Source organism: Vibrio stylophorae (genome assembly GCF_921293875.1).
In the GTDB taxonomy this organism is placed as follows: domain Bacteria; phylum Pseudomonadota; class Gammaproteobacteria; order Enterobacterales; family Vibrionaceae; genus Vibrio_A; species Vibrio_A stylophorae.
Map to the genome: position 1 here is coordinate 1037347 of NZ_CAKLDI010000001.1, position 57671 is coordinate 1095017.

Genomic DNA, 57671 nt, shown 5'->3' on the forward strand with positions numbered 1-57671 from the left:
TTTTGAATTGGATTTGGCGCCGGGCGTGAAAGCCAGTCGAATCTCCAACTTGTCGCGAGATTTGGCGCGCTCTTTGTCTGCCATGGCCGTGCGCGTGGTGGAAGTGATTCCGGGTAAGCCCTATGTGGGCATTGAGCTGCCGAATGTGCATCGTGAAACGGTTTATCTATCAGAAGTAGTTGGCTCTGAGCGCTTTGAAAAAGCAGAGTCACCGCTAGCTGTAGTGCTTGGTAAAGATATCGCGGGTGAGTCTGTGGTGGCTGATTTGGCCAAAATGCCACACTTGCTAGTGGCGGGTACCACGGGTTCGGGTAAATCTGTGGGCGTCAACGTGATGATCCTCAGTATGCTCTATAAAGCGACACCCGAAGATGTGCGCTTTATTATGATCGACCCGAAAATGCTGGAGCTTTCGGTTTACGAAGGCATTCCACACCTACTCACTGAAGTGGTTACTGACATGAAAGATGCCGGTAATGCACTGCGTTGGTGTGTGGGTGAGATGGAGCGCCGCTATAAGCTGATGTCGGCCTTGGGCGTGCGTAATATCAAAGGTTTTAATACCAAGCTCAAAGAGGCGGCGGCGGCGGGTCATCCAATTCCAGACCCACTATGGCAACCGGGCGATAGCATGGATAAAACCGCGCCAATGCTGGAAAAACTGCCGTTTATCGTGGTCATCGTTGATGAATTTGCCGATCTGATGATGGTGGTGGGCAAGAAGGTAGAAGAGCTGATTGCCCGTTTGGCGCAAAAAGCACGTGCTGCCGGTATTCACTTGGTGCTCGCGACCCAGCGTCCATCGGTGGATGTGATCACCGGTTTGATTAAAGCCAATATTCCATCGCGTATCGCCTTTACCGTTTCCACTAAAATTGACTCGCGTACAGTCCTTGATCAAGGCGGCGCAGAATCGCTACTGGGCATGGGTGATATGTTGTATCTTCCACCTGGCTCGGGACACACGGTGCGCGTGCATGGCGCCTTTGTTGACGACCATGAAGTGCATAATGTGGTTAACGATTGGAAAGCTCGTGGTAAACCGCAATATATCGACGCTATTTTGTCAGGTGATCAGGGTGCTGAAAGCTTATTGCCGGGTGAATCAGGTGGCGAAGATGAGTTGGATCCACTGTTCGATCAAGTGGCTGCTTTTGTCGCAGAAACACGTCGTGGTTCTGTTTCTGGCGTTCAGCGTAAATTCCGCATTGGCTATAACCGTGCATCGCGTATTGTGGAGCAGCTGGAGGCTCATGGTATCGTCAGCCCGCCAGGGGTGAATGGTAACCGTGAAGTATTAGCGCCCACGCCGCCACGCGATTAATGAGATAAGCGATACAAACCATCAAATAGGAAATCGACGGAACGCAATGGCGTCGTCATGGTCTGATAAAGACCCAGCAGGAACGAGTATGATGATGAAAAAATTGATGATTGGGGCTTTGGCCCTGTTGCCTTTGAGTCAAGCCTTTGCCGGTGATACTGAGCGCGATGCTTTAATTGCGCGCTTAAATCAAACGGATGCATTTACCGCAAATTTTGACCAGGTGGTTACCAGTCCTGAAGGGGAAGTGGTGATGAAAGGGCAGGGCAAAGCATGGTTAAAGCGTCCAAGTTTTTTCCGTTGGCATACCCTCACGCCGGATGAAAATCTTCTGGTTTCTGATGGCCAAACCCTGTGGTATTTCAATCCATTTGTTGAGCAAGTAACTGCGATGTGGCTTAAAGATGCCACTGAACAAACGCCACTAGTGCTGATTACGCAAAATAACCCAGCTGATTGGCAAAATTACAGTGTGACGCAAAAGGGTGATACCTTTACCTTGACGCCAAAAGTGGCGCAAAGTAACCAAGGAACCTTTACTGTCACTGTGAATGATAAAGGTCAGGTCAAAGGGCTTGCGATGACTGAGCAAGATGGTCAGCTGAGCAAATTTACCTTTAACCATTTTCAAGCCACCATGCCGGCGGCGAGCCAGTTCCAATTTACCGTACCTGAAGGCGTTGAGCTTGACGACCAACGTCAGTGAGACTGAATGGACAGTTTAAGTTTTGATTTTGGCGAAGCAGATTTTCGCCCATTGGCCGCACGAATGCGGCCAACTTGTTTAGAGCAGTATATCGGCCAAGACCATCTGTTAGCGGCGGATAAACCACTGCATCGAGCCATCGCTGCAGGTCACCTGCATTCGATGATTTTATGGGGCCCACCAGGCACAGGCAAAACCACCTTAGCTGAGATTGCCGCGAGCTACGCCAATGCGCGTGTCGAACGTGTCTCTGCGGTGACCTCTGGCGTCAAAGAGATTCGCGCCGCTGTTGAAAAGGCGCGCGACAATAAGCTTGCGGGCCATCGCACCATCTTGTTTGTGGATGAGGTGCATCGCTTTAACAAAAGCCAGCAAGATGCCTTTTTGCCCCATATCGAAGATGGCACTGTCACCTTTATTGGCGCGACCACAGAAAATCCATCTTTTGAGCTCAATAACGCGCTGCTCTCACGGGCGCGGGTATATAAGCTCACCTCCTTAGAGCAAAAAGATATTCTGGCAGTGCTTGAACAAGCCTTGTCAGACACGTCGCGCGGCTTGGGTGAACGTGACCTTCATTTTGCCGATGGTGTGCTCACGCAGCTGGCGGCCTTTGTCTCTGGCGATGCGCGCATGGCGCTCAATTATCTTGAGATGCTGAGCGATATGGTGGCGGATGATAGCCAAGTGATTGATAGCGCTATGTTGGCGCAAGTCACGGGTGAAAAGCTGGCGCGCTTTGATAACAAAGGCGATCTTTGGTACGACTTAATTTCTGCGCTGCACAAATCAGTGCGGGGCTCTAATCCAGATGCTGCGCTCTATTGGTATGCGCGTATTATTACCGCTGGTGGTGATCCGCTTTATGTGGCGCGTCGACTTTTGGCGATTGCTTCTGAAGATGTGGGTAATGCCGATCCACGCGGCATGCAAGTGGCCATCGCAGCTTGGGATTGTTTTACTCGTGTCGGTCCTGCGGAAGGCGAGCGCGCTATTGCACAAGCGATTGTTTATTTGGCCTGCGCACCGAAAAGTAATGCGGTGTATACGGCTTGGAAGCAAGCGATGCAAGATGCGCTGCAACATCCAGATTATGAAGTGCCGCACCACCTGCGCAATGCTCCGACCCAGTTGATGAAAGAGCTGGGCTATGGCGCCGAATATCGCTATGCCCATGATGAACCCAATGCATATGCAGCAGGGGAGTGTTACTTCCCAGCTGAATTGGCTCATCAACGCTACTATCATCCGGTTGCGCGAGGTCTTGAAACACAAATCGCTGAAAAATTAGCCTACCTTGATGGGCTCAATGCAAAAAGCCCAAACAAGCGCTACCAAAAGTAGCCTAACTTGGGTATCTTTGGCAGGTCGCATTTTTTAATGTGAATTTTACCTATTTCGACTGGCCAGGGCTTTGCCTTGGCAGTTTTTATTTCAACTTAACGGGCTTAGGAAAGCATGCTGGATCCCAAACTATTGCGAGGCGAGCTAGACGCCACCGCTGAAAAATTGGCGCGTCGTGGATTTCAATTAGACGTTGAGGCGCTTCGTTCCCTTGAAGAGAAACGTAAAGCACTTCAAATTCGTACAGAAGAGTTACAAGCAGAACGTAACGCTCGATCGAAATCCATTGGTCAAGCCAAAGCGAAGGGTGAGGATGTTCAGCCGCTTTTGGATCAAGTTGCCAACCTAGGTGATGAGCTGAACCAAGCGAAAAACGCATTGAATGAATTGCAACAAGAGTTGCAAACCATCATTGCAGCGATCCCGAACTTGCCTGCCGATGAAGTACCAAGCGGTAAAGACGAAAACGACAACCAAGAAGTGTTGCGTTGGGGCGAGCCAAAGCAGTTTGACTTTGATGTGAAAGATCACGTTGATTTGGGCGAGCTAACTGGCGGTCTTGATTTTGCAAGTGCAGTGAAGCTTTCTGGTTCACGCTTTATCGTGATGAAAGGCCAAATGGCTCGTATGCACCGTGCATTGGCGCAATTTATGCTGGATCTTCATAGTGAACAGCATGGCTACACCGAGATGTATGTGCCTTATTTGGTGAATGCAGACAGCTTGTTTGGTACAGGTCAGCTGCCAAAATTTGGTGAAGATCTATTCCACACCAAACCAGCGACGGAAGAAGGCATTGGTATGTCTTTGATTCCGACTGCTGAAGTACCATTGACCAACATGATGCGTGATGTGATTGTCGATGAGGCTGAATTGCCACTGAAAATGACTGCACATACCCCATGTTTCCGCTCAGAAGCGGGCTCTTATGGTCGCGATACCCGTGGTTTGATTCGTATGCACCAGTTTGACAAAGTTGAGTTAGTGCAAATCGTCAAACCTGAAGATTCTATGGCTGCGCTTGAAGAGCTAACTGGTCAAGCTGAAAAAGTGCTTCAGCTACTTGAGTTGCCATACCGAAAAGTGCTGCTATGCACCGGCGATATGGGCTTTGGCTCCAGCAAAACCTACGATCTTGAAGTATGGTTGCCTGCGCAAAATACTTATCGTGAAATTTCATCTTGTTCAAACATGTGGGATTTCCAAGCACGTCGCATGCAAGCGCGCTTCCGTCGTAAAGGCGACAAGCCAGAATTGGTACACACTCTCAATGGTTCAGGTCTTGCTGTGGGCCGTACTTTGGTGGCGATCCTTGAAAACTATCAACAAGCAGATGGTAGCATTGTGATCCCTGAAGTGCTTCGTCCATACATGGGCGGCCAGACTGAGATCAAAATGGCTTAACCATTTGTATCGATTCGCGCATCTATCTTGCTGAATCGACCTTGGTATAGATAGCACGCATTAAAAAGCACCCTAAGGGGTGCTTTTTTTGTGCCTGTGATGACCTCTGGCTATCGCTTATCAGGGGAATACAAGGTTGTTGCTTGCAAAACTCAATGTAGCCAGTTGGTTTTTTGAATTTGATAGAGCGCAAAGTGGTGAGGTGCGGGTAGATCAAGTGGCTGCTCTCCAAGGTAGATCACCGCACTGCGATGGCCACAGCTTGCCAATTGTTCAATCATCGTGCAGGCATGCTCAGCATTTTGGCAGGTGACTAACTGGGTTTTGCTAAGGTCGAGATTGCTGTGCCTGATAAATTGGGCTGCTCTTTTTCTTTCGTCACAGATTACTGTGATCCACCGAGGCTGTTGATTCAATTTTATTTGAAGTGAGTGCGGAAGTTGCTCGACCAGTTTAGCTTGGGGTTCATGATAAGATGAAAACCATGAATTTTGACTAACGTGTTGTTTTTGATAAAAAGAAATAGTCATGTCAAATCTCGCTTAAAACTGATAATAAAAACAGCCTGTATACGCATACAGTATTCCTTTTTTATTTTTATTGCAACTGAGTCGGAATGAAAATTGTGAGAAACATCGGCCCGTGCTGTTGAATATGTGTCCGTCCCCGCTATTTTTTTACGCACCATCATTCTAAAATACTGGGCATACAACGAGTATGAGTGCAATTGATTGCACCAATAATAAAAAATGAATCAGCCGGGGAAGCTGAGTTCTTTGCGACCAACCAAAGGAAATTGGTATGAAGAAAGGGTATTTAGAACAGATTCTGTCAGTTCTAGAAGAACTGGGAGAGATTAAATCACGATCCATGTTTGGTGGTTACGGCCTCTATCATGAAGGCTTTATGTTTGCATTGATTGCCACAGACAAAGTGTATCTTCGCGCATCCATGGAGTTGGAAAAGAACTTTTTAGCCATGGGGCTTGAGCAATATGTGTATATGAAAAACGGCAAGCCCGTGGCATTGCGCTATTACTTGGTGCCAGAGCAATATCTACAGCCTGCCAGTGCTTTTCTAGCACTCGTCAAAGAAGCCATAGAATTGGCGATGCAAGAGCATGAAGATAAGCAAAAAGAGAGCCAGCAACGACTCAAAGATTTGCCCAATTTGGATGTGTCATCTGAGCGAATGTTGAAAAAAGCGGGTATTCACTCTTACGAAGATCTGAAAGCTTGTGGTGCCATTGAGGCTTATCGACGGGTTTGTGAGGTGAACAGTAACATCCATAGTTTGAAGTTGCTGTGGGCCATCGCTGGCGCGTTAGAAGGCTGTCATGCGGCGATATTGCCCAAGCCTGTGAAAGATGCTTTACTTCAAGAATTAGAGGCAACCCCAAGCTAACTCACCTATGAATTATGACTTCTGGCATACCGTTTGGTTGACCAATCAAACGCAATTTCATCGACCAGAGACCCATCCGCTCTTGGCCCAATATTGGGCCAAGTTGGCGATCCATCCCAACGCGCGCGTGCTTGTACCATTGTGTGGAAAATCGCAGGACATGCTTTGGCTTGCGCAGCATCACCAGCGCATTATCGGTATTGAAATTAGCGAAATAGCGGTCAATGCTTTCTTTGCTGAGAACTTATTAATTCCCACGGTTCATCGTCATCAAAATGGTACCAAGCAGTATACATTTGATGAGATCACCATCTTGTGCGGTGATCTTTTTGAGCAGCAGATTGATCGTATTGATGCGATTTATGATCGCGCCGCGCTGATTGCACTACCGCCCGCACTGCGCGTTCAATATGCAAAGCGCTTGATCAGTATGTTGTCTGAGCATGGCAAAATGATGTTGATGACGGTGTCCTTTCCAGCTGATGAGTTGCAATCGCCGCCATATCGAGTGACTGAAGCTGAGCTCGCCGAGCTTTTTGCAGGTTTTCAGATTCGCCATCTCGGTCGTGAGGAGGCAACGCTTGAGCATCCTCGCCGACAGCAAGGTGTGAGTTATTTTCATGAAGATGTGTGGCTGATCGAACGTGCTGCAAATTAACCTTGTGTTTCGAGTGGGTTAACGAAATGTAAAATGATGCTGTGCTACATTTGAGACAATGCCCAGAAATAGGGCAATGCACAAGGAAGCCAGCCTATGAATCGAAATGATACTGTGCCCCTCCCGCACAATACGCGGGAGTGGTTTTTCCATCGCAATAGCATCATTATTTTACTCGACGTGGTGCTCTTTGCCGTCCTGTATTACACCTTACCCTATGAACAGCCCGTGACCTTGGGCCTCTGTGTTTTGAGTTTTATCGCCATTTTATGGCTGACTGAAGCCCTACATGTCACTGTAACTGCCTTATTAGTGCCGCTGATCGCGGTGATCTTTGATGTCTTTCCGACCCAAACCGCGCTGAGTAATTTCGCCAATCCCATTATTTTTCTCTTTTTGGGCGGTTTTGCTATGGCAGCAGCCATGCGACAGCAAAAATTGGATCAAGTGATTGCCGATAAGATCATTGTGATGGCGCGAGGGAAAATGGCCACTGCCGTATTGATGCTTTTCGGTGCGACGGCGTTACTGTCGATGTGGATCAGCAATACGGCAACGGTGGCCATGATGTTGCCTTTGGTGCTGGGTATTTTGGCGAAAGTGAACGAAGAAAGTGGCCATCGCACCTATGTCTTTGTGCTACTGGGGATTGCCTATAGCGCCAGTATTGGCGGCATTGCTACTATTGTCGGCAGTCCACCCAATGCCATTGCAGCCGCAGAAGTCGGGCTGACCTTTACGCAGTGGATGCACTATGGTTTGCCTGTCGCTGTGTTATTGCTACCCGTGGCAATTGCGCTGCTCTACGTTTTGCTTAAACCTGATCTTAAAGGTGAATTTGAAATTCAATATGAACCCGTGGATTGGGACAAGGGGAAGGTGGTGACACTGGCGATTTTCTCCTTAGTGGTGACTTTGTGGATCTTTAGTAAACCGATCAATGCCATGCTGGGGGGGTATTCGAAATTTGATAGCTTGGTGGCCTTACTGGCCATTGTGCTGGTGAATTTTGCGCGCGTAGTGCATTGGAAGGATGTGGAAAAAACCGCTGACTGGGGGGTATTACTGCTCTTTGGTGGTGGGATTTGTTTAAGTAATGTGCTGAAAGCGACGGGAACTAGTGTTTTTCTAGCTAATAGTTTAAGTGGGCTGATTGCAGAGTTTGGCGTGTTGTGGATTATTTTGATGGTGGCAGCCTTTGTGGTGTTTTTAACTGAGTTTGCCTCCAATACCGCCAGCGCTGCATTGCTGATCCCTGTTTTTGCGAGTGTGGCGCAGGCCTTTGGTTTATCGCCGGTTCTTCTCTCTGTGATGATAGCCGTTGCCGCATCTTGCGCTTTTATGTTGCCTGTAGCGACGCCGCCCAATGCCATTGTTTTTGCATCCGGCCATATTGCGCAGCACGAAATGATGCGTGTGGGGTTGGTACTTAACCTTGTGTGTATCGCGCTACTGGCCATGGTGGCTTATCTTTTCTGGCTTTAGTATCAAGGCGTGAGAACACTGTAGTAAATACGTTGATAGATAAACGGTGAAAGAAAATACCATGAAAAAGCCGCAGCGATTGCTGCGGCTTTTTGCTATTTGTTTGCGCTTTATTTTGAGTTTGATGGTTCAATACCTTGCTTGATACAAGGTTTGATTCATCGCGCAAACAATCACATCCTTTATCGCTGCGACATTACTGGGTGCGCTCAGCAAGATAGCGATCGTAGTCAGGAATCTCAATCACGGTATCTTGGTCAACAAAAGGTGAGCTCATCATAAAATTCGCACTGGCGCGGTTGGTGGCCACGGGAATATTCCAAACAGCAGAGATGCGTAGCAAGGCTTTCACGTCTGGGTCATGTGGTACGGCGTTGAGGGGATCCCAGAAGAAAATCATCATATCGATTTTCCCTTCACAGATCAGCGCACCAAGCTGCTGATCGCCGCCCATTGGGCCGCTAACGAGGCTTGTGATATCTAGGCCAGTGGCTTGACTGAGCTGAAAACCAGTGGTGCCTGTGGCGTATAAATTATGCGCTTCAAGTTGCGCTTGATGCTCTTTGACCCAACGCAATAGATCTTGTTTACAGTGATCGTGGGCCACCAAGGCGATATTTTTACGTGCCGCCATAATACGGGTGGTTCTTTCCATTGTGACTCCTTAGTTGTGCGCTGCCGATGATGGCGGTGATTGCACATAAATAGGGCGAAATTGTGCTGGTGACAATGAGCGCTCAACAGTTTCTTGACTCAACGCAGCTTTATCAAGACCAATAATGTCGGGTATCAAACGATAAACGGGATCTCGCTGCTCTAAATAGCGAACCGTTTGATCTAAAGAGAGGCGGCCTTGCAGCACCATTTGGTCTGTGGGTGAGAACAATACGCGGCCACGAAGTAAACCGCGATAGATCCCATGGGTAAAGTAAGTTGAGATCAGGCCAATTTTGAGATGTTTAAATCTGGGTTGTTGTAGGACATTGATCGCCACGTCAATGGCCACTGCGCCGCCGACAATATAATCTGGCGGGCTTTGACTGAGCAGTCGGTAGACCAAGTCGCGCTGCTCCTCTTTGCCGTTATCAGCCCAGAGTCTTTGCGTAATTTGAATATCTGAATCGGCAATAGCCGCCAAAAAACCTTGGGTGGTGGGATCGGTCCCACCACGCTGAAGGGGGCCTGGTAGCCATGCAATTTGCGTAAGCCCACTGCCTTTGGGATGCTTTTTCGCCAGATAATGACCCGCTTGAAATCCCATTTGATACCAGTCTACACCGACCATGCCCTTTAGATTATTTTGCTGCTGAGTTTGCTGGGATAGTGCGTTAACCGTGGCAAATACTGGGGTTTGATGGGTCAAAATATCCAGATCATGGGCATAGCCAGTTGGGCTGACACTGCCTAAAATAATGGCATCCGCGCCGCTGAGATAGCAGTGCTGCATCTGACTTTTTTGCTCAGCAAGGGCCAAATAACCGCCAGCATCATAGATGGTTAGATGAACGCCTAGGCGCTTGGCTTGATTCACCAAGCCATAGTTCACTGAGATCCAGTAAGCATCCTTGAGGTGGGGCAGTAAGGCGCAGATTTTCCATGGGCGTTTCGCGTGAGCAAGCCAAGTGTATTGCTGGTGAATCAGTGCAGGATTGGCCTTGGTGCGTTGTAGCTGTAAATCAACAGGTGCGAGTTGTTGGTGCAGTGGTTGCGCTAGGCTGTTTGCAGAATAACCAAGTGCACTGAACAAAATCAGCAGCGAGATAAAAAGTTGGTAAGATAAGGCGATAAAGCCGCCTGAATATAGCTGACGATGTTGCACTGTGAGCATTTCTAAAGGGCTGTTAAAAAACCATGATAGCAGGAAATTGATGAGATTTAAGTTTAAGACCATAGGCCAGAAACTACTGGCAGCGTTTTCAGGGATTGCGCTGTTGGTGGGAATCGCTGCGGGGATTGGTATTGCCGGTTTGTCCTTGGTCGCGAAAACGCAACATGCCGTGGTGGACTCAGCGCTGCCGGCACTCAATCACAGCCGCGCGCTCGCCGAGCAAACGGCGCGCATTATTATGACAGCGCAGGCGCTGAGCCAAACCAATGACACCAAAGCACTCAATCAACATCAACAAACCCTCACGCGTTTGTTTGGCCAAAATGAGCTGACCCTTGCCAGTCTTCAGGCTTATCCATTTTCCCGTGGTCTTTTAACGCAAATTGAGCAAACGCACGAGCAGGTGCGAAAGCAAATGAACACGCTCAATGATGAAGTCGCGCTGCGTCTTCAGCGCCAGCGTATGGTCAACAATGCCATTGCCGCCCAGCAGCGTATATTACGGCAAATGGAAGGCTTGGTTCAGGCGCAGGTGAGTAACGCAGATGCTGTGGCCATGGCCAATTTTACTCAGCTCTATGACTTGGTGCATCGTGGAAATACACAGCAAACCTTGAGCGCACTTGACCGATTGATTGAAGTGGATTTAGACGTCAATGCCAGGCTGCTTAACATGCGCTATTTGATTGCGGTCTCCATCAGCTTGCTCGATGAGGTGCGCCAGCCCAACTTGAGTGAAAACCGTATCGATGCGCTGGCCAAGCAGTATCAAAATAATGTCGATAAATTAAAACTGCGCTTGGTGTCCATTGAAGACCCGAACTATGCCAAGCAGCTCTCTTCTCGTATTGAGCAGTTGGCGCAATTTAACTCACTGTTTGATCAGCGACGTGCAATGTATCGTCATGAGCAAGAGATTGAAAAGCTGAGTCAGCAAGCGGTTGTGCACTTTCATACTTTGTCAGATCAGGTTGCTGAGCTCAGCACCGCAGCCAATGCAGGCACGACTTTTGCGTTGGAGCAAGTGGCGAAAACCATCACGCGCACGCAAGCCACCTTGATTGCTTTGAGTGTGCTGGGTGTGTTGGTGGTGATTTGGGTGATGTGGCAATACGTGTATGCGCGCATTATTCGCCGAATTTCACGAGCGCAGCGCGCCCTAACATCGATTGCCGATGGTGAGCTGTCTATCCATCTCAAAGCCGAAGGTGATGATGAGCTGGCGGCGATGGAGCGCGCGATTATTGTGGCGCGAGATACGGCCAAAGCCAAAGCGCAGTATGCCGCAGGTGAAAAACGCGCACGTGAAGCGCTACAAAATCATCAAGCGAGCCTCGAAGCAACCATTGCTGAGCGCACAGAAGCCCTGCGTCTTGCCAATGCCCAGCTGGCTCAAGAAGTGGATGAAAAAACCATCGCCACCAAAGCGGCAGAGCAGGCCAATCAGGCAAAATCTGCCTTTTTGGCCACCATGAGCCATGAAATCCGCACGCCACTGAATGGAGTATTGGGGATCGCTGCATTGCTTGATAATGATGAGCTCAGTGAAAAGCAGAAAAACTACGTCAGCGTGATTCGAAAAAGTGGCGAGACCTTACTTGAGTTGGTGACCGATATTCTTGATTTTTCCAAGATTGAATCTGGTCATTTGGATATTCATCCAAGCCCATTTTCATTAGCACATCTGCTTGATGATGTGATCACGCTGTTTATGCCACGGGCACAGGAGAAGGGATTACAGCTCGCTTATCACTGTGATGCAGCGCTTTGCGATTATTGGCTCGGCGATATGATGCGTATTCGTCAAGTGCTCAATAACTTAGTAAGCAATGCCATCAAATATACAGAGCAAGGCCAAGTCCAGGTGCTGGTTCACGAGCACGAAGGTATGTTGTGCTTTGCGGTTAAGGATACTGGGGTTGGTATCGACGATGTCCAGCAAGCTCAGCTTTTTCAGCCATTTTATCAAACCGATAGCGGCCGACAAACCACCGGTGGCACTGGTCTAGGTCTTGCCATCGCTGCGCGAATTGTCGGTGCCATGGGCGGGCATATCGCTGTGCAGAGTCAGCGTTTTCAAGGCTCAAGCTTTTCTCTGTACTTGCCACTTGAGCCAGCACAAGCACCTGAGCAAATTACACCGATGGTGAGTCAAACAGCACCAGAGCTTTCTGGCCGTTTAACTTCACTGCAAGTGCTGGTCGTGGAGGATAACGCGGTCAATCGCTTAGTGATTGAGGGCTATTTAGAGCGTTTAGGCTGCCACTATGTGATGGCCGAAGATGGCGCAACGGCTTTGCATCTTGCTGCGCAGCAATCATTTGACTTAGCGTTGCTGGATATCAATCTACCTGACACCGATGGGGTGACACTGCGCGGCGAGTTGATGCACACTCAGCCGTCGCTCTATAGCATTGCGGTTTCAGCACATGTGTATGATGAAGAGGTGGCGCGTTTCTATACTGCCGGATTTGACGCCGTGGTGCCCAAACCCGTGCGTTTTGAGCGTTTACATCAGGCGTTATTGCAAATGGTCAGTGGTTATCACGGTGCGCCTCTGGTCGCACAGGCACAACAGCATGGCTTTGATGCTAATGCACATTTGATTTTTGAGCGAGAGATTTTAGAGCAAGATTTGCCGATCCTCGGGCTGGCAGTGATTGAAAATCTGGTCACTGTATTTGAGCAAAGCAGTGAACAGACCCTAGCTAATTTGGCACAAGCATTGGACCAACAGGATCAGGCGACGATCAGTCAGTATTGCCATCAGCTTAAAGGTGCGGCATTTAGCTTAGGGTTAGCATCTCTGGCGCAGTGCTGTGCTTACTATGAGCATGAAGCCGCGATGTTTGATACCGATGTGATGGCGCAATTACTGCAGCTGCGTACTCAATCTTTGGATCAGATGCAGGCATTTATTGCAGAAAAAAATGGGGGATGAGTGGGTTTATCGCCGATGATCTGCGCGCTCGCGCGGTGGAAAGATTGATTTACCACTCAAACTCAAGGATTAACCTTATCTTTTATAGTGAAATTGACCTGCCTTAGCATTCTTGTGCAACAAATTGATTTACACTGATTTCAGGAAAATTAAAGGAGAAGGTCATGGAGCCGCTGTTAGATTGGGCCCCTGAAGGTTGGCGTGCTGTGCCACCTGACTCTTTGTCCTATGCAAAAGCCAGTTTGCAACATCTGGCATCGGCGGTGATAGTAGTACAACGTCATTTTTACGGTCAGGCGATGGTGTATCGTGCGATTCACCCAATGGACGATCATTTTCTATTGGTGAGTTGCACGGAGATGCGTTATCGACCGGTCGAAGAAGCACAAGAGCTCAATTGCAGTTGCTTGGCCATGGCCAAGCAAGCTTTGTTGCGCTTATGCCAAGAGGATGACGCCTTTTACTTGCATCAGGTTAGCCGCCAGCATATGGCGAAGTAAAAAAAAAGCCCACGGATGTGGGCCTTTTTTTTGCGTGCAAAATACAGCTGTGCCAAGGTCTGACTTTAGAGTTTAAAGAAAGACAATTGCTCTTTTTGCATTTCAGCAAGACGCGATAACTCGTTACTGGCGGCAGCGTTTTGCGCAATACCCGCAACGTTTTGGTTCACAAGTTCCGACATATTGCTGACGTTGCGGTTAATGTCTGAGGTCACTTGTGATTGCTGCTCAGCAGCAGTCGCTACTTGGGTGTTCATATCATTGATTTGTGAGACAGCATCGGTGATACCCACGAGCGCATCATTGGCTTGACGCGCAAGATCTTGGTTACGGCCCAAAATCTCCAAGCTATTTTGCATGCTGTCGTTGGCATTACCAGACTGCGCTTGAAGCTCTTCAATGATGGTTTGAATCTCTTGCGTTGAGTCTTGTGTACGGGCGGCAAGCAGACGTACTTCATCGGCTACCACGGCAAAACCACGGCCTGATTCACCCGCACGAGCGGCTTCAATGGCTGCGTTCAGTGCAAGCAAGTTGGTTTGCTCAGACACGCCACGAATCACTTCAACAACATTGCTGATTTGCTCTGACTGTTCTTTAAGACGAGTCACAACCGCGGCTGCATCATTGAGTGACGCGGCCATCAATTCACTTGCTTCATGGCTTTGTTGGAAAATATCCAAGCCAGAGCGCGCAAGCTCATCAGTTTGTTTTGAGGTGCCATCAGCAAGCATTGCTGTATCGCTAACGTTAGCGGCAGTGCTTGAAAGCTCATTCACAGCCGAGGCGACTTGGTCAATCTCGTTAAGTTCACGTTGCGCGTTGTCTTCCGCTTGAGTCATCACAACAGCCAATTCAGTTGATGCTGAAGCAACATCTTCACTGATCTTGGTGAGTGCATTCACGGTTTCGTGTAGCTGACGAACGGTTAAGTTGATATCAGCACTGAGCTCGGCAACTTCGTTATTGCCGTCATGTTCGCTTTGTACGGATAGGTTACCCGTTGCGATTTCACGCATTACGGCTTGAAGTTTGATGATTGGCGCAACAATCATACCTGACAACCACCATGCCACGGCAAAGCAAATCGCAAACAACACGAGGATAAACCAGCTGACATTGGTCATCAGGGTTTCGTTGGCTTGCATGCTGGCATTGAGATCAGCAGATGCTTTGCTATTCACATTTTGTGATAGGTCATTAATTTGGCCGACCATGGTTTGACCCACAAGGCGGTATTTCGCGATAAAGGCATCAAATTCTGCATTGCTCAGTAGGCCTTGATCGTGACGATTCAGTAGGGGAATCGCTTGACGAGAAAAATCAAAGTACTGATCGATCGCCGCCTTTACTTGATTGGTTTGTGCCACAAAACCAGGCTCTTGTGATAGAACAGCCAAGTTGCTGTTAATTTCAGACGTGGCGGCATCCATGCTGTCAATTAATTTTTGGCGACGTGCTGGATCGTAAATCGCATAGACCGCATCGATACGGATGGGATACACGAGGTCATCAATTTTCGCGAGTGCATCTTTGAACGCAACCAAATCTTGGGTGTTGAGTTCAATGTTATTTTGTTCAGTAGTCAATCTATTTTGAGCGACTAGCAGAGAGCTGATGAGTAAAGCGGTTAGAATGAACACAGGTATTAACACCTGAATTCTAATAGAAATATTTTTCAGTGAAAGCTGCATAATTGCCTCAATAGGTTGTTTTATTGCTCGCATCCATGCAGACAATATATTTGGTGTACATCACAAGTCGGGCGCGAAAATATACACGAAACTGTGATCTCGTTCTAGGAATTATCTACTGTAGTAAAATAATTTTTAATATAAATAGAGCAAAAAAAATGGCGCCAAACCGTCAAAATTATGACTTGCGCATTGCATAAATGGCTTTGATCGCGCATGGTATCAGGCATCTTTGGTCATTGTTTTGCTTTGATTGAGGAAGAAAAAAAGGAATTGCGGGTAAAAAAAGAAGGCATTGAAGATTTTTATTTGTGATGGTGCCGACACAATTTTATCAAGGTACAGGAAATAAAATTCGTCCATTATTCATCAAGCTAATAGAATTGAATTGATGAAATAAATAGCAGCTAGCACATCCAGTCTTGGTTTCGTTTTTAGTTTGACCAAAACTTGGTTAAAATGCTGTGCATGCGGTCAACATGATGCGCGTAGCAGAACCAAATCATGTGGAGATACAGAATTGATTAATGTATTCCTTGTTGATGATCACGAACTGGTTCGCACAGGGATTCGACGTCTTTTAGAAGATGTCCGTGGAATTAAAGTAGTAGGGGAAGCTGACAGTGGAGAAGCGGCACTGAAATGGTGTCGTAGTGAGCATACCGACATTGTCCTAATGGACATGAATATGCCTGGCATTGGTGGCCTTGAGGCAACGCGTAAGATTTTGCGCGCCTGTCCTGATGTCAAGATTATCGTACTGACCGTGCATACTGAAAATCCGTTCCCGACCAAAGTCATGCAGGCGGGGGCCGCGGGTTATTTAAGTAAGGGTGCAGGCCCTGCAGAGATGATTCAAGCGATTCGTGCTGTCTATAGTGGTCAGCGTTATATCTCCCCAGAGATTGCGCAGCAGATGGCGCTGATGCAATTTACGCCTGATGCGGATAACCCGTTTAAACAGTTATCTCAGCGTGAGCTGCAGATCATGATGATGATCACCAAGGGTGAAAAGGTCACGGATATATCTGAGCAACTGAGCTTGAGTCCGAAAACGGTCAACAGCTATCGTTATCGTTTATTTGAAAAACTCAATATCAACGGTGACGTTGAGTTAACCCACCTCGCCATTCGCTATGGCATGTTGGACACAGAGACGCTGTAACTGTGGTTGCAGCATTTGATGCACCATCATTTTTACGCTCGGTTGCTCAGCAGCCGGGCGTTTATCGTATGTATAATGCCGAAGGCGACATCATTTATGTCGGTAAGGCAAAAAACCTGCACAAACGTTTATCCAGCTATTTTCGCAAGAAGGTCGATGGCGAAAAAACGCGTGCATTGGTATCACACATTGCGCAAATTGAAGTCACGGTTACTCACACCGAAACAGAAGCGCTGATCCTCGAACACAATTTAATTAAGCAACATCGCCCACGCTATAACGTGTTGCTGCGTGATGACAAATCCTATCCCTATATTTTCCTAAGCCAAGACAAGCACCCGCGCTTATCCATGCATCGCGGCCTAAAACGCAAAAAAGGGCACTATTTTGGACCCTATCCTGATGGTGGTGCGGTGCGTGAAAGTCTGCATTTATTGCAGCGTATTATTCCTATTCGCCAGTGCGATAACACCGTTTATGCCAACCGCCAGCGTCCTTGCTTGCTCTATCAAATCAACCGCTGTGTCGCGCCTTGTGTGTCCGGCTATATCAGTGATAGCGATTATGATGAGCTGGTGCAGATGGTGCAGCTGTTCTTGCAGGGTAAAGATACACAGCTGATTGCGGATCTGGTGGCTAAAATGGAAGCAGCCAGTCAAACCTTGGCCTTTGAGCGCGCGGCAAAACTGCGCGACCAAATTAAAGCGCTGCGCCGGGTGCAAGAGCAACAATATGTGGCGGGTCGCGATCAAGAGCTAGACGCATTGGGACTTTCGCGCGAAAAAGGGATGGTTTGTATTCATCTATTGATGATTCGCCAAGGGCAGGTGCTGGGTAGTCGCAGCTTTTTCCCTAAAATGCCATCGGATGTGAGCAATTCTGAGGTATTGGCAAGCTTTATGAGCCAATACTATTTGGATGGGTTGCAAGGGCGCGCCTTGCCTGATCATATTTTGCTGATTGAAGCGCTGGATGAGCAGCAGGGGATGAGCGAGGCGATTAGCCAAGTTGCTGGTCGGCAAGTGCAGTTGCAGTCGCAGCCGCGCGGCGAGCGTGCGCGTTATCTAAAATTAGCGCAAACCAACGCTGAAAGTGCGCTGCAAAGTAAGCTGAGTCATCGTATGACCATGAAGCAGCGCTTTGATGCACTGGCTCAAACGCTGGGGATGGAGACCATCACCCGCATGGAGTGCTTTGATATCAGTCATACCATGGGCGAGAAAACTGTGGCCTCTTGTGTGGTCTTTAATGAGCAAGGGCCAATGAAAGCAGAATATCGCCGCTACAATATTACCGGTATTACCGGTGGCGATGACTATGCGGCCATGGCGCAAGTCCTGGCGCGCCGTTATGGTAAACAGCAAGACCCTGACAAAATTCCAGATATCATTTGGATTGATGGGGGTAAAGGGCAACTCAATCGGGCGCTTGAGATAGTTGTACCTTTAATGCAGGACTGGCCGAAGCAATCCCAGCTGATTGGTATTGCCAAAGGGGTCACCCGTAAAGCGGGTCTTGAGACACTGATTTTTGCCGATGGCCGCAGTGAGTCTTTACCCGCCGATGCCCCCGCACTGCATCTTATTCAACATATTCGCGATGAAAGCCACAATCATGCCATTGGTGGTCACCGCGCTGCGCGCGCCAAAGTGCGACGAACCTCGACACTTGAAGAGATCGAGGGAATCGGTGCCAAAAGACGGCAGCAACTCCTCACACACATGGGGGGATTGCAAGAATTGAAGAAAGCGAGTGTGGAAGAGATCGCTAAAGTCCCCGGAATTAGTCGCGCACTGGCCCAGAAAGTATTTGATGCGTTGCAACATTAACCACGATGGTGCACCATAGCAGGGTCAAACATAACCTGTTCAGTATTATGCGCTTTACCATACCCAATATTCTCACTCTGATTCGACTCGGATTGATTCCTGTTTTTGTAGTGGCGTTCTATCTCCCTTTTGCTTGGTCTCCTTTTGCCGCCGCTTTAATTTTCGTCATTGCTGGTGTGACCGACTGGTTTGATGGCTTTTTAGCGCGTCGACTAAAGCAGACCAGCCGCTTTGGTGCATTTCTTGATCCCGTTGCGGATAAAGTCATGGTTGCTGCCGCGCTGGTACTGATCACTGAGCATTACGACTCTGTATGGATCACCATTCCTGCACTGACCATGATTGGTCGCGAAATTATTATTTCAGCTTTGCGTGAATGGATGGCAGAACTAGGTAAGCGTGCCAGTGTGGCCGTTTCTTGGATTGGTAAATTTAAAACCGCAGCACAGATGATGTCTTTGGTCTTCTTGCTTTGGCATCCAGACAATCTGCCTTGGGTGACAGAGTTGGGCTACGTCTTATTGTATGTTGCCGCCGCACTGACCTATTGGTCGATGTTCCAATATCTCTATGCAGCAAAAGATTACCTGTTGGATGATGTAGAGTAAGTTCTCATTTCGACGTCATCTGATACAAAAACCGCACGCTAGTGCGGTTTTTTCGTTCTAGTGAAGAAAAAATAAGGCTTAGGGCCATGTTTGCTTCTCTCTTATTTGTCTGAACTCGGATTTTGCAATGCGCTGCGACGCTTTATTTTCGTGAATGAACACAAAAAAGTGAATTTTTGCGCTGCATTCTTGTTCGAATTGTTGAAACAATAAGTGAAATGATTGAAAAACCGACAAACGATTCAATTTTCGTGATTTATCTGTTGACTCGATCACGCCAATCCGTAGAATGCACCCCGTACCGCAGCGCAGCAGCGATGAGGGACAGCAGGTGAGGGTGTTAATCCAAACCTAACAATGAGATAACGGCGCCTTGGCAGAGTGGCTATGCAGCGGATTGCAAATCCGTGGACCTCGGTTCGACTCCGGGAGGCGCCTCCATTTCACAGTGTGAAATGAGTAATCGGACGCGGGATGGAGCAGCTTGGTAGCTCGTCGGGCTCATAACCCGAAGGTCGTTGGTTCAAATCCAGCTCCCGCAACCAATCTCATATAATATGCGACACTAGCTCAGTTGGTAGAGCGCAACCTTGCCAAGGTTGAGGTCACGAGTTCGAACCTCGTGTGTCGCTCCACTCTTTTGTGGATAAAGCCATCATCATGCTTTTAAATGATGACATCCGGACGCGGGATGGAGCAGCTTGGTAGCTCGTCGGGCTCATAACCCGAAGGTCGTTGGTTCAAATCCAGCTCCCGCAACCAAATTTAATTCAGCGCATTCAGGTGCGATGAATAATGCGACACTAGCTCAGTTGGTAGAGCGCAACCTTGCCAAGGTTGAGGTCACGAGTTCGAACCTCGTGTGTCGCTCCACTCTTTTGTGGACAAAGCCTTCATCATGCTTTTAAATGATGACATCCGGACGCGGGATGGAGCAGCTTGGTAGCTCGTCGGGCTCATAACCCGAAGGTCGTTGGTTCAAATCCAGCTCCCGCAACCACATTCAAACATATGGCTTCGGCGATATGAGATGGTGTCAGACAATTAGTCACAGCATCGCAACCAGTTTGCGTGCCCTGATGGTGGAATTGGTAGACACAAGGGATTTAAAATCCCTCGGCGTTCGCGCTGTGCCGGTTCAAGTCCGGCTCGGGGCACCATCTAACGCTTGAATGAGCAATTGAATCTGGCGCCTTGGCAGAGTGGCTATGCAGCGGATTGCAAATCCGTGGACCTCGGTTCGACTCCGGGAGGCGCCTCCATCATTCAGTAGAAAACCCAGCCTTTGGCTGGGTTTTTTGCTTTCTAGCATTTACGCATTTATTGACCAAAATCGTATCGCTTGCTGAAAGCCATTTAGCTTTTTTATCAAAATCAAAAAAAGTGGATATAAAACAGCCCGCGATGGCCTATAACCAGCGCGGGCGATGTTTGACTGAATTTGTTGAACTTTAATAGGTTCTAATTATTCAGAATCCAAAACAAGGCGAGCATTGAGCGCTTGGACAGGACGGTTGTTGTTGCCCATCACGGCTTGCATTGCTGCGATCTGTTGTTTACTTGCAGTCAGTGGTTTTTCTAGGACAAACCAGCGAACGCCTTCTGAGCAAGGTGGCGTCGTGAGTGAGCCATTAAAGCGATAATAGCTATCACTGTTTGCAAGTAGTGCCTTGGTGGCAAAAGGCTGTGAGAGTTGGGTCTGTTGATTGGTTTTTGGCAAGGTGGCAATCAACTTTGCTAAATCTGCATTGGCTTTGCCTTCTTCAAACATTACAGCAACCACAGCAAGATTACCTTTGGCATCACTGTTGACGAAGTGTGCTTCCAATGGGTAATGCTGACCTTTGACCGTGTTCTCTGATGGGGTATGGAAGTGAAATTGTTTTAAGACAAAAGATTGCCCATCAATTTGAACCTGGTTATCACCGGTTAATCCAGCTTGTAGCGTGTGCCCATTGTTGGTGAGATTGATGACTTCCCCTTGATAAGTAAATGCTAAAGGAGAGAGCTCCGCTTCAACACTGTCTGCGATGTTGATTGGTGATTGGTTGAGGCCAGTACCACAGGTCTCAAAGGTTTCACCCCAGTGCGCTGGTGCATGTTTCCCTTCATATCCCCAGTGCCCATGCTCATCGGCAAATGCATTGTGACTAAAAACGAGCGTGGCGATGATTGCCACTAATCCAGATTGTTTCATGATTGACTCCTTGTATACCATCATGTTGCTGCGTGACGTCTGTTCGCAGGATCGCACTAAGCATATGCCTGTCTTGAAAAATAGACGTGTTCTTTGAGTGAAATCTGTTTTTACATGGATGCAATGCAAAATGACTCGAAGCTATGCGGAAAATATGCATTCAGCACTAGGGTAAAGCGTGAGATGTCTGCAAAGCTTCGCCATAGGCCAATTTGAATTTGCACCTTGGTTTGGGAATGTGAGCTAGTGAATGGTAAGGACTGTGCAATATCGATATTCTAGATGATTGATTTTAATAAAATATTAGCTTGGTTTGGCGATGGTTCGCTGTGAGGTGTGATGATCAACAAGCGCGATTTTTTGGTATTAATTGATGAAGAGTATGGTTATCGCTATTGGTGTTGGCGACCCAATATGAGCGCGATGGCATTGGAAGCTTGGTGGGCTGCGCTGTCATCGGTGGAGCCATATTTTATGTCGCCAGAGCCCCTTCCTGGTGAGGTCTGGCAAATCGATGTTGAGCAATATGAGCAGCAGTGTGAGCGCCGTGCTGAGAGCCAAGCTTACCATCTGCACCTTCATCAGGATGATGATAGCGTGCTCACTCGTCCTGATGGCCAGCCGCGTTACCATTTGGGTTGGGAAGGCTGTTAACAGGCATCATTATTCATGGATAAAAAAAGCGAGTCTTAGACTCGCTTTTTTGTGCAGCATTCATTACGACGAAAGGTGCGTTTAGCGCTCAGCGCTAAATTGGCGAATCAAACGTTGCAGATCTTCAATACGGGCAACCAAGCCGCGTGTGCGCTCGATGGAGCTTTGTGAGGTCACCGCAGTTTCATCAGCAAAAAGCTTAATATTATTGATATTACGATTAATATCTTGCGTAACCGTTGCTTGCTGCTCAACCGCTGCTGCGATCTGCTGACTGCTATCGGTGACCTGATTCAGCTTATCTGTGATTTGTGTGAGTACCTGACCTGTCTCATCCGCTCGCATTTTGCACTGTTGTGAAAGTTCACCGCCTTGGCTCATCGCAACCACGGCTTGCTCGGCGGTTTTTTGTAATGAGGTGATCAGTGTTTGAATTTCATTGGCGCTTTCACCTGTTTTGGTCGCCAAATTACGCACTTCACCTGCAACGACGGCAAATCCACGACCAGCCTCGCCGGCGCGTGCAGCTTCAATAGCGGCATTGAGCGCCAGCAAATTGGTTTGCTCTGAAATGGTGGTGATCACATCCAAAATCAGTTCAATTTTCTGGCTGTCTTGGGAGAGCTGATGAATGATCTGCTGCGAATCGCTGAGTGATAGGGTGAGCTCATCTACAGCGGCCATGGTTGCTTCAATACAATCACGGCCTTGCTGCGATTCAAGGTGCGCATCTTGGGTCACCATGGAGGCTGCGGTCGCGCTGTTAGCCACTTCACCAATGGAGTGGGTGAGCTCTTCAACGGCGGCGGCAACTTGCTCTGTTTCATGGCATTGTTGATTGAGGCTTTGATCAATCTGTTGCAGGGTGGCGAACTCTTCTTCAGCGGATTGCAAAATTTGCCCAGAGGTATCACTGGTGCGCCCAGCAACGGCGCGAAGCTCGGCTTTTCGCATCAAGAGTGCTAACTCAATTTCAGAGTAGCTATCAAAAGCGCCAGTATAGGGATATTCCATTAAGGGGTTGCTGTAAGCGGCTTTCGCAAGGGTCCGAATGTTTTGAAAACGTCGCCATTGCAGCCATTGGCTGACAAGTGTTACGCCGCACAGTGCGCTTAGGCCCACGCCCCAAATGCCCAAATCTTGAGCGAAGGTCGCAATCAAAGCGGCCAAGGTACTGAGCGCTGAAAAACCAATACCAATTAAGTGAAAGGCGATACGCGGTGTTTGTTTGGCTTTGCCTTGATTGATTTTCTGGTAAAGCGATTGAGCGCGCTGTTTTTGCTCACGTGTGGGCTGTGAACGCACGGACTGGTACTCCAGCACTTTGCCATCGGGGCCCATAATTGGCGTTACAAAGGCGGAGACCCAGTAGTGCTGTTTGCCACTTTTACATTTGTTTTTGACCAAGCCCATCCAGCTTTTGCCGCCTTGAATATAGGACCAAAGCTGAGCAAAAGCTGCTTTGGGCATATCTGGGTGGCGCACGACATTATGTGGCTGTCCTTGCAGTTCTTCGGCTTGATATTCAGCAACATCACAAAAGACCTGATTGGCATAGGTGACGATACTTTTGGGATCTGTGGTTGAAATCAAATTGGCCGTATCAGCATACAGTTTTTCTTTTTGGTGTTGATCAGACGTGTTCGGCTTTTTTTGATTCATGCAGCTATTACCCCTAGTGAGATTGGCAATAACCATAACAAAGCTAGTGTTGATAATAAAATCAACAGCCATTTTTTTACGAAAAAATGCGCTTTTTATCAAATCCCTTTTGCAATATTGAAGTGGCCAGAAAAGGAAAACGATTGCGATGGGTTGGCTGGCATCCTAGGAAATATAAGGCTTAGCATGAAGGTGTTGATGGATTTATAAATTATTCAAAGTGTTATCACATAAAAAAGTGATATTTATGCTCATAAAATTCTGGCGTGTGACCCATAGCTATGTTAATTTTCGCGCCGTTGTGATTGCTGGATATTTGATCAATCACAGTCGTTGCCATTTCCGTGGAGAAATGCAACCCGTAGGTATTGATGACGGGCGTCATCAATAGAAGGGCATTAATAGTGCGCTCTGATATAGGAAACAGAGCCATATTGAGGGTACCCAACCATGACTCGATTTACATTACACCCCACTCATTCCCCTGTTGCACTGCTTTGGGCTTGCCTTTGCACGCGACTGCCAAAGTATACCATCATCACTGAGCCTTAAAACTCAGCGCCTTCATATTGCACTGTAAGCGCCATTGCGTTTGCAGGGGTTCGTTTACCTGATTTCCAGCAAGTGCCAATTTTGCGCACCTGTTGATAGTGCCTGCGGGCTTTATATGGATGTAGCCATGACCACTGTTTTTGAATTGGATGACATCAAGCATGCTCAGAACGTGCCTGTTGTTCACGAACTTTATGATTTAACCCCAGATGAATTGCTGCTTAGCCAAGAGCATTATGAGTCTGAAGTACGCTCTTATCCGCGTCGTTTGCCTTTGGCCATTGCCAAAGCGCATGGTGTGATTGTCGAAGATAGCAAGGGCCAACAATATATCGATTGTTTGGCTGGCGCTGGTACTTTGGCGCTGGGTTATAACCACCCTGAGATTAATCAAGCCATTGCTGATCATTTGGCCCAGGGCTTGCCGCTGCAAACCCTGGATCTCACCACCCCAGCTAAAGATCGCTTTATCAAAGCGGTGATGGCGTTTTTGCCTAGCGAATTTGCAAAGCGTGCACGTATTCAATTTTGCGGCCCATCAGGCGCCGATGCCGTCGAAGCAGCCATTAAGCTAGCCAAGCAAACCACGGGTCGCAACACCATGGCAGCGTTTCATGGCGCATACCATGGTATGACCAACGGCACCATGGCAATGATGGGTAATCTCAATACCAAAGCGCGCCGTCAAGGACTGATGGCTGATGTGCAATTTTTGCCTTTCCCATATTCATTGCGCTGCCCCTTTGGTTTGCATGGCGACGCGGGTGCGCGCCAAAGCATTCGTTACATTGAGCGCATGCTCAGCGATGATGAAAGCGGTGTCGCGAAACCTGCGGCGATCATTGTCGAGCCGATTCAAGGCGAGGGCGGGGTGATCCCAGCGCCAGCATTTTGGCTGCGCGAGCTTCGCCGCATTACCAAAGAACACGGTATTTTATTGATTTTCGATGAAATTCAATGTGGTATCGGCAAGAGTGGCCATCACTTTGCTTTTGAAGAGTCGGGTGTGACGCCAGATATTCTCTGTCTGTCAAAAGCAGTGGGTGGCGGTTTGCCGATGTCGATTTTGGTCTTTGATAAAGACATCGATACTTGGCGTCCGGGCGAGCACACAGGCACATTTCGTGGTAATCAGCTGGCCATGAGCACCGGTGCAAAAGCGCTTGAGATCATCACCCGTGACGGTTTGGCAGAACGTGCAAAAGTTGCGGGCGCATACCTGCGTGACGGATTAGAGCGCATTGCTGGCTATACCGATTGTATGGGTGAAGTGCGTGGCCGCGGTTTGATGCTAGGCGTGGAAATTGTTGACCCATCTGGCGCGCGTAACCAATTTGGTGAGCCAAAAGCAGCGCCAGAGCTGGCGATTGCGATTCAGCGCGCAGCACTTGAGCGTGGTTTGATTATCGAAAAGGGTGGCCGTCAAGGCTCGGTGCTTCGTTTCTTACCGCCACTGATTATCTCTGATGCACAGCTTGATTTTGTTATTGATGCCTTTAGCAAAGCGGTGATTGCCACCGCCGGTCCTGCAAAAACCCAAGAGCAGCCTGTGGCTAATGACAATTGGCAGCAGCATTTTATTGCGGTGGCACAAGGTGGCAGTGATAGCTATCAAGCGGCGATCACCCAAGCTACTGATGCCCTGCAGCAAGTGTTCGAAGATGCCGACGCACCTTATTCAGGTGTGGCGCCAGATCTTCTAAAAGCGCAGATTGATGCTGTCAACCTGACCAACAGCGCGTTGCCTCTGGGGCAAGTGATTGAGCAAACGCGCGATCTTATCGCGCGCAACTCTATTTTGGTGCAGCACCCGCATTGCATTGCGCATTTGCACACTCCACCTTTGGTGCCAGCTCTGGCCGCGGAATCTTTTATCAGTGCATTGAATCAGTCTATGGATTCTTGGGATCAAGCCAGCGCTGCAACTTTCGTTGAGCAAAAAGTCGTGGATTGGCTCTGTCAAACCTATCAGCTGGGCGCGCAAAGTGACGGTGTGTTTACCAGCGGTGGTACTCAGAGCAACTTGATGGGCTTGCTGCTTGCTCGCGATTGGGCGGCGGACACCTACACTGGCCACAATATTCAGCAGCAAGGCTTGCCTGATTACGCCAGTAAAATGCGCATTCTTTGTTCGCAAAAATCACACTTTACGGTGAAAACCTCCGCCTCTTTGATGGGGCTAGGCGAGCAAGCTGTGGTTGGCGTGCCATGTAATCCAGATGGCTCCATGCAACTGGCGGCTTTGGTGAGCACCATTGATGATCTCAAAGCGCAAGGTTTGCTGCCTTTTGCCATTGTTGGTACGGCAGGGACCACAGATCACGGCGCCATTGATGATATCAACGGCCTTGCTGATATCGCTGCGCAGCACAATTTGTGGCTGCATGTGGATGCAGCTTACGGCGGCGCATTGATTTTGAGTCGCCACGCTAGTCGATTGCATGGGGTCGAGCGCGCAGATTCATTGAGCGTTGATTTTCATAAGCTCTTTTTCCAACCAATCAGCTGCGGCGCTTTGCTGATTCAAGATAAAGCGCATTTTAACTATCTGCGCCATCACGCAGATTATCTCAACCGCGAAGATGATGTGCTGCCAAATCTTGTCGATAAATCATTGGCCACCACCAAGCGATTTGATGCACTGAAAGTCTGGATGACCATGCAATGCGTGGGCACGCGCACCTTGGGGGCGATGTATGACCATCTGTTGCAACAAACACAGCAAGTGGCGGACATGGTCAATCAATCAGCGGATTGGGAGCTTTTGTGTACGCCATCGCTGTCCACTGTGCTATTCCGTTATCACGGCAGCCCAATGGCAAATCTAGACGGCCTCAACAAGTCACTGCGTGAACGTGCGCTGGTGGATGGCGTGGCTGTGCTGGGTGAAACCATTGTGGATGGGCAAGTAGCGCTTAAGCTCACCTTGCTCAATCCATGCTTGGCTTTAAGTGATTTTACGGCCCTGTTTGACAACTTAACCGCTTTGGCACAGCGCATTGTGTCTGAGCACGCTTAATTTAGAGATCGCTCAGCCTTATCTTGCATATGCCTTAGATATGTTTTAGATAAGGCTGAGCCATGATGAAAAGGAACAATCATGGCAGTACTACAAATTGGCGCCGGTGGCGTGGGTTGGGTTGTGGCGCATAAGGCGGCACAAAATAATGATGTATTGGGCGATATCACCATTGCATCACGCACAATCGATAAATGCGAAGCGATTATTCGCTCCATTCATGGTCGCGATAATCTCAAAGATAAAAGCAAATTATTGCAAGCGCGCCAAGTGAACGCCGATGATATTGACGCCGTTGTGGCACTGATTGAAGAAGTGAAACCAGACTTGGTATTGAACGTGGGCTCGCCTTGGATCAATGTACCTTTGATGGAAGCCTGCTATCGCGCCAAAGTCTCTTACTTAGATACCTCTGTTGCTGTGGATTTGTGCTCAGAAGGTCAGCAAGTACCAGAAGCTTACGATCCGCAATGGGCGTTTCGTGAGAAATATGAGCAAGCAGGGATCACCGCTATTTTGGGTGCAGGCTTTGATCCGGGCGTGGTCAGCGTATTTGCCGCTTATGCGGTGAAACATCTTTTTGATGAGATTGATAGCATCGATGTGATGGACGTGAACGCGGGCGATCACGGTAAGAAATTTGCCACCAACTTTGATCCTGAAACCAACCTGCTTGAAATTCAGGGCGACTCTTTCTACTGGGAAAATGATGGCTGGCAACGCGTGCCTTGTCATAGTCGCATGATGGAGTTTGATTTTCCTGTGGTGGGTAATTTCAAAATTTACTCCATGGCGCATGATGAAATTCGCTCGCTACAAGAATTTATTCCCGCCAAACGCATTGAGTTTTGGATGGGCTTTGGCGATCGCTATCTCAATTACTTTAACTGCATGCGCGATATCGGCCTACTGAGCCCTGATCCACTTACCTTGGCCGACGGCACTGTGGTACAGCCGCTACAAGTGCTCAAAGCCATGCTGCCTGATCCAACTTCTTTGGCCCCAGGCTATACCGGCAAAACCTGTATCGGTACTTGGGTTCAGGGCAGCAAAGATGGCAAAGCGCGCAGCGTCTTTATCTATAACGATGCCGATCACCAAGAAGCCTATCGTGATGTAGAACATCAAGCCATTGCTTACACCACAGGTGTGCCGGCGATCACCGCAGCATTGATGTACTTCAAAGGCGCTTGGGCAGGAAAAGGGGTGTTTAATATCGAGCAGCTTGATCCTGATCCATTCCTTGAAACCATGCCTGCGCTTGGTTTGGGCTGGCAAGTTCAAGAATTAACGCCACAAGCGCCAGTGATCCACGATTTGCGCGCCAATGTGTCCGAGCCCAAAGTAGAAGCTGCGCTTGTTTAAGCCTTGAAATGCAATACAGCAGGCAATACAGCAAGTAAAAGCACCATCAACAGGCCGACAATATCGGCCTGTTTTCAATGAATGTCATGGAAAGAGAGCAATGGAACAGAGTCAATTAGCCACCCCCTATTTTATGATTGATGAAGGCAAGCTGCGGCGAAACCTTGAAATTTGTCAGCAGCTCAAAGCACGCTCTGGGGTGAAATTGGTACTTGCGCTGAAATGCTTTTCCACTTGGGGGGTGTTTGACATCATCAAAGACAGCCTTGATGGCACCACCAGTAGTGGCCCTTTTGAGGTGATGCTGGGCTATGAAACCTTTGGCGGCGAGACTCATGCCTATAGCGTCGGCTATAGCGAGGCAGATGTGCGTGCTGTGGTACCGATGTGCGACAAATTGATCTTTAATTCGCAAAGCCAGCTTCAAGCCTATCGCCATCTTGCGCAGGAAAAAACGCAGCTGGGTCTTCGTCTCAATCCTGGCGTCAGTTATGCCAGCCAAGATTTAGCTAATCCAGCGCGGGCTAATTCTCGCCTTGGGGTACATTTTGACCAGATTGATCCCAGTATTTTTGCAGGGCTTGACGGTGCTATGTTCCACATGAACTGTGAAAATAAGGATGCCAGCACATTTTCGGCATTACTTACGCAAATTAGTGAGCAATTTGGCGACTATTTGGACCAATTAAAGTGGATAAGTTTAGGTGGTGGTGTGTTTTTCACCTATCCCGAATATGACTTAGATACCCTAGTGGAAGCGCTGAAATCCTTTGCGGAGCGTCATCAAGTGCAAGTTTATTTAGAGCCGGGTGAAGCGGTGATCACCAATACCACCGACTTGGTGGTCACTGTGGTCGATATTGTCGAAAATGGCATGAAAACAGCGATTGTCGACTCCGCCACTGAGGCGCACCGTTTGGACACCCTGATCTATCATGAGCCAGCATCAGTCACAGAAGCAGATCAAAACGGCGATTATGAATATGTGATTGGTTCATGCTCTTGTCTCGCCGGTGATCAGTTCTGCGTTAGTCGCTTTGCTGAGCCTTTAGCCATTGGCCAGCGTTTGCATATTCAAGATAGCGGCGGCTATACCATGGTTAAACTCAACTGGTTTAATGGCCTAAAAATGCCTAGCATTTATTGCCAACGCCAAGATGGCCGCATTGAACTGCTCAATCAGTTCGACTATCAAGATTTCAAACGAACCTTATCTCAGTGGTCTATTTCCTAACCACGCATCGATATAACACCACGCGTAGAAACAACAGATGATACAAAGCGGGCCATGCCCGCTTTTTATTTGCTAGCAACTACCATACAAACGAAAGGTTTCGGCAATGGCTTGGCGGTTGTCATCGCGCATAAAAAAATCAATGCCACAGCGATAAGGTGAAACCGCATCATCCGTTTGAAAAACAAGCCAAACATGCCAAATCACCATCTCATTCACGGTATCGTATAGTGCGGGTTCATGGCCCAATTCAATGGTCACTGGTGTTGCATTTGGCGTTGCCACTTGCGCAATAATGGTTGAGAGATCTGAATTCACACTTGCCGATTGGAGCGCATGATGAATGATTTCCTGACGTGTGGGCTCTGTGGTCAAATGGTTGGCTTGCACTAGTTTTCCTGCCTCCCATTGCCAATAGTCATAATCAGTGGATGTGCCTGTGAAAGGCGTACATGCACTTAGTACCGCGATGGTGAATGTGGAAAATAGCGCTTTGTACATCACATAGCCTCATTGACCGCTATTGGCGAAAGCAAAGAATTTAACCTTAAGTTAATGATTTTTCAATGTTAATTTTGTTTCTGTCAATGGTGTTAATAGTGCCAATGCTGGCGTTGTGCTTTGCATAGCTCCTCTATGCTTCCATTACTTTTTTCAATGCTATTTTTTCGACAAAGCTTTTCCGTAGGTTTCTCCTCTTTGATATGCATAAAGTTCTCAGCAGCATGGCGATATCACTTCCATACTTAATCCGTCCATGGAACGTACTTGGTGATGGCTAAGTACTGAAAATTAAGAAGGAATCAATCATGAAAACGCGTGTTTATTTTATCGCATTGATGGTAGCAACATTGTTGGGTTGTCAAAGCACTTCAGGTAGCTCAAATGCTGACAGTGATAGTGGCTATGGCGCATTGGCGGGAACAGCGCTGACAACAGCGATGCAAGCTTGGGGCGCACAAGGTGCGAGTAATCCGCTGGCCGATACGATTCAGCAGGCCACAAATGTCAGTAATGAACAGGCGGTTGGTGGTCTCGGCTCGCTATTGGCACTGGCGCAAAATTCACTGGGTAGCGAACAAAACTCAGAGCTTAGTAGCTTAATTCCTGGCTATGGCGCGCTGGAGAGCACGGGATTGACCTCGCTGGTGACTAATAACAGCAGTTTGAATAGTGCCTTTTCAGCGCTGGGGCTCGATCCTTCCATGGTGAGTACCTTTGCACCGCTGATTATTAATGGTTTAAAAGCGCAAGGTGCGAGCTCATCACTGCTGAGCTCACTCACCAGTTTATGGCAGTAAATGTACTCAATTGAAATGGCAGATAGTCGTTCTGCGCACTTCGATAATAGATGTTTGAAAATAAAAGCGGGCTCAGCCCGCTTTTATATAATGAATTTATTTTCATGAATGGCATATTATGCTTGGCTGTTTATTTTTTTCTCTGCGGCAGTGAAGTGAAAATATAAATAAGCCAATCCAATTGGTGCAATTACAAATCCCATCATATAGCAAAAAAACATGGTGAAAGCTTTTACTGCTAGCATTAATGGAAGGTTCACGATGAGAATGTTATTGCCCATAATGTATTTTACTACGGATTCGTAAACAAATCGTGAGTATGGGTAAATAAACGAGAGGCTTGTGAAAACCAATAATTTGATAACGCTAATGCTTTCGCTTTTCAATTCTGTAAATAGGAGTAGTGCTAAAAATGGAATTGAAAAAATAAATTGGCGTATATAGTATTGCTTAGATAATCCACCAAAGGTTTTTCTTAGAATAGGGTTCATATATCCTCTATATATGTATGTTTTTGAGGTGTGGATTATACGCTTCGCTTCAGTGGGAAAAATATTAGGATGGTGATAATTCACTCGTTTTTATATGGAAATGACATAAAAATCATAGCATTGTGATGCATTACCTATTGCGTTAAATGTCAATTACATTTATTTCACATAAGAATGGAAAGCGGGCTTAGCTCGCTTTTTTTAATCTTGAAATTGTTTCCCTTATCGTTGCTCAAATTTGTGAATCATGACGTGAATCAATAGGTTAGGCTGAATTTTTTGTTTATGAAAGTAGGTGCATTGATGTTTGAGTGATATTTTATTTCTTTCAAATCAATGGATTGATGGCTGAGTGATGTGCTGGATACGTAAATTACTAAAATTTTTTGGTTATCTACTATTGTTGCTGCTGATTGCGCTAATTGGTTTAGCCATCTATGTCCATGGTGATGAGCCATTATCCAGAGAAGCGCAAGCGATTATTGAGCGTGTCGAACATTCGGCATCTCAAGATGATCAGGCGTTTTTCTATCAGCTTGGTATGCATGCACCAGCAGATAAAGACCCCATTGACTATGGCAAGGCGCTTTATGCCAAAGAGCTAGGTATTGATGTTGACGAGAGCACAATCGGGGATTTACAGGCGCACCGTGAGTCTTTTCGCTGGGAGCGGTTGCAATGCTTTTATAGCGAGCGGGCGAGTTGTTTCACTGAGGAATTACTGGCAGCCGCGAAAGAAAATGTCGCGCCGCATGCACAGTTTATGGCGCGTTTTTGGACGCTCATCGCCTTGCCTGATTTTATGCAAATGAATGGCCGTGATGGCATTCATTTATATGAGGCTAATTCTTTGAATGCGGGTACTCATTTAGTGCTGCAATCGATTTTAGTACAAGCGGAAAATGGTCAAGAAGTGCAGGCCTTTGCCAAACTGGAACGCTTGATTGCGCTGTTGCGTGATGGCTTGTCTCGTACCGATTATTTAATTTCACATGGTCATATACGTGTACTGCTTAATTTATGTTTGAATTTTCGTCATCAATTTATTTATTACTATGATGTACCAGCACCGCCACTTGTGCCCATGACGCTTGAGGAGCGAGATTATCAAAGAGTGATGGCATATGAACTCACTCTTTTTACTCGTGTTATTCAAGCGGATTTTTACGATAATTCATCAGAGATATTTTGGGGGATACCATTTCCAAGACCTGTGCTGAACTTACTCTATAAACACAACATGACGACGAATTATATTCAGTACTGTCATCAAGAAGGGATGAATGCTCGTTCGCAACAATCTTTAGAGGCGTATTTGGCACAACCAGATGAACAGTGGCCTGTTCGTGAGAAGCAAATGCCTGTGGTGAAAAATTTGTTTGGCTACATTTTCGGTGAAATGACCTGTAGCGAAAATGTGTGGTTTCCTTATATTCAGAAAACACGGGCAGTAGAGATAAAAATATTGATGAGTAATGCGATTCACACACAGCCAGTCTCACAATGGGTCGATGCAGTGAAACGCGTTTTTCCAGATCAGCAAGTGACCATGAATGACAAATATCTGTGTTTAATGTTGCCGAATATGCCGGAAGTGGAAAAGGTTTGTTTAATCCATCCAAATCAGCTCAAGCGAGAAGATGCGGCGCAGTAACTGTGCTCACTTCGTGCATCTACGATGCATTCAATAAAGCGGGCTAAGCCCGCTTTTTATGTTTTAGCTGTTAGTTGAGATATTTGGCCTCAAAGCGGCGCAAATCTTGTTCATGGCGAATCTGTAGGTACTGTTTGGTTGAGAGGCTGGCGCTAATTTTCGGTGGTTGGTTTTGTTCAACCCAAGGTTCAAAGGAGGCGAGAATATTGCCATCCGCATCATAAATCCCTTGGCCGCCGAGAAAGCTGTAGGCCAGCGCATTTTTCGCAATCATTTTGAGCTGGTTATAACTGAGCTGCTGCTCTTGTGCTGCGCGAATATATTCCATGGTGAGATTTGAGCGAGAAACACCCTCATCATCAGTTGCGAGCGTCACAGGGACGCCAGCATCAAGATAGAGGTGCAGCGGGTGATCTTTGCCTTTGATACCAAGGATACTGTGATTACTGGAAAGACAAATTTCAACGGCAATGCCGTGCTCGCGCATTTTGGCCATGGTTTTTGCTGGATTACTCTCCCACGCAATGGCAACGCCATGACCGATGCGTTCTGCATGACCTTTGATGATGGTTTGTGAAATGCGATCGCGCATGGGCTCAACGGGGGACTCACGTAGCACCAGCTCCCCTGCATGTAGGGCGATATTTGGCGCGCCATATTTCTGCCAAAAATAATCGATGATCGCCATTTGAGTCTCGAAATTGGCGAGTGCGGGTAGGCCTGATTCATTTTGCACGAGATTGGTCGCCACAATATTGGGATGTAAGGTCGATGCCTTCATATAGGCGGCAGCTTGCAAAAATGAATCATAGGGACCGTCAAGCCGCTTCATTTGTGAAATGTAGCGCACCACGATATCGGGCTGGGGACCAATGGTGGTCAGCCCTTGAGTGTTGAGCACCTGCTCTATGGTTGCTTCTCTTGTTGCCATAAATCGGTCAATGGCTTGCTTAAATTGCGCGCCTTCAAGGTAGGGCGCAATTTTTTGGTAATTGGCTTCAAAGTTGTTGGGGTCAAAGGCGGATTCAGGCAATTTTTCTTTGAGTGTCGCCATTACCTCTGGTGGGGTGGTACTGGCCATCAGTTCGACATAGCGAATATGCTGCTGGTGATTGCGTAGCAAAATGAGCGCGATGGATTGATCATCCCAATCGGGAATGGCGCTATGTGCAAAGGTATCAAAGAAATGATCTTGGCCATCGTCGGTATTTTCATGCCAACCACGCATGCTGACGATATCGAGATAGGCAAGAAGCTGTGGTTGATATTGGCTCTTATAAATCAGTGAATGAGCACGGATCACGCAATCATGATCTTTGATTTTCCCTTCACAGGGAACTTGCTTACTCGCTGAGTTGGGATGAAATTGCTCGTTCGAGGCAAAGATTTTCATCTGCTGAACATCAAAGTAGTCGCCTTGCTGCGCAGCAAAGAGCAGACCATGTTCAATGTAATTGGCGCCGCTGGCGTGATTATGCAGATCGCCGCCTTTGGGAAATTCGGTCATCCAAACCACCATTTGTGGCGTTTGATAACGAATTTTCGCGAGCGGATCATCACTGTCATAAAAGCTGGATGAACAGCCGCTCATGGAGATCAGCAAGATGATGAGAAACGCATGAACATAAGTATTGATATGGCGGGACATATGTCGCCAACGAACAGCACAAGGCGTTGACGAGGATAACAAACGAGTGGGTCGCATGGGGTGATCCTCGGTGGTGGAATGCCTAAGTATGGTTGGCAAAATCCAGCCAAGGTGTGATGGATCCCGAGAAATAAAAAACGATATCAGTGAGAGTGTAAGGCTTCGCTTAGGTAGCGCATGATGCTTAGCAAGCTAAGGTATGCGCTCAAAAAGCGAGAAAATTTCCATGGTCGCCTCTGACTCTCAATGAAAAGCCAGCAAAAATGCGTGTTGTCGACTAAGTTCAGCGAGTGGAACTCAAAGAGGAAAGTACGCGATGAACAAGTTACTCGCAGAAGGTTTTGGTACATTTTGGCTGGTGCTCGGCGGCTGTGGTAGTGCAGTGCTCGCTGCTGGGGTGCCAGATTTAGGCATCGGTTTTTTAGGCGTTGCGCTGGCTTTTGGTTTAACTGTGGTCACCATGGCCTATGCCATTGGCCATATTTCAGGTTGTCATTTAAATCCCGCGATTACCGTCGGTTTATGGCTTGGCGGCCGATTTGACGGCAAGGAAGTGCTGCCCTATATCTTGGCGCAGGTTGTGGGGGGGATTGTGGCTGGTGGCGTGCTTTATTTGATTGCCACAGGCCAAGCTGGGTTTGATTTGAAAGCGTCTGGCTTTGCCGCCAATGGGTATGGTGAGCATTCTCCGGGACAATATTCATTGCTTGCCGCTTTGGTTTGCGAAATCGTCATGACCGCGATGTTTTTAATTGTGATTATGGGCTCGACGGATTCACGTGCGCCGCAAGGATTTGCGCCCTTAGCCATTGGTTTGTGTTTAACCCTGATTCACCTGATCTCGATTCCTGTCACCAACACCTCTGTGAACCCTGCGCGTAGTACTGGGGTTGCAGTTTATATGGGCGATTGGGCTGTGAGTCAGCTTTGGCTCTTTTGGCTTGCGCCCATTGTCGGCGGCATCATCGGTGCGCTGATTTACAACTGCATGGCCGGTAAAGATCAAGCCAGCTGATACTTGTCTTGATTGAAGGGAAAACAAAAAGCGGGCTCAGCCCGCTTTTTGTTGGATGTAGATTGGCATGATTCGCTGTACTTGGAACATCAACAGTTATTAGGCTGGTGAAAATACGCGTCGAATCAGCAGGGCGCGTAGGTGGTCGTAAAGCAAATTAAAGACAAAGGCATAACAGGTGATAAAGATAGTCATGCTTAAATCCATCAAAAAAGCATGCAGCAATGATGTTTTAAGGGCATAGGCAAAGACTGGCACCGTAAAGCAGATTAAACCGGCTTCAAATAAAACAACGTGAAAGATGCGCAGCTTTAAAGGGCGCAGGGTTTTCTCACCTGGAAAAAAACGATCGAATACCAAATTAAAAAAGTAGTTCCAAATCATTGCGATGGTTGCGATGGTTATCATAGTTCCTGATAGCACAGCAACAGGTTGATCGGTGAAGAGGATCAGCGCAATGATGGAAAAAGTGATCGCTAAAATTTCAAATAGCACAGCATGAAATATTCGCTCAGCCACACTCATGAATGTTCTCCAGAAAGATTTTGATTGATTTGGGGCGCTGATTATACGGAGAATAACGAAAACACAATGTTAACAGCTATCACGAAAAGTGATGGGTGAGCGTCCATGTATACCCTAGAGCAATTAAAAATATTTGTGACTGTGTGCGAATGCGGCTCTTTTTCTGCAGCAGCGAGAAAACTGAAACGTGCACAATCTGGTGTTAGTCAGGCGGTGGCTAATTTAGAGATAGAGATTGATCAGCAGCTTTTTCATCGCGATAAGAACAAACCCGAGCTGACGGTGAGTGGCCGTGCGCTATTGCCTGTGGTGCGGGCGATTTTGCACCAGCAGCATTATTTTGAGCAAAAAATAGAATCCATCGCGAGCGATCATGAGCAAGAGCTGGTGATTGCCGTGGACGAAAGCTTGGTTGATGATAGCTTGATCGCTCTATTTGCTGATTTAGCAGCGCATTTCCCTAATACTGATTTTGATTTGGTCAGTGCATCAACCTTTGAAGTTGATGAGATGGTGCGTCAGGGGCGGGCGCAAATTGGCATTCACTATGTGGGTGGCGATCTAAAAGATGCGGTGGACTTCTTTTTATTGGGGCAAGCCAAATTCGTCAACATTAGTGCGCCGCAGCATCCTCTTGCTCAGTTTGCGCAGGTGACCGATAGCGATTTAAAACGCTATCGGCAATGTGTACATCGGGATGCTCAGCACCATGAATTATGGTTTACCTACGCCATTAGTAATGCCAAATGGTATGCCAACTCCCATGAAAATGTGGTTGCTTTGGTGGTGCAAAATGTGGGCTGGGCCAATGTGCCAGAGCGCCATGCGAAAAAGTTACTGAGTCAGAAAAAATTGGTGCGCTTACCTGTGGTACATGAAAGAGATGGCTGGTTGACCCATGTCGGCTGCTCGATTTCGCGTCGCTGCGTCAACGGACCAGTGCTCCGCCACCTGCTGGCACAGTTGCAACAATATCGTTTTGAACATGATCACTGGCAAAAGCAGAGTCATAAGAAATAATTGTTGTCCCTATGAAGCAAATAAAACGTTTTACCTATTTTGTTTTACTACACGATTTGTGGATTTTCGTGGGAGTAAATAGTTGGTTGAACGGTTGTATATTTAAGAGCAGGTTACGTTGATATTGCTGCAACACAGGATCAGTTAAATCAAAAAAATATGATGTTTCGTGGAAATGCGAAATTATGCATATGAATCATAACTCATTGAAATATTAGAATAGGCATTCTTTAGAACGGTTACCCTGTTCAATTTCATCATGAAGGGATTATCAATGAGAAAGGTGTTGTTTGTTGTAGGTGCTCTATTGCTGAGTGGGTGTATGTCGACTGGGTCACAGCAGGTGGCTAAAAATGATCCACGGCCTTGTGCTAAGAATCTAACGGTAGAAGGCAGCTTTATCACTGGACGCCAATTTAAAACGACCGGATTCGTTTCAGGAACATCGAAAAATAAAGCGTATCAAAAAGTGTATAAGCATTTAGCAATGGAAGGCTGGAACATTGTGAATGCAAATAAAGAGATGGGGATTATCAATGCGAGTCAAGCCGTCTCATTTGGTGAGGGCGAAACGGCACCACTGAATGTGATGGTTGAACCACAAAAAGGTGGTGTTGATGTATTTGTTTCTTTTGCGATTGGCGGCGGTGTATCAACGTCCAAAGACGCTGTCATTGACGCATTCTGTAAAATTGTTCTTTCTGCCAAATAATGAAATAAAAACAGGCCGTAAGGCCTGTTTTTTTGTTTCATTTAAAATAGTGAAGCCTCAGCTCGCTATTTTTTCGCAGTATTCCCCTTATCCGCGACCACCTTGGTGTAATCCGCTGGAACTTCTAAAAGCGCATCGGCTACTGGCATCATGCGAACATTGGTGACTTCATAGATATATTGAAATACGGGGGTTGTTTTCCAAGCGTTGGGATCGGTTTCATTCAAGCCCATGGCATCTTGTGCAAGCCCGCCGAGAAAATCGACAGCGACGCCTTCAATATCAGTTGGCGCACTTTGCTCGCTGTTATCGGTTGGTTGGTTTTGCTCAGGGCAGGTGGTTTGATTGACATACCAAGCCATATCGATTTGCAGTGGATAGCCCTTAATTTTACGCAGCTCTCGTGTATAGCGATTGTAGGTGTTGCTGTCGCGATGTTGGGTATCCCCTGAAAAAGCGCTGAGTGCGCGATAGCCATCTTCACCAATAATGCGTGATAAATCGTTATTATCGCCCGTCTTCGCAAGGTAATTATCGGTAAAGGCTTGATGTACTTTCCAGGCTTCATTCATCGTTTGAGTTGGCTGTGTCGTCCATACATGAATGCGCAAAATACTGGTGTCTTTATTGCCTGCGTTATCCTTAGATTCCGTATGCCACTCGACCAAATACCCATCGGTGCGCATGCCAGCAATCTCTTTTTGTTGGCCTGTTTTTTTCACCACATAATTTTCTTTGCTTAGGCGCACCGGACATTGCTCAACAGGCTCTTCTGGCATGGCGTTGTCGCCTTGCTCATCCTCTGGCTCAGGTGCCCAGTTAAATTGAAAATCATCACAACTATGGATGCCGCAGTTGCGATAGGTCTTGGCAATATCATCTGCAAGCTGAGCACGTCCACGCTTCATATCGATAAAGTCACTGGTTTGAGCATTCGCCCAGCGCAATAGCATGTTTTTAAAACGCATATCATCGCTAATACGACGTTGGTTATCTCGAGTGAGTACCAATTGGGTCCCTGTGAGGTTTGGCGCGCTGCTGCCTGTGACCGTGAGTTTGGCATTGAGCACAGCAGTCATCGCTTGTGGCTCACCGACGCTGAGTTGTGGCTCAAGGAACGCAATATAAGAGCTGGTGCTAGCGCCGCAAGCACTGAGCAGCACTGCGGTTGCAGCTGCAAGGGCTGCAGATGATAGTGTTGAACTGATGTTCATCGCGAACTTATCCGTGTTTGAGTGAAATTTTCGGTAACTTATCATTTTGTTTTCATTGGATTTGTTTAGTTTTATCAAAAGTGAGTTCAGCTCGAAAAAATCACTGTAATGACAGCGAAATATTTTCCAAATCAATTCGTTAAGAGAGAAAAGTTGAATAAAGCGAAGCTGTATCCGCTGGGGGAATATGAAGGTGTTTTTTCTGCGATGATATTTGAAATGGGGTTTGAGACACTTGTAGAAATGGGTCTTGAGGATAGATGTGAAGACTTTCCAGAGAAGAAAAAGAAAAATAAAGTGAGATAAAAGTAGGCACCTCACATGCTGCGCTAAGGTGCCTAATTTTAGTTAACCAGTATATGCGCCACTGCTGTAGTGCAACTCATAGCTGTGTGAATAGATCTCCAGAATGTTACCAAATGGGTCTTCCATATAGATCATGCGATAAGGTTTTTCGCCTGGATAGTAATAGCGCGGTGCTTTCATGCGTTTTTTACCGCCAGCCGCGACAATTTTTTCAGCCAAGCCTTCAACATCTGGATCTTGTACACAGAAGTGGAAGATGCCGGTTTTCCAGTATTCAAAGTTGTTTTCAGGGTTTTCTTGGTTATCAAACTCAAAGAGTTCAACGCCAATGCGATCGCCCGTGGAAAGGTGAGCAATACGAAAACGCGCCCAGCCAGCGCCAAAGACATCGGTACACATTTCGCCAATGGCTGAGTCATCTTCGATGATCTCTGTGGGTGGCATAATTAAATACCAGCCAAGCACTTCAGTATAAAATTTGACCGCCGCTTCTAGGTTCGGAACTGAAATACCGATATGAGAAAAGCTGCGTGGGTAGGTTGGGTTTGTCTGTGTCATCTTAAGCACCTCCAATCGAGAACAAGGCAAGTGTAGCCAAAGACAAAACCTATAAAAAATTATCATTTATTCTTAATTTGATAATTATTTGTAATAAATCTATCGCCTTGAATGTTCAAAGCTGCGGGTGTGGTTGGCGTTTATCTCTCAGAAAATAAGTAGGATATGGCACTTTCAGTGCCTAGCGGTTTAACCCCGTCGGTATTGAATCAGCAAAATAGAGAATGAAGATGAGTGAAGAATATAATGATGTGATCTCTCGCCACTACGCAGCATATCGCCCGCCACTGCATCAATTGATTTTGGCAAAAGCGCTCGCGTCCATGCCTGCGGTAACTTTGGGATTAGATATTGGTTGTGGCACTGGGGTCTCGAGCCGCGCCTTGCAGCCCTATTACCGCAAAATCATTGCGATTGACCCAAGTGAGGCGATGATTGCAAAGGCGCATGGCGATTCGAATATTGAATACCGAGTCGGTTGCGGTGAGCAGATTGATTTGCCAGAGCAAAGCGTGGATTTGGTCACCTTTGCAGGCTCTTTGTTTTATGCAAAATCACCCGCTTTGGTCACTGAGTTAGTGCGTGTTCTCAAGCCACAAGCTGTGGTGCTGGCCTACGATTTTGAGGTGAATCTTGACGTCTATTTGGCGCTCTTTGATATTGCGCTCAATCGCGTACAGATTGATTATGACCATGCGATTAATTTTGATGATTGCCCATCGTTTCAAGCGATAGACATCGCACAAAGCAAGGTTGCGTTACCGGTGAGCGCACAAGAAATTGCTCATGTATTGTTGTCATCGACTGCGCGTTATGAGGCGTTATCGGAGAAGTTTGGCCAAGAGGACCCCTTTGATGCCATGGTGGCCGTGCTCCATCAGCATGCAGCGACGCATCAAATTGAGGCCGAAATATATTATTCACGTTATCAGTATCAGCCGCTGCTCTAAGGCGTGCCCAAGAAGCGAGCCTAAGTAGGCTGAGTACCAAACTGTCGTTGAATGGGGGACGGGAGAAGCGATTTTGAATGTGAAGGATGGTGGCATGCAAATTGAGCGCGCGAGCCAGGCAGATGCCGCATCCATACAGATGCTCGTTGAACAGGTTTCCACGCAAAGCATTTTGCCCGATTTAACCTTGCAGGGTCGCAGCGCTTATCTGCGCTTTATGCAAGAGGAGATGGCATCGATCTTTGAGGATGCGCGATATCTCATTGTGAAAATGAGTCAGGGCCAGGATCTGATGGGTTTCGCAGCTTTGCGCGATGGACACTATCTGAGTCATCTCTTTGTGGCACTATCATGGCAAAGACGTGGTGTGGGGCGGCAGCTACTCAATGCATTGTGCGCGCATGCCCGATCGAATCAAATTTCACTTCGTTCATCAATCAATGCGCTTGGATTTTATCAATCCCTAGGCTTTCAAAAAACGGGGCCAGAAGCCACGTATCAAGGGATTCGCTATGTGCCTATGCGGCTGCAATTACGGCGATAACTAGCGCGCATGGGTTCGGTTGAACCGTGGATGGACGGTGAAGGAAACTGCCGTTTGTTATCAAAAGGAGTATGCGGCCATGAAAAAATTACACCTTGCTCTGGGAAGCCATGATATCGAAGCCAGCGTCGATGATTACAACCAGCGTTTGGGTCAATCGCCTGAGCTATATATTGAAGGTGAATATGCATTGTGGCGTACTGAGAGCCTGAATTTGTCGGTGCGACGTGTGGCAGAAAGCGAGTCAGGACAGCTGCGCCATTTGGGCTGGGAAGATGCCAATGCCACGGAATTTCGCCAAGAATCTGATGTGAATGGCATTGTATGGGAGCATTTTCATGCGGAACATCAAGTGCAGGAAATTTTAGAGGCATGGCCTGCGATATTGGCCAGTTGGCCCCTTGAACCCAGTGCTCAGTGCGAAAAAGCAGTGTCCACAACGTCTGCGGACTAAATGATTAGCGGCGCTGGCAAGTGGTGCAGCCACGGCAAGCTGAGCGTGTGTGTTTATCCAGCAGACTGCGCTGAATTTTACAATAGGCGTTTTTTAGTGCGCGCCTAGCCTCAAACCAATCTTGCGGCGGTTTTAAAATCAAATTGCCGCGAAAGCGCTTGGCCAGCGCCTCACCATGTTCTTCAATAAAGCGGCGATCATAGCCAATCTCAAAATAATCCATGGCTTGCTCAATTTGTGTAAAACGGGCAATGATTTGCTCAATCTCATTTTGGCTCATTGACGGGCTCACTTTGCCATAGGATTTGATGACGCGCATTGTGCACTGTACTGCCAATGATTTGGGTTGATGGCGCTTCATTGTAAAGTGGCCATTGTATTTGCATCACTTGCCGTTGCCAGACTTGCTCCGGAACTGCGTAGATTCTTGTTTGATTTTGCTGCGCGATTTGATGAAGCGGCAATTGAAATAGCATTAAGGTTGTCGCGCGTTTGGCTTGCTGCGCCATCTGATATAAATGCTGGCGATGGGCGATACGCAAATTGGTGGCATCCCAAATTACGATGTCATCATTTAACAGTGCCTGCTGAAGGCGTGTCTGAGCCAGCGCAAATACACGCTCAAATTCGCCTTGTTGGCGTCTGTCGCCATGAATCTCCTCTCGAATCAAATCTAAGCTAATCCGTGTTGCTTGGGGATACTGATTTTCAATCCATGTCGATTTCCCGCTGCCACTGATGCCGCAGCTGATATAAAAACCATCGCGAAGCTGAGATGCTGTTTTTGTGGCGGTGTCTTTTGCGGATGTGTCTTTTACGGATATGTCTGTCATTGATTGAGCGTGCTTAGGGCGCAGCGAAAGCGGTTTGGCATTGTCAAAAGCACTGAGCGGGGCCAGCCAATGAAGCGGCACTTCGATTTGCGCCGCTTGCACAATTTGCCGCTGGTGGCGCTGCCAAGCGTGGCGGCCTAGGTGGACAAAGCTGATGAGCCCGAGCAGTTGTTGTTGCTGCAACAATGGCAGTCCAAGCATAGGTAAACGCAAGGCGTAGTAATTGCGCGCTGCAAAATCGACCCCTCGGCAAAGTGAAAAGGGCAGACGTAAGAGTAGCGCGAGGCGAATCAGCCCGCAGTCATCAGTGCTATCACATTGTGTGAGCAGCATTTGCTCACAGGCTTGCCAGCGCGCAATGTGAAGCGATGTTGGCTCTGGCGTGCCGGTAAAAGTTGGATGTAGCTGCGCGAGCCACGGCTGCATCTTTGCCCATAACACATTCAGTGGCAAAGGATCGGCGCGGCGTAAAATGGGCAGGATTTGCTGGCATTGTTGAGGTAGATTCATGGCATTATTTTACAGCAAACTTTGGTGATCGCCTGTGTTACTTTTTGTTACGTAACGGCGGGCCATGTTATCTGAAAATGGATTGCATGTAACAGGGAAATCCATACAATGCGCGGCTGTAAATTTTGTGCAACAAAGTGCATTGCGCCCTGCGGACAATGCGGAGATAACAATGAAATTAAAACCTTGGATGCTGCTGATTTTAGTTTGCGTCAGTACGGCAGTGATCAGCACTTGGGTTTTGCGTACTTGGTTTTCGCCAAGTGCTGAATTTACCCACCAAAGCGCGCCACTTCGTCCTGTTCCCAGTGAATTGGTGTGTATGGTGAATGATACCTATTTTGGTCAGCCGCAGATCCCTGTGATGGGTGACAATAAAACCTATTATGGCTGCTGCGACATGTGTGAAGAGCTACTGACGAAAGACGATCAATACCATTTTGCGCGCGATCCCATGACGGGCGAAATGGTGGATAAAGCCACGGCTTATATCGCAGCTGATAGTAATAATAAGGCTTACTATTTTGTCTCAAAGACCAGTTACGATGTGTTTGTTGAAGCGTTGAAACGCGGTATACCGCCAGTCGAATAGACAGAGTGATTGCTGAGCTTAAAAGAGGTGCCAAATGGCGCCTTTTTTTGTTTTTTGTTTGCGGCGCGAGGATATATTGAGGGCTTATTTATATAACTATTTTGTTATGTAAATGTAGCAATATTTGTTTTTTTACCGAGGGTGGTTTATTTGAATTATTCATCTATGGGTGGTCATTCATTTTGGGCTGTTTGCTAGTGATATTGACTGCCGCGTGAGCAAGTGGTGGTTATATGTTGTGCGTTTTTGGTTTATGTCAATACAAACAAATATGTCTGTATGGATTTCTGTTCATAATAAATGTAACATTGTGAAAAATATTAAATCGACAGAAAAATGCGACACTTTATAAAATTGGTTTTTATATCTGTTTTATCGATTTCGTTAACTGCTTGCTCAATTCTTAATTCCACAGATGAACTCTCACAATACAATGAATATATAGCCACTGGTGAATTAAATAATGCTGCAAAATATGCGACGCAATTAGCCGATTTTCACCCATCGCAATCAGGCTCAGCGGCTCAAGTCTCAGATTTATTGTGGGGCTTACAAGCGGGGGCGACGCTACAAAAGGTTGGTCAGTATCGTGATTCAACGGCGGTGCTCGATGCCTCTGAACGTTTAATGCGCCAGCTCGACACTGAAAGTTGGCTCAGTGAAGGAACGAATACCGCTGCAGCAATAGCCGTCAATGATTCTGTGCTGCCTTATCACCATGCCCATTATGAAGGGGTTTTGGTGAATACCATGAAAGCATGGAATTACTTAGCCCTTGGCGACAAAGCGAAAGCGCGAATCGAATTGAATCGTGCGTACACTCGCGAGAGTCGCGCCGTACACTATTTTCAAGAGCAAATTGCCAAACAAAAAGCTGAGCTTAAAGAGAGCGGCTTTGGCAGCAGCGTTGAGCAAACTGTAACGTCAGAGAATATGCAATATGCATTGAAAGATGCGGGCATGATGACGAAACGCTGGCAACCCTATCAGGGCTATACCAATCCCTTTGTGAGTTACTCACAGGCATTATTTTATCTTCTTTATGGCCAAGACCGCTCTGATTTTAAACGTGCTGTAAAAGCACTTGAGCGTGTTTATGGCATGACTGGATCTTCGGCAGTCGCAGCGGATCTCGCGCTTGCCAAACAGATGCAAAAGCATCCACAGCAGGCCGTGAAAAATAAAATTTGGGTGATCTTTGAAAATGGTCAATCGCTTGTGAAAGAGGAAAAGCGCGTTGACTTGCCTTTGTTTTTACTGGGTGGCGACATTTCCTATGCAGGCGCTGCGCTGCCGCGTCTGCATTCACGCGGAATCGCCTATCCATACTTAGAAGTTGAAGGGCAAAAAACCGACATACTCAGCGATATGGATAGAATTATTGCGGCTGAGTACGATCAATCATTTCCTTTGATTTTAACCCGTGAAGTGGTGCGCTTAATCGCTAAAACGGCTGGGCAAACATTACTCGCGCAAAAAAATGAGTGGTTTGAAGGTGCTGGCGCAATTTATAGCGCGGCAACGACCGGTGCAGATACACGCTCATTTACGGCATTACCCAGTCAGTTTCAAGTCACTCGAATCGATAAAACGAACGATCAAATCACCCTGAATATTGGTGATTACCACCTACCTATCTCACTCGATCCGCAATATAACCGACATATTATTTGGGTTTCAGCTGCCACGAAAAAAGTGAAACCGCATGTCTCAGTGATCAATCTCTAATCCATTTTTGAAGGATAAATGAATGAAAAAAACAGCCTTGGCTGCACTGTTTGCCAGTGCACTCCTGAGTGGTTGTCAATCGATGATGTCTCCCTCAACGGCTTATATCGATGCAAGTGACACACAACAGCATGTCGCTGCATCTTTGTCATATGCTGACTTTCATAAAGCAGCAACGGAAATGGCAGATGAACTCATTGCAACACCAGGCCTTGCGAAAGCCAATGGCGCCCGTGCAATTGTTTATGTGGGGGATGTGACTAACGACACGATGCAGCAATTTGATACTGATCAGCTCACCAAAACATTGCGTGTGAAAATGCTGCAATCAGGCAAGTTCGCGATGACGACAGCCTATGGCGAAGATGGCGCGACGCGTGATTTTCGCACTTTGGATAAATCACCAACGACCAATAAACGCACCCGTTTGAAAAAAGATGGTGTGGTGATTCCAGATTACAGCCTAATCGGCAAAATCATTCAGCGCGATACGATGTTAGATAATGGCCAAACCCGCATTGAATATTATTTTCAGTTGACCTTAACCAACTTGGAGTATGGGGTCGCATTTTGGGAAGGTGAGCGGGTCATCGGTAAAGTCACTTCAGGTGAAACGGTTAGCTGGTAATCCATAAAAATAATAAGGAATCCATGATGAATTTTAAGAAACGCTTGCTGGCGACACTGATTGCTGGGTCAATTTTCTCGGTGAATTTTTCAGCAGTCGCTGAAGAGGCGCTACCTGCAGTATCAAATGAATATGTTCAAGCGAAACCTGCCACTGCTGATACTGAGTCGGTAGTCAAAGAGGGCATGGCTGAATATGTGATGAATCAGACCGATAGACTGATTGCCGCAGGTAAAGAGGATGTGGTCTTTTTGCAGGGCACAGGCAAAATTTCTGTGACCAAAGATAATAGCGCATGGGCTGTTCACCGTGCGATTGCGATGAATGAAGCGATTCAGGCTGCGCGTGAAAGTTATTTAAATGGGATGCTGGAAGAGTTTGGTCACGAGGTGATCAAAGAGTTTATGGATCACGCCGATCTACCTGCGCCAACAGCGGCTGACTTTGAAGATCCAGGTTTTATTTCAAGCTTGGTAGAAAAATCCATGATGCTTGCCGATGCCAAACTCAATAGTTTGCTCCGTGGTTATGGTGTTTCTGTTGAAGATTACCGTGCGATGCCGCCATCGAAACGAGAAGAGGTGGTGCGAGAAGCCTTTACGATGAACTCACTTCGTAAAGCGGCAGGTGATCTTTCTGGCTTGGTTGTTCAGCAGGTCTTTGAGCAATATGACGAATCAGGCAAAGGGACTGTTGGTGTCGTGATGACGATTTCGGCCAAACAGCGTGACCTGATGCAAGATATTTTAAGTTCAAATGGCGATGTGTTGCCTAAACCTAGCGCTGCTAATCCGCAAACTAAAAACTTGTACCGCTATTTCCATGATATGCCAAACAAGCCATTGCGCTTTGGCACGATGGTGATGCGCGATAGCAAGGGCTATCCGATGGTATTGGCATTTGGCCAATGGGGCGTGAAATATGCGACCAATGAACGTAAACGCGATCGTGAGCGTAAAGTGGCGCAAATTATGGCTGAAAACTCAGCTTGGAGTACGCTCTCATCGGTGATTAATTTGCACGGTGAGTTGACTGATGAAACGTCAGCAAAGCGAATTAGCAGCACTATGCGCCTAACGGAAAAACTTGGCCGTGACTCGGTTACATCTAAGGATGTTGAGGCAGAAGATCAGATTCAGCAGCTGGTTGATAGAAGCTCAAAAATGACTTCTAGCATCAAGGGGTTAAAAGGCGTTCGCATGATGGGTGAATGGCGTCAAAAACACCCAGAATCTGGCCAAGAAATGGTGGGTGTTGTCCTTGTGTGGCATCCGCAAACAGCACAAGCTTTCACTGAAATTCAAGAAGGCAAGCGTGCCGATGAGATGACCGAAGCGCAACCCAAAGCGGCATCTTCAACATTTGAAAGTGATACCAATCAGCCGCTTTATAGTACGGGTGGTGACATTAACGTGAATGATTTTTAAGGTATCACCGATGAAATTTATCCGTCTATTTATGATGGTTATTATCACAATGGGCAGCATTGCTGCCCATGCTGAATCAGTTCAAGTGATCAATAACGGTTATGGACAAAATTTAGACGCCGCGATTAGCAAAGCACTTCGCCGCTCCATTGAACAAGTCCGTGGTGTATCCATAGCGTCTGAGTCAATTCAATCCATTAAGACAATGGATAGTGCGGCGATGACCGAGAGTCAGTATGAGAACAATACAGCGCAAGCGCAGGTGATGACATCTCAGGGACGGGTGACTTATTCGATCCTATCTGAAAATTGTGATAGCCAAGGGTGCCATGTAAAGCTCAATGTCTCAGTTGATGTGCCTGATGGGATGGCGCGCCGTAAGGTGATGGAAAATATGAACAAATACCGTCGCACTATGGTTGTTTTACCCTTTTCTGGACCCGATGGCGAAACTATGCAGCGCTACTTACGCGATCGTTTTGTGCAAGATCGCAAGATGAGCGTACTGGATTTGAGTAGCCAAAAAAGCGTCGATTATGTGTTGCGCGGGCGTGTGCTTGAAGCCAAAACACATAAGCGTGTTGTTGATAAATCCTATTCAGTGGCACTCACTGGCGAGAAAGTGAAAGACGTTCGTACTTATTACACTTCAAAGGTATTGGTTGAATACCAGATGATTGATGTCGCAACTGGGCAAATCAAATGGAGTGCGACGGTTCCAACGACGTCATCGCGTAATAATCTCGATCTTTTGTTGAATATCACTGCGGATAAAATTTTCTCTCAGCTTAAAAATAATATTTATCCACTAGTCGCCATTAAAATTGGGCCAACTGAGATGGCATTGAACTCAGGTGGGCAGAGTATCAAAGTCGGTCAAATTTATGATCTCTTTGAAAAAGCAGGTGTGCTTCGTGACCCTTACACCAAAGAGGTGTTGGGCTTTAATGAGCGCAAAGTAGCGCAGGGGCGCGTGACACGGGTATTGGCGAAAACGGCGTATATCCAAGTGATTCATGGTGATATTTCGGCGATTAAAATGGATGCGATTGCGCGCCTTGCTAAGGCGGCTCCAAAGCCTAAGCGTCACCGAGCCTCAAGGCCAAGTCATAGCAAACCAAAGCCAGCAACAGCTGAAGCGAATGGCGATATCTTTTTCTAATTTTTTGGGGCGAAGCGTTGCTAAGCCCCGGTTTCACATAAATAAAAAATAAATAACACTATGAAAAAAATAATTTTTTTATGCTTGCTAGGGATAACGGCACCAGCAGCTGCTTACGAGCGCGTAGCAGCGAGCAGTACCACTCTGACTGAAAATCAATTTCGTGATCAATCGGGCGCACCCCAAGTGTCACTTCACAAGCGTCATCCGCAGTGCGAGGACGATTGTGATCAAATCTTAACCATGGGTCGCTATGCCCATGCGTTTAATCCTGATGCTGAATTGGATGTGGTGAGCCGTTATCGCGATCGCAGCTTTGCCTTAGTCAGCCAAGAGCATGTGAAAGCAAACGGTAAATCAAGCTCACGTACAGATTATCATTTTGTCAGTGGCGCACATGATCAAATTCGTGTCGATCGCGCATTGTGCACCGGCGCGCAAGCCAAAGGATTTAGTGCGCGTGGTGAATTATTGTGTCTTGAGGATGAGTCGTTAAAGATTTATACCCCGAGCTCAGAGCATGAAATTAAATTGCCAGCAGAATCAACTTTTGGGGCAATTAATAATAATTTGGCCGGTACAGTGGCAATCGCCTTTGTGAATGCAGATAAACGCATGATGTATTATGCCAATTTGCATGATCTTTTAGCTCAGGGAAATAGTGCATGGCAATCGATGCCAACACGCCTACATAATCGCTCGGATAGCCGTGATGTGATTGCCGTTTATCCGGTGAACCGTAAGAAAGGCGAGGTGGCATTGTATGAATATATTAACCCTTTCAATAAAGGGTTAACCCTCTATTCTTTTGCCGGCGATCAATCGAAACGTCATGTATTAACCAATGAGTCCATGGGGCATATCGGTTTTGCACCTGAGGTTTTTGTCTCAAATAACCAATATGTTGTTACAGCAAAAGACAGCCGTGATGCAAGCTTAAAGAGCTATGTGATTGCGCCTGAAAGTTTGCAGCAAGAAGACCAATACCATAATGATGAATCCAGTCAGTCTCAGCTTGATTTTATGGCTGGTTATGGCTTGACCTATAACAATTGGGAAGCGTCTCAGTCTGTGGGTGGTGATGTTGATACCGAATACGACATTGAACCTAGCTTGATGCATTCGCTCTATTTCCAAGCACGCTATGCAGATACACAAGTGTCACTTAAATACTTAACCAACCAAGCGAAGGAAACTGGTAATGCAGGTACCTCAAATGCGGTGAGTATGCTGACCGGCTTGGTTGATTTTAATCAGTTCTTTAAAGGCGCGGATACATTGCGTTTAAAGATTGATTGGACCCAAACGGATGGCGTCGCAACCTATAAGGCGGATCGCGCCGATCTTTGCCTTGCCGAAGGTTGCAAGGTCAGTAAAAACTTCAGTACTGAATATATGAATGTCGAAACCTTGGTTATGAGTGATGGTGGCGTTTATATGGGCTTGCGTTATTCAAATTTCGCGATGCCAAGTGCGGTTGGTTTTACGCGTAATAAAGACAGCGACCATGTTCTTGGCGCAGCTTTTGATGAAGACTACGAGCAATCACGCCTGATGTTTGTACTGGGTTCAGATGAAGCCGCTTATGGTGCGCGATACGAAACAGACTATAGCCGTTTCTTCCTTCGTCCGAATTTAGGCTTGGGTGTGGTACAGCACAAAATTTCAGATGCTGCTGAAAAAGCGGCGCGAAATGGCGAAACCGGTGATATTGCGGGTGAGTATGGCATGATTGTGAGCGGCGGCTTGGACTTGGGCTATACCTATCAGCGTCGCTGGCTTGAAGCGCGTGGCTTAGGATTCTCAGTACAAACGGGTGTTCGTGCCCATGTTGATTGGATGACTAATAGTCCTTTTGGTGATGCCAAAGATGATGAAATCTATTTCAATAGTGATCGATTTGATTTGATGTGGGGACCATACATTCAATTCAACGCAATTTTCTAATCACGTCAGTGCGATTTGAATCATGAAGGGGTGCCAAATGGCACCTCTTTTTTATGCCCGCGCGCTGTAAGTCCTGAATAATCAATGCAAACTTTAGTTGCCATTTAACTGGATAAAAATTGTGGTCTTTATTTGAAGCGCCATCGAATTTGGCGCTAGGATGAGCACACGGTGATGGAGTTCCACCGATTGAACCGCCTTAGTGCTGATGACTCCTACCCCAGATGAAAACAGTTGCGTGCTCACGTAGCTGCTGGTGTAGGTCCACGTCACGTCCTACCCCAGCTAGCACGCAACTGTTTCCAATAATCCAAACATAATTGGAAGCATGTCATGCAAGAGCAAACTATTTTTCAATGTCCCGTCTCTCGAGGCGATCTTCACCCAAGTGCACCGATCCCAGTTGAAGGTCGAATGATTCGTCCACAAGAGGTGATTGCGATTTCAGGTTTAAGCCATGGTGTGGGTGCTTGTGCGCCGCAGCAAGGTGCAGCCAAAATTACCCTGAATGTTAAAAACGGCATTATCAAAGAAGCCTTGATTGAAACCATCGGCTGTTCAGGGATGACCCAATCAGCGGCGATGGCAGCTGAAATCCTGACTGGTAAAACCATTCTTGAAGCCCTTAACACTGACTTGGTTTGCGATGCCATCAATGTGGCGATGCGTGAAATCTTCCTACAACTTGCTTACGGTCGTAGCCAGTCTGCATTTTCTGAAGGTGGCCTTGAGGTTGGCGCTGCGATGGAAGATCTTGGTCAAACACAGCGCAGCCAAGTGGGTACAAGCTATGCAACCGAGTCTCATGGCGTGCGTTACCTTGAGATTGCAGAGGGCTATGTGACTGAGCTTGGTTTGGATGAAAATAAAGAGGTAATCGGTTACGCCTATGTCAACTTAGGCAAAATGATGAAAGCGATCAATGAGGGAATGGCGCCAGCACAAGCGCTTGAAGCCGCCAGTGGTCACTATGGCCGCTTTGCAGAAGCGGTGACCACTATCAACCCTCGTCAAGCCTAAGGAGCCTTCCATGAATCATGCAATTTCAGAGCAGCTTGCTGCTATTCAGTTGGCCGATATCAATGCGGCGCACCAATTTTGTCTCGACCATGGCATCGATGCCAAAGCCTTAGTTATGGAAACGCAGCCTATCGCTTTTGAAAGTGCTTGCGACGCTTATACCTTGGGTGCGGCGATGGCGCTTTCTCGCGGCATTAGCAATGCAGAGCAAGCAGCCTTGGTGATTGGTGAAGGGCTGCAGGCATACACCAAACCAGGTAGTGTGGCGCATCAGCGTCAAGTGGGCTTGGGTCACGGCGCCTTGGCTGCGCGATTGCTCAATGAAGAGAGCCATTGCTTTGCCTTTTTGGCCGGTCATGAGTCTTTTGCTGCTGCTGAAGGTGCGATTAAAATTGCGCTGAACGTCAACCAATCTCGTCAAAGTCCACTGAAAGTCATTTTGAATGGCTTGGGTAAAGATGCAGCATATTTGATTGCGCGTATTAACGGTTTTACCTATGTGCGCACTGAGTTTGATTATCAATCTGGTGAGCTCAAAGAAGTGAGCCGTCGCCGTTTCTCTCAAGGCCCTCGTGGTGAGATCCTTTGCTTTGGCGCTGATGATGTGCGCGAAGGCGTGGCTATCATGCATCATGAAGGTGTGGATGTGAGCATTACGGGTAACTCAACCAACCCAACACGTTTCCAACACCCTGTGGCTGGTATCTATAAAGCTGAGCGTACGCGTGAAGGCTTGCCTTATTTCTCTGTAGCATCTGGTGGTGGTACCGGTCGTACCTTGCACCCAGATAACGTTGCAGCAGGTCCTGCATCTTACGGGATGACAGATACCATGGGCCGCATGCATGCTGATGCGCAGTTTGCAGGCAGCTCTTCAGTACCAGCGCACGTGGCGATGATGGGCTTTATCGGCATGGGGAATAACCCAATGGTCGGCGCAACCGTGGCACTGGCAGTGAAAGTAAGTCAAGCGAAACGCTAAACCACGATAAATGTTGAATGATAAAAAAGGCGCATGAAGCGCCTTTTTTATGCTTTGAATTTTAGCGAAAAGCCATCGTAGCTAAAGTTGAACATTTCAAAAAATGGTCATTAGCAGCGGAAACATAATGGGGGCGAGTAAAGAGGTGATGACGCCACAAATGACCAGCGCCAGCGAGCTAAATGCCCCTTCTTCATAACTTACTTCTGCCGCTTTTGAGGTGCCAAGAGCATGGGACATGGTGCCCATGGTCAGGCCGCGTGCCAGTGGATCGGCAATACGCAACAAAGAAAACAGCGGATAGCCCAAGATCATGCCAAAAAAGCCCGCGATGATCACCATTACTGCCGCAATGGCAGGCTCGCCCTGAATCTGCTCAGAAACCGCCATGGCAATGGGGGTGGTGACAGATTTAGGCAAAATAGAAGCTGCAAGCGTGGGATCGGCACCCATTGAAAGCGCAATGACACCGCCTGTGAGCATCGCGACGATGGTGCCAAGTAAACACATGCCCAAAATCAGTTTCCAGCGCGCGCGAATTTGATGCATCTGCTCATAAAGAGGATAGGCAAAAGCCACCACCGCAGGTTGCAATAGCGCGTTGACATAGGTGTTGTAGCGATAATATTCGCTATAGGGCACACCGAGCGTGACTAGTAGCGTGATTAAAATGGCCACCGTAATTAACAGTGGGTTATTGAGCGGATGACGCCACTTCATGGCAAACCAGCGGGCGGTATAAAAAATCGCAAAGGTCGCAAATAGCCAAATCATGATTGCTTTCCTTTGAGTTTTTGAGTGAGAAAGCCCACCACCAAAAGGATCACAAAGGAGCTTCCCAGAGTACTTAATATAATGGCCCAAGCATTTTGGGTCAGTAGGTCATAGTAATTCATGACCCCGACAGCAACAGGAACAAAGAGTACAGCCATATGCTTAATGAGCAATTCGCTGGACGCTTTGGCCCAGCACGGCGGTACCCATTGAAGGGCAAGCAGTAAAAAGAGGATAAGCATACCGATGACGCTGCCGGGTACAGCGATGCCGGTGAAGTGTTGAATGCCTTTACCGATGTAAAGGCAAACCATGATGGTAAAAAAAGATTTGAGGTATTGCATGCCCTGTTGGCCGTGATTGTGGTCACAATTTGTCATTCATCATACAAAAAGAGCCGAGCAGGAGCCAGTAAAAATGTGATTGAATGTTATTTTCAATCAGCGGCTATTCCTCATGTTTACGCCAGGGCCAGCAGCGTCGAAGCCAGCCCTTCATGCCTGAAGGTGGCTGCTGATTGGGAAAGGGCTGCATATTCTCGCTGCTGTGCCGGGGCATGGCGACGCGAATGCCATGATTGCGCACAATGGAGATATGAATGGCAAAATCGCCGTTTTTGATCAATTTACTGCGCAGCGCTGTGACTAAGGTAATAAGGCGCTGCTCGGCATCATAGCTTTCTTGAAAGAGATGATGCGCGAGCACGTTATAGGTCAACAGTTCGCCAGCATGGCGACACAGCACGGATAACAAACAGGACTCATGAAAGGTGAGTGGGGTTTGACTGTTGTCGTGCCAATGTAAGCAATGATTGAGCGGATGAAAGCGGACTTCTGGAAAATCGTAGTAGCGAGTTAATTCAGTCATGATGAGCGCTCCTTGGTAACCACCCAATAAGTGTGAAAAGGAGATGGCAAAGCCGCAATATCAAAGTTGGGAATGGACGGTGATTCCTTGCACTTTGCTAAGCGATACATGGTGGTGACATCACACTCGCTGTGGCCATGATGACAGACCTAAATTAGACATAAAAAAACCCAGCCGAAGCTGGGTTTGATTCAAGATTGGCTTAGTGCGCCCTTGGTCTTGAAGGTCCTTTAGCTACAGAACCATTCATTCAAGAACCATTGATTAAAGAACAATTGATTAGAGAACCATGGCGGCGATCCAGCCAAAGATAATCAGCGGGATATTGTAGTGGATAAAGGTCGGGACCACGGTATCCCAAATGTGATCGTGCTGACCATCGGCATTCAAACCAGAGGTTGGACCCAAGGTGGAATCCGAAGCTGGTGAGCCGGCATCACCGAGCGCGCCTGCTGTACCAATGATGGCGATGGTTGCTGGAATGGAGAAACCAAAGCTCATGCAAAGCGGCACATAAATGGTGGCAAGTACTGGAATGGTCGAGAACGATGAGCCGATGCCCATGGTGACCAACAAGCCTACGACCAACATTAATAGCGCGACAATAGCTTTGCTATTAATGGCATTGGCCAGTAGGGCAACCATAGTTTCAACGCCGCCGGTTGATTTCATCACTGCAGCAAAACCGTTGGCAGAGATCATGATAAAGCCGATCATCGCCATCATGGTCAAACCCTGTGAGAACACATCTTGGGTATCCGCCCACTTAATCACACCGGTTAGCGTAAAGACCAAGAAGCCTACAAGACCTGCAACAATCATTGAGTTGGTATAAAGCTGCACACCGAGCGTTGCGGCAATAGACACAATGGCAATCACCACAGCTTTCTTGTCGATTTTTTGATGCTCAGGCTCAACTTTAAGAATCTCTGCCTCGCTGTAGGTGCGTGGCTTACGATAGCTAATAAAGACAGCAATCAGCAGGCCCACGATCATCCCAGTGGCAGGCAGTGCCATGGCTTTGATGATATCAAAGGCGCTAATACGTGCGACATCCAAACAACCGTTCAGTTGCGCCATTAGGGCTTCGTTGCTTGCGTAAGCGGTTAAGTCGAGGTTATGTGCAGTGAGCTGTCCCATCAAATCCTTGATCACGTCAGCATGTACATTGGCCGCAACTAAGCAGTCAGAAAATGGCGCAAGCTCAATGTGACCGGCTGCGGTTTTCGCAATACCAAGGCCATTTTGCGCCAGCTGTCCCATCAAAATCTCGCCAAGGAAGATGCCACCAAAACCAATAGGTAGTGCCATATAGGTGGTGACCAAACCAAAGGTCAGCACACAGGCGACCAAACGGCGGTCCACTTTGAGTTTTGAGAACACATGCAAAAGAGGCGGAATCAAAATTGGAATAAATGCAATGTGCACAGGAATGGCGTTTTGCGACATGATCGCCATAGCCAAAATCATCACCAAAATAAGATATTTGGTAATGAAGGTGGTGTTTTCGTTTTGCTGGGCACCCACACGGTTAATAATACCACGCGCCAGTAAGTCAGTGATGCCAGTGCGTGAAATCGCCACCGCAAAGGTCCCCAACATGGCGTAACCCAAAGCGATGGAGGCACCATCTTTGAGGCCAGATTGGAATGAATTCACGGTATCAAGAAGGGATAATTGACCCACCAAACCGCCAACAATGGCGCTTAGGGTGAGGGCAATCACCACGTTCACACGCAGCAACGCCAGCGTCAGCATCAACATGACGGCGACTAGTACTGGGTTGAGCATGTAGATGTACTGCAGAATGCTAGACACAATCGTACTCCTTTACATAATTTTTTGTGTTGCATGGAATTTTGTATTGTTTTTTTAATTGCACCCCAGTTTCCTTTTCTTTTATTTAGCTGTCGAGTGAAATTTAGCGTTTGCTATTCGTTTCAGCGCAATTCGATGAATGATCTGTGCGATAAATGATTGGCGATTAAGCAGATTGATGCGCTGAAGCGCTATCGCTTTGATCGCTTTGTTCACAGGGCTCGCCATCATGCTCTTGGGCTTGTGCTTCAAGCGGCCAGCCACCCAGCGCTTTATAGCGATTAACGATGCGGCAAAATAGCTCGGCAGTTTGCTCGGTATCATATTTGGCGCCATGGGCTTGGGCGTTATCAAAGTCCATTCCCGCGCTTTTGCAGGCTTTTGCTAACACGGTTTGACCAAAGCACAAGCCGCTTAAAGCCGCAGTGTCAAAAGTGGCAAAGGGGTGGAATGGATTGCGCTTGAGATTGGCGCGCTCAGCGGCGTTCATCACAAAGCTGTGATCAAAATGGGCGTTATGCGCCACCATAATGGCACGTTGGCAGCCTTCGCCTTTGAGCTCTTTGCGAATCAGCTTAAAGATATCTTTGAGCGCTTCTTCTTCAGTGACTGCGCCACGTAGCGGGCTATAGGGGTCACGAATGCCGATAAAATCGAGCGCAGCTTGCTCAATGTTGGCCCCTTCAAAGGGCAACACATGATGATGCAGCACGGTTTTTGGCTTGAGCCAACCATTCTCGTCCATGGTGAGGGTCACGGCGCAAATTTCAAGTAATGCGTCGGTTTTGGCGTTAAAACCAGCGGTTTCAACATCAATGACCACGGGAAAATAGCCGCGAAAGCGATGTTTTAATCCGTTGATTTCTGTGTCTGGGCGCGTGTTGGCGTCTTGACTCATAGGAATGGTTCGCTACTTACAATAAAAACAGAGGCGCATTATGCCAAAAAATGTGACGCCGCGCAGCCAGCAACAAAATTAAAGAATTTTGTGGTCAGTCCGATACAATAAACAGTCTCATAGAATCATTGGTGTCACTGTGCGCGCATCTCTCATTACTTTTTTTAGCTTTGTTATATGTTGGTCTCCCTTCGCGCAGGCAACGGTGCACTATCTTGCCTCGCCGACTCAGTCGCATTGGCAGCTCAAACAAAACACGCCGCTGGCTTGCCAGCTGACGCATACCATTCCCGGCTATGGCCAAGCGATGTTTGAATCTCGCGCTGGTAAAAAAATGAATATGGGGCTGACCATCGAGATGTTACGTCCCATGGGTAAAACGCGTAATGTGGAACTCTTGTCTATGCCACCGAACTGGATGGCTGGTGAGGCGGTAAAACGCATTGAGCGCGTGAAGTTCTACCAGCAGTTTGATGGCTATGTCGATGGGCTGACGGCATGGGCATTACTGAGCGATTTA

At 47.3% G+C, this 57671-nt stretch carries 53 protein-coding genes, 8 tRNA genes and 1 riboswitch (2 of these 62 only partly in view); of the genes, 42 read left to right on the plus strand and 19 right to left on the minus strand.

Features of this window, described 5'->3' with window-relative positions; translation table 11 throughout:
- From L9P36_RS04735 to serS, 4 genes are all read left to right on the plus strand, one after another.
- Positions 1 to 1324, plus strand: partial view of a DNA translocase FtsK gene (locus L9P36_RS04735; protein ID WP_237465360.1) — the 3' portion only. The gene continues 1505 nt to the left of window position 1, outside the view; 1324 of the gene's 2829 nt are visible here — the last part of the coding sequence; its start codon lies off the left edge, out of view; it ends in the stop codon at positions 1322 to 1324.
- A 94-nt stretch (positions 1325 to 1418) separates the two neighbouring features.
- Positions 1419 to 2030, plus strand: coding sequence for an outer membrane lipoprotein periplasmic chaperone LolA (lolA, locus tag L9P36_RS04740; protein WP_237467860.1), 612 nt, complete (start codon positions 1419 to 1421; stop codon positions 2028 to 2030).
- Between the two features lie 6 nt (positions 2031 to 2036).
- Complete coding sequence (locus L9P36_RS04745; protein ID WP_237465361.1) at positions 2037 to 3374, plus strand: replication-associated recombination protein A; 1338 nt, start codon at positions 2037 to 2039, stop codon at positions 3372 to 3374.
- Between the two features lie 114 nt (positions 3375 to 3488).
- On the plus strand, positions 3489 to 4778 hold the full coding sequence (gene serS, locus L9P36_RS04750; protein WP_237465363.1) for a serine--tRNA ligase: 1290 nt from the start codon (positions 3489 to 3491) through the stop codon (positions 4776 to 4778).
- Positions 4779 to 4930: 152 nt separating this feature from the next.
- Here the strand turns inward: serS and L9P36_RS04755 are convergent, their stop codons facing one another.
- A complete protein-coding gene (locus L9P36_RS04755; RefSeq protein WP_237465365.1) occupies positions 4931 to 5308 on the minus strand; it encodes a hypothetical protein in 378 nt (125 codons plus the stop codon).
- Between the two features lie 271 nt (positions 5309 to 5579).
- On the opposite strand from L9P36_RS04755, the gene L9P36_RS04760 reads away from it, so the two are divergent.
- The 3 genes from L9P36_RS04760 (at position 5580) to L9P36_RS04770 (ending at position 8325) form a co-directional block, all read left to right on the plus strand.
- A complete protein-coding gene (locus tag L9P36_RS04760) occupies positions 5580 to 6182 on the plus strand; it encodes a TfoX/Sxy family DNA transformation protein (protein ID WP_237465367.1) in 603 nt (200 codons plus the stop codon).
- 7 nt (positions 6183 to 6189) lie between these two features.
- Complete coding sequence (locus L9P36_RS04765) at positions 6190 to 6840, plus strand: thiopurine S-methyltransferase (RefSeq protein WP_237465369.1); 651 nt, start codon at positions 6190 to 6192, stop codon at positions 6838 to 6840.
- A gap of 96 nt (positions 6841 to 6936) precedes the next feature.
- Positions 6937 to 8325, plus strand: coding sequence for an SLC13 family permease (locus tag L9P36_RS04770; protein ID WP_237465371.1), 1389 nt, complete (start codon positions 6937 to 6939; stop codon positions 8323 to 8325).
- Between the two features lie 196 nt (positions 8326 to 8521).
- Here L9P36_RS04770 and L9P36_RS04775 read toward each other — a convergent pair whose 3' ends face one another.
- Positions 8522 to 8980, minus strand: a complete 459-nt coding sequence (locus tag L9P36_RS04775) for a methylglyoxal synthase (protein WP_237465374.1) — start codon at positions 8978 to 8980, stop codon at positions 8522 to 8524.
- A gap of 9 nt (positions 8981 to 8989) precedes the next feature.
- Entirely contained in the window at positions 8990 to 10144 is a 1155-nt protein-coding gene (torT, locus tag L9P36_RS04780; protein WP_237465376.1) for a TMAO reductase system periplasmic protein TorT, read from the minus strand.
- 49 nt (positions 10145 to 10193) lie between these two features.
- Here torT and torS point away from each other — a divergent pair, with 49 nt between their 5' ends.
- Both torS and L9P36_RS04790 read left to right on the plus strand, forming a co-directional pair.
- Positions 10194 to 13094, plus strand: a complete 2901-nt coding sequence (gene torS, locus L9P36_RS04785; protein WP_237465378.1) for a TMAO reductase system sensor histidine kinase/response regulator TorS — start codon at positions 10194 to 10196, stop codon at positions 13092 to 13094.
- A gap of 164 nt (positions 13095 to 13258) precedes the next feature.
- Positions 13259 to 13594 (plus strand): hypothetical protein, encoded by a 336-nt coding sequence (locus L9P36_RS04790; RefSeq protein WP_237465380.1) that lies wholly within the window; start codon positions 13259 to 13261, stop codon positions 13592 to 13594.
- A 65-nt stretch (positions 13595 to 13659) separates the two neighbouring features.
- Here L9P36_RS04790 and L9P36_RS04795 read toward each other — a convergent pair whose 3' ends face one another.
- Positions 13660 to 15288: a methyl-accepting chemotaxis protein gene (locus L9P36_RS04795; RefSeq protein ID WP_237465382.1), complete on the minus strand. Its 1629-nt coding sequence runs from the start codon at positions 15286 to 15288 to the stop codon at positions 13660 to 13662.
- 520 nt (positions 15289 to 15808) lie between these two features.
- Here L9P36_RS04795 and uvrY point away from each other — a divergent pair.
- From uvrY to L9P36_RS04850, 11 genes are all read left to right on the plus strand, one after another.
- Positions 15809 to 16453: a UvrY/SirA/GacA family response regulator transcription factor gene (uvrY, locus tag L9P36_RS04800; protein WP_237465383.1), complete on the plus strand. Its 645-nt coding sequence runs from the start codon at positions 15809 to 15811 to the stop codon at positions 16451 to 16453.
- A gap of 2 nt (positions 16454 to 16455) precedes the next feature.
- Complete coding sequence (uvrC, locus tag L9P36_RS04805; protein WP_237465384.1) at positions 16456 to 18282, plus strand: excinuclease ABC subunit UvrC; 1827 nt, start codon at positions 16456 to 16458, stop codon at positions 18280 to 18282.
- Positions 18283 to 18329: 47 nt separating this feature from the next.
- Positions 18330 to 18890: a CDP-diacylglycerol--glycerol-3-phosphate 3-phosphatidyltransferase gene (gene pgsA, locus L9P36_RS04810; RefSeq protein WP_237465385.1), complete on the plus strand. Its 561-nt coding sequence runs from the start codon at positions 18330 to 18332 to the stop codon at positions 18888 to 18890.
- Between the two features lie 367 nt (positions 18891 to 19257).
- Positions 19258 to 19331, plus strand: a tRNA-Cys gene (locus L9P36_RS04815).
- 27 nt (positions 19332 to 19358) lie between these two features.
- Positions 19359 to 19435 (plus strand) — tRNA-Met (locus L9P36_RS04820).
- A 14-nt stretch (positions 19436 to 19449) separates the two neighbouring features.
- Positions 19450 to 19525 (plus strand) — tRNA-Gly (locus tag L9P36_RS04825).
- Between the two features lie 50 nt (positions 19526 to 19575).
- Positions 19576 to 19652 (plus strand) — tRNA-Met (locus tag L9P36_RS04830).
- Between the two features lie 35 nt (positions 19653 to 19687).
- Positions 19688 to 19763 (plus strand) — tRNA-Gly (locus tag L9P36_RS04835).
- Between the two features lie 50 nt (positions 19764 to 19813).
- Positions 19814 to 19890: transfer RNA gene (locus tag L9P36_RS04840), tRNA-Met, on the plus strand.
- A gap of 73 nt (positions 19891 to 19963) precedes the next feature.
- Positions 19964 to 20050 (plus strand) — tRNA-Leu (locus L9P36_RS04845).
- Positions 20051 to 20078: 28 nt separating this feature from the next.
- Positions 20079 to 20152, plus strand: a tRNA-Cys gene (locus tag L9P36_RS04850).
- 203 nt (positions 20153 to 20355) lie between these two features.
- Here L9P36_RS04850 and L9P36_RS04855 read toward each other — a convergent pair.
- Positions 20356 to 21087 carry a carbonic anhydrase gene (locus L9P36_RS04855; protein WP_237465386.1) on the minus strand — a complete coding sequence of 244 codons (732 nt, stop codon included), beginning with the start codon at positions 21085 to 21087 and terminating at the stop codon, positions 20356 to 20358.
- 339 nt (positions 21088 to 21426) lie between these two features.
- On the opposite strand from L9P36_RS04855, the gene L9P36_RS04860 reads away from it, so the two are divergent.
- Entirely contained in the window at positions 21427 to 21741 is a 315-nt protein-coding gene (locus L9P36_RS04860; protein WP_237465387.1) for a hypothetical protein, read from the plus strand.
- A gap of 81 nt (positions 21742 to 21822) precedes the next feature.
- On the opposite strand, the gene L9P36_RS04865 is transcribed toward L9P36_RS04860, so the two are convergent.
- Positions 21823 to 23403 (minus strand): methyl-accepting chemotaxis protein, encoded by a 1581-nt coding sequence (locus tag L9P36_RS04865; RefSeq protein ID WP_237465388.1) that lies wholly within the window; start codon positions 23401 to 23403, stop codon positions 21823 to 21825.
- Between the two features lie 679 nt (positions 23404 to 24082).
- Between L9P36_RS04865 and L9P36_RS04870 the strand changes: the two genes are divergently transcribed.
- From L9P36_RS04870 to nspC, 3 genes are all read left to right on the plus strand, one after another.
- Complete coding sequence (locus L9P36_RS04870) at positions 24083 to 26974, plus strand: pyridoxal phosphate-dependent class III aminotransferase (RefSeq protein WP_237465389.1); 2892 nt, start codon at positions 24083 to 24085, stop codon at positions 26972 to 26974.
- 81 nt (positions 26975 to 27055) lie between these two features.
- Positions 27056 to 28339: a carboxynorspermidine synthase gene (locus tag L9P36_RS04875; protein ID WP_237465390.1), complete on the plus strand. Its 1284-nt coding sequence runs from the start codon at positions 27056 to 27058 to the stop codon at positions 28337 to 28339.
- A 100-nt stretch (positions 28340 to 28439) separates the two neighbouring features.
- Positions 28440 to 29573, plus strand: coding sequence for a carboxynorspermidine decarboxylase (gene nspC / locus L9P36_RS04880; RefSeq protein ID WP_237465391.1), 1134 nt, complete (start codon positions 28440 to 28442; stop codon positions 29571 to 29573).
- A 72-nt stretch (positions 29574 to 29645) separates the two neighbouring features.
- On the opposite strand, the gene L9P36_RS04885 is transcribed toward nspC, so the two are convergent.
- Positions 29646 to 30074: a hypothetical protein gene (locus L9P36_RS04885; protein WP_237465392.1), complete on the minus strand. Its 429-nt coding sequence runs from the start codon at positions 30072 to 30074 to the stop codon at positions 29646 to 29648.
- 308 nt (positions 30075 to 30382) lie between these two features.
- On the opposite strand from L9P36_RS04885, the gene L9P36_RS04890 reads away from it, so the two are divergent.
- Positions 30383 to 30874, plus strand: a complete 492-nt coding sequence (locus L9P36_RS04890) for a DUF2780 domain-containing protein (RefSeq protein WP_237465393.1) — start codon at positions 30383 to 30385, stop codon at positions 30872 to 30874.
- Between the two features lie 116 nt (positions 30875 to 30990).
- Here L9P36_RS04890 and L9P36_RS04895 read toward each other — a convergent pair whose 3' ends face one another.
- A complete protein-coding gene (locus tag L9P36_RS04895; RefSeq protein WP_237465395.1) occupies positions 30991 to 31365 on the minus strand; it encodes a hypothetical protein in 375 nt (124 codons plus the stop codon).
- 355 nt (positions 31366 to 31720) lie between these two features.
- On the opposite strand from L9P36_RS04895, the gene L9P36_RS04900 reads away from it, so the two are divergent.
- Complete coding sequence (locus tag L9P36_RS04900) at positions 31721 to 33019, plus strand: hypothetical protein (RefSeq protein WP_237465397.1); 1299 nt, start codon at positions 31721 to 31723, stop codon at positions 33017 to 33019.
- 70 nt (positions 33020 to 33089) lie between these two features.
- On the opposite strand, the gene L9P36_RS04905 is transcribed toward L9P36_RS04900, so the two are convergent.
- Entirely contained in the window at positions 33090 to 34724 is a 1635-nt protein-coding gene (locus L9P36_RS04905) for an amidohydrolase family protein (protein WP_237465398.1), read from the minus strand.
- A 259-nt stretch (positions 34725 to 34983) separates the two neighbouring features.
- Here L9P36_RS04905 and aqpZ point away from each other — a divergent pair, with 259 nt between their 5' ends.
- Positions 34984 to 35682 (plus strand): aquaporin Z, encoded by a 699-nt coding sequence (aqpZ, locus tag L9P36_RS04910; protein WP_237465400.1) that lies wholly within the window; start codon positions 34984 to 34986, stop codon positions 35680 to 35682.
- A gap of 99 nt (positions 35683 to 35781) precedes the next feature.
- Here aqpZ and L9P36_RS04915 read toward each other — a convergent pair whose 3' ends face one another.
- Positions 35782 to 36207, minus strand: a complete 426-nt coding sequence (locus L9P36_RS04915) for a PACE efflux transporter (protein WP_237465402.1) — start codon at positions 36205 to 36207, stop codon at positions 35782 to 35784.
- Positions 36208 to 36312: 105 nt separating this feature from the next.
- Between L9P36_RS04915 and L9P36_RS04920 the strand changes: the two genes are divergently transcribed.
- A complete protein-coding gene (locus tag L9P36_RS04920) occupies positions 36313 to 37227 on the plus strand; it encodes a LysR family transcriptional regulator (RefSeq protein ID WP_237465404.1) in 915 nt (304 codons plus the stop codon).
- A 274-nt stretch (positions 37228 to 37501) separates the two neighbouring features.
- On the plus strand, positions 37502 to 37939 hold the full coding sequence (locus L9P36_RS04925) for a hypothetical protein (protein WP_237465406.1): 438 nt from the start codon (positions 37502 to 37504) through the stop codon (positions 37937 to 37939).
- A 65-nt stretch (positions 37940 to 38004) separates the two neighbouring features.
- Here L9P36_RS04925 and L9P36_RS04930 read toward each other — a convergent pair whose 3' ends face one another.
- A complete protein-coding gene (locus L9P36_RS04930) occupies positions 38005 to 39153 on the minus strand; it encodes a hypothetical protein (RefSeq protein WP_237465408.1) in 1149 nt (382 codons plus the stop codon).
- Positions 39154 to 39261: 108 nt separating this feature from the next.
- Between L9P36_RS04930 and L9P36_RS04935 the strand changes: the two genes are divergently transcribed.
- A complete protein-coding gene (locus L9P36_RS04935; RefSeq protein WP_237465410.1) occupies positions 39262 to 39459 on the plus strand; it encodes a hypothetical protein in 198 nt (65 codons plus the stop codon).
- Between the two features lie 42 nt (positions 39460 to 39501).
- Here the strand turns inward: L9P36_RS04935 and L9P36_RS04940 are convergent, their stop codons facing one another.
- Positions 39502 to 40017 (minus strand): lactoylglutathione lyase family protein, encoded by a 516-nt coding sequence (locus tag L9P36_RS04940; protein WP_237465411.1) that lies wholly within the window; start codon positions 40015 to 40017, stop codon positions 39502 to 39504.
- A 230-nt stretch (positions 40018 to 40247) separates the two neighbouring features.
- Between L9P36_RS04940 and L9P36_RS04945 the strand changes: the two genes are divergently transcribed.
- The 3 genes from L9P36_RS04945 to L9P36_RS04955 all read left to right on the plus strand — a co-directional run bounded on the left by L9P36_RS04945 (position 40248) and on the right by L9P36_RS04955 (position 41965).
- Positions 40248 to 40967, plus strand: coding sequence for a class I SAM-dependent methyltransferase (locus tag L9P36_RS04945; RefSeq protein ID WP_237465413.1), 720 nt, complete (start codon positions 40248 to 40250; stop codon positions 40965 to 40967).
- A 94-nt stretch (positions 40968 to 41061) separates the two neighbouring features.
- A complete protein-coding gene (locus L9P36_RS04950; RefSeq protein ID WP_237465415.1) occupies positions 41062 to 41511 on the plus strand; it encodes a GNAT family N-acetyltransferase in 450 nt (149 codons plus the stop codon).
- 79 nt (positions 41512 to 41590) lie between these two features.
- Positions 41591 to 41965, plus strand: coding sequence for a VOC family protein (locus L9P36_RS04955; protein ID WP_237465416.1), 375 nt, complete (start codon positions 41591 to 41593; stop codon positions 41963 to 41965).
- Positions 41966 to 41969: 4 nt separating this feature from the next.
- Here L9P36_RS04955 and L9P36_RS04960 read toward each other — a convergent pair whose 3' ends face one another.
- Together L9P36_RS04960 and L9P36_RS04965 are read right to left on the minus strand one after the other, a co-directional pair.
- Entirely contained in the window at positions 41970 to 42245 is a 276-nt protein-coding gene (locus L9P36_RS04960; protein ID WP_237465417.1) for a nitrogen fixation protein NifW, read from the minus strand.
- Entirely contained in the window at positions 42232 to 43308 is a 1077-nt protein-coding gene (locus L9P36_RS04965; RefSeq protein ID WP_237465418.1) for an AAA family ATPase, read from the minus strand. Before L9P36_RS04965 ends, L9P36_RS04960 begins: the two co-directional genes overlap by 14 nt.
- A gap of 172 nt (positions 43309 to 43480) precedes the next feature.
- Between L9P36_RS04965 and L9P36_RS04970 the strand changes: the two genes are divergently transcribed.
- From L9P36_RS04970 to L9P36_RS05005, 8 genes are all read left to right on the plus strand, one after another.
- Positions 43481 to 43900, plus strand: a complete 420-nt coding sequence (locus tag L9P36_RS04970; protein WP_237465419.1) for a hypothetical protein — start codon at positions 43481 to 43483, stop codon at positions 43898 to 43900.
- Positions 43901 to 44236: 336 nt separating this feature from the next.
- Entirely contained in the window at positions 44237 to 45628 is a 1392-nt protein-coding gene (locus L9P36_RS04975; protein WP_237465420.1) for a COG3014 family protein, read from the plus strand.
- Between the two features lie 22 nt (positions 45629 to 45650).
- A complete protein-coding gene (gene lpoB, locus L9P36_RS04980; protein WP_237465421.1) occupies positions 45651 to 46256 on the plus strand; it encodes a penicillin-binding protein activator LpoB in 606 nt (201 codons plus the stop codon).
- A gap of 26 nt (positions 46257 to 46282) precedes the next feature.
- The gene (locus tag L9P36_RS04985) at positions 46283 to 47683 is read left to right on the plus strand and encodes a DUF6844 domain-containing protein (RefSeq protein ID WP_237465422.1); all 1401 of its coding nucleotides are present in this window, start codon (positions 46283 to 46285) and stop codon (positions 47681 to 47683) included.
- A gap of 10 nt (positions 47684 to 47693) precedes the next feature.
- Complete coding sequence (locus L9P36_RS04990; protein ID WP_237465423.1) at positions 47694 to 48845, plus strand: hypothetical protein; 1152 nt, start codon at positions 47694 to 47696, stop codon at positions 48843 to 48845.
- Between the two features lie 186 nt (positions 48846 to 49031).
- A complete protein-coding gene (locus L9P36_RS04995; RefSeq protein WP_237465424.1) occupies positions 49032 to 50792 on the plus strand; it encodes a hypothetical protein in 1761 nt (586 codons plus the stop codon).
- A 161-nt stretch (positions 50793 to 50953) separates the two neighbouring features.
- Positions 50954 to 51017: riboswitch (Fluoride riboswitch) on the plus strand.
- A 108-nt stretch (positions 51018 to 51125) separates the two neighbouring features.
- Complete coding sequence (locus tag L9P36_RS05000; protein ID WP_237465426.1) at positions 51126 to 51812, plus strand: iron-sulfur cluster assembly scaffold protein; 687 nt, start codon at positions 51126 to 51128, stop codon at positions 51810 to 51812.
- A 10-nt stretch (positions 51813 to 51822) separates the two neighbouring features.
- Positions 51823 to 52794, plus strand: coding sequence for a GGGtGRT protein (locus tag L9P36_RS05005; protein ID WP_237465427.1), 972 nt, complete (start codon positions 51823 to 51825; stop codon positions 52792 to 52794).
- 96 nt (positions 52795 to 52890) lie between these two features.
- Here the strand turns inward: L9P36_RS05005 and L9P36_RS05010 are convergent, their stop codons facing one another.
- The 5 genes from L9P36_RS05010 to rnt form a co-directional block, all read right to left on the minus strand.
- Complete coding sequence (locus tag L9P36_RS05010) at positions 52891 to 53568, minus strand: CidB/LrgB family autolysis modulator (RefSeq protein ID WP_237465428.1); 678 nt, start codon at positions 53566 to 53568, stop codon at positions 52891 to 52893.
- Positions 53565 to 53912 carry a CidA/LrgA family protein gene (locus tag L9P36_RS05015; protein WP_237465430.1) on the minus strand — a complete coding sequence of 116 codons (348 nt, stop codon included), beginning with the start codon at positions 53910 to 53912 and terminating at the stop codon, positions 53565 to 53567. Before L9P36_RS05015 ends, L9P36_RS05010 begins: the two co-directional genes overlap by 4 nt.
- Before the next feature lie 103 nt (positions 53913 to 54015).
- Positions 54016 to 54435, minus strand: a complete 420-nt coding sequence (locus L9P36_RS05020) for a winged helix-turn-helix domain-containing protein (protein WP_237465431.1) — start codon at positions 54433 to 54435, stop codon at positions 54016 to 54018.
- Between the two features lie 279 nt (positions 54436 to 54714).
- Entirely contained in the window at positions 54715 to 56226 is a 1512-nt protein-coding gene (locus L9P36_RS05025) for a Na+/H+ antiporter family protein (protein ID WP_237467861.1), read from the minus strand.
- 193 nt (positions 56227 to 56419) lie between these two features.
- The gene (gene rnt, locus L9P36_RS05030) at positions 56420 to 57151 is read right to left on the minus strand and encodes a ribonuclease T (protein ID WP_237465433.1); all 732 of its coding nucleotides are present in this window, start codon (positions 57149 to 57151) and stop codon (positions 56420 to 56422) included.
- Positions 57152 to 57290: 139 nt separating this feature from the next.
- Between rnt and motY the strand changes: the two genes are divergently transcribed.
- Positions 57291 to 57671, plus strand: the 5' portion of a protein-coding gene (gene motY, locus L9P36_RS05035; protein ID WP_435532729.1) for a flagellar protein MotY. 495 nt of this gene lie beyond the right edge of the window; only the first 381 of its 876 coding nucleotides appear in the window; it begins with the start codon at positions 57291 to 57293; its stop codon lies off the right edge, out of view.

Coding starts and splice junctions, on each gene's coding strand:
- L9P36_RS04950 (WP_237465415.1), top strand. CDS start 41,062: ATGCAAATTGAGCGCGCGAGCCAGGCAGATGCCGCATCCATACAGATG.
- L9P36_RS04760 (WP_237465367.1), top strand. CDS start 5,580: ATGAAGAAAGGGTATTTAGAACAGATTCTGTCAGTTCTAGAAGAACTG.
- L9P36_RS04875 (WP_237465390.1), top strand. CDS start 27,056: ATGGCAGTACTACAAATTGGCGCCGGTGGCGTGGGTTGGGTTGTGGCG.
- L9P36_RS04915 (WP_237465402.1), bottom strand. CDS start 36,207: ATGAGTGTGGCTGAGCGAATATTTCATGCTGTGCTATTTGAAATTTTA.
- L9P36_RS05025 (WP_237467861.1), bottom strand. CDS start 56,226: ATGCTCAACCCAGTACTAGTCGCCGTCATGTTGATGCTGACGCTGGCG.
- L9P36_RS04755 (WP_237465365.1), bottom strand. CDS start 5,308: ATGACTATTTCTTTTTATCAAAAACAACACGTTAGTCAAAATTCATGG.
- L9P36_RS04955 (WP_237465416.1), top strand. CDS start 41,591: ATGAAAAAATTACACCTTGCTCTGGGAAGCCATGATATCGAAGCCAGC.
- L9P36_RS04985 (WP_237465422.1), top strand. CDS start 46,283: ATGAATTTTAAGAAACGCTTGCTGGCGACACTGATTGCTGGGTCAATT.
- L9P36_RS04770 (WP_237465371.1), top strand. CDS start 6,937: ATGAATCGAAATGATACTGTGCCCCTCCCGCACAATACGCGGGAGTGG.
- L9P36_RS04900 (WP_237465397.1), top strand. CDS start 31,721: ATGTGCTGGATACGTAAATTACTAAAATTTTTTGGTTATCTACTATTG.
- L9P36_RS04795 (WP_237465382.1), bottom strand. CDS start 15,288: ATGCAGCTTTCACTGAAAAATATTTCTATTAGAATTCAGGTGTTAATA.
- torS (WP_237465378.1), top strand. CDS start 10,194: ATGAGATTTAAGTTTAAGACCATAGGCCAGAAACTACTGGCAGCGTTT.
- L9P36_RS04970 (WP_237465419.1), top strand. CDS start 43,481: ATGAAATTAAAACCTTGGATGCTGCTGATTTTAGTTTGCGTCAGTACG.
- L9P36_RS04885 (WP_237465392.1), bottom strand. CDS start 30,074: ATGTACAAAGCGCTATTTTCCACATTCACCATCGCGGTACTAAGTGCA.
- L9P36_RS04905 (WP_237465398.1), bottom strand. CDS start 34,724: ATGCGACCCACTCGTTTGTTATCCTCGTCAACGCCTTGTGCTGTTCGT.
- L9P36_RS04940 (WP_237465411.1), bottom strand. CDS start 40,017: ATGACACAGACAAACCCAACCTACCCACGCAGCTTTTCTCATATCGGT.
- nspC (WP_237465391.1), top strand. CDS start 28,440: ATGGAACAGAGTCAATTAGCCACCCCCTATTTTATGATTGATGAAGGC.
- L9P36_RS05010 (WP_237465428.1), bottom strand. CDS start 53,568: ATGATTTGGCTATTTGCGACCTTTGCGATTTTTTATACCGCCCGCTGG.
- L9P36_RS04790 (WP_237465380.1), top strand. CDS start 13,259: ATGGAGCCGCTGTTAGATTGGGCCCCTGAAGGTTGGCGTGCTGTGCCA.
- L9P36_RS04765 (WP_237465369.1), top strand. CDS start 6,190: ATGAATTATGACTTCTGGCATACCGTTTGGTTGACCAATCAAACGCAA.
- aqpZ (WP_237465400.1), top strand. CDS start 34,984: ATGAACAAGTTACTCGCAGAAGGTTTTGGTACATTTTGGCTGGTGCTC.
- L9P36_RS04745 (WP_237465361.1), top strand. CDS start 2,037: ATGGACAGTTTAAGTTTTGATTTTGGCGAAGCAGATTTTCGCCCATTG.
- L9P36_RS04930 (WP_237465408.1), bottom strand. CDS start 39,153: ATGAACATCAGTTCAACACTATCATCTGCAGCCCTTGCAGCTGCAACC.
- L9P36_RS05000 (WP_237465426.1), top strand. CDS start 51,126: ATGCAAGAGCAAACTATTTTTCAATGTCCCGTCTCTCGAGGCGATCTT.
- L9P36_RS05015 (WP_237465430.1), bottom strand. CDS start 53,912: ATGCAATACCTCAAATCTTTTTTTACCATCATGGTTTGCCTTTACATC.
- L9P36_RS04945 (WP_237465413.1), top strand. CDS start 40,248: ATGAGTGAAGAATATAATGATGTGATCTCTCGCCACTACGCAGCATAT.
- L9P36_RS05005 (WP_237465427.1), top strand. CDS start 51,823: ATGAATCATGCAATTTCAGAGCAGCTTGCTGCTATTCAGTTGGCCGAT.
- L9P36_RS04960 (WP_237465417.1), bottom strand. CDS start 42,245: ATGAGCCAAAATGAGATTGAGCAAATCATTGCCCGTTTTACACAAATT.
- lolA (WP_237467860.1), top strand. CDS start 1,419: ATGAAAAAATTGATGATTGGGGCTTTGGCCCTGTTGCCTTTGAGTCAA.
- L9P36_RS04975 (WP_237465420.1), top strand. CDS start 44,237: ATGCGACACTTTATAAAATTGGTTTTTATATCTGTTTTATCGATTTCG.
- L9P36_RS04990 (WP_237465423.1), top strand. CDS start 47,694: ATGAAATTTATCCGTCTATTTATGATGGTTATTATCACAATGGGCAGC.
- L9P36_RS04855 (WP_237465386.1), bottom strand. CDS start 21,087: ATGAAACAATCTGGATTAGTGGCAATCATCGCCACGCTCGTTTTTAGT.
- rnt (WP_237465433.1), bottom strand. CDS start 57,151: ATGAGTCAAGACGCCAACACGCGCCCAGACACAGAAATCAACGGATTA.
- L9P36_RS04935 (WP_237465410.1), top strand. CDS start 39,262: ATGACAGCGAAATATTTTCCAAATCAATTCGTTAAGAGAGAAAAGTTG.
- L9P36_RS04870 (WP_237465389.1), top strand. CDS start 24,083: ATGACCACTGTTTTTGAATTGGATGACATCAAGCATGCTCAGAACGTG.
- serS (WP_237465363.1), top strand. CDS start 3,489: ATGCTGGATCCCAAACTATTGCGAGGCGAGCTAGACGCCACCGCTGAA.
- pgsA (WP_237465385.1), top strand. CDS start 18,330: ATGCGCTTTACCATACCCAATATTCTCACTCTGATTCGACTCGGATTG.
- lpoB (WP_237465421.1), top strand. CDS start 45,651: ATGAAAAAAACAGCCTTGGCTGCACTGTTTGCCAGTGCACTCCTGAGT.
- L9P36_RS04860 (WP_237465387.1), top strand. CDS start 21,427: ATGATCAACAAGCGCGATTTTTTGGTATTAATTGATGAAGAGTATGGT.
- L9P36_RS04925 (WP_237465406.1), top strand. CDS start 37,502: ATGAGAAAGGTGTTGTTTGTTGTAGGTGCTCTATTGCTGAGTGGGTGT.
- L9P36_RS04865 (WP_237465388.1), bottom strand. CDS start 23,403: ATGAATCAAAAAAAGCCGAACACGTCTGATCAACACCAAAAAGAAAAA.
- L9P36_RS04890 (WP_237465393.1), top strand. CDS start 30,383: ATGAAAACGCGTGTTTATTTTATCGCATTGATGGTAGCAACATTGTTG.
- L9P36_RS05020 (WP_237465431.1), bottom strand. CDS start 54,435: ATGACTGAATTAACTCGCTACTACGATTTTCCAGAAGTCCGCTTTCAT.
- L9P36_RS04920 (WP_237465404.1), top strand. CDS start 36,313: ATGTATACCCTAGAGCAATTAAAAATATTTGTGACTGTGTGCGAATGC.
- L9P36_RS04775 (WP_237465374.1), bottom strand. CDS start 8,980: ATGGAAAGAACCACCCGTATTATGGCGGCACGTAAAAATATCGCCTTG.
- L9P36_RS04895 (WP_237465395.1), bottom strand. CDS start 31,365: ATGAACCCTATTCTAAGAAAAACCTTTGGTGGATTATCTAAGCAATAC.
- L9P36_RS04965 (WP_237465418.1), bottom strand. CDS start 43,308: ATGAATCTACCTCAACAATGCCAGCAAATCCTGCCCATTTTACGCCGC.